The organism is Kutzneria sp. NPDC052558 (assembly GCF_044547355.1).
GTDB lineage: Bacteria > Actinomycetota > Actinomycetes > Mycobacteriales > Pseudonocardiaceae > Kutzneria.
In genome coordinates, this window is the sequence record NZ_JBIUAG010000022.1 from 54,936 (window position 1) to 110,907 (window position 55,972).

At 71.2% G+C, this 55,972-nt stretch carries 54 protein-coding genes (2 of these 54 only partly in view); 28 read left to right on the top strand and 26 right to left on the bottom strand.

The genetic code is table 11. The features are described 5' to 3' along the window. From ACIG5F_RS32630 to ACIG5F_RS32645, 4 genes are all read right to left on the bottom strand, one after another. Positions 1–348: the 5' portion of a carbohydrate ABC transporter permease gene (locus tag ACIG5F_RS32630; protein WP_396523768.1), read on the bottom strand. The gene continues 480 nt to the left of window position 1, outside the view; the window shows 348 of its 828 coding nt (coding positions 1–348); its start codon is at positions 346–348; its stop codon lies beyond the left edge, outside the window. Beyond that, a complete protein-coding gene (locus tag ACIG5F_RS32635; protein ID WP_396523769.1) occupies positions 345–1,295 on the bottom strand; it encodes a carbohydrate ABC transporter permease in 951 nt (316 codons plus the stop codon). The genes ACIG5F_RS32630 and ACIG5F_RS32635 overlap by 4 nt, the downstream gene beginning before the upstream one ends. A 1-nt stretch (position 1,296) precedes the next feature. Further along, positions 1,297–2,661 (bottom strand): ABC transporter substrate-binding protein, encoded by a 1,365-nt coding sequence (locus ACIG5F_RS32640; RefSeq protein ID WP_396523770.1) that lies wholly within the window; start codon positions 2,659–2,661, stop codon positions 1,297–1,299. Between the two features lie 82 nt (positions 2,662–2,743). Then, positions 2,744–3,505 (bottom strand): DeoR/GlpR family DNA-binding transcription regulator, encoded by a 762-nt coding sequence (locus tag ACIG5F_RS32645; protein WP_396523771.1) that lies wholly within the window; start codon positions 3,503–3,505, stop codon positions 2,744–2,746. Positions 3,506–3,751: 246 nt separating this feature from the next. Between ACIG5F_RS32645 and ACIG5F_RS32650 the strand changes: the two genes are divergently transcribed. From ACIG5F_RS32650 to ACIG5F_RS32665, 4 genes are all read left to right on the top strand, one after another. Next, a complete protein-coding gene (locus ACIG5F_RS32650; RefSeq protein WP_396523772.1) occupies positions 3,752–4,870 on the top strand; it encodes a glycoside hydrolase family 3 N-terminal domain-containing protein in 1,119 nt (372 codons plus the stop codon). Positions 4,871–5,143: 273 nt separating this feature from the next. Further along, positions 5,144–5,722 carry an RNA polymerase sigma factor gene (locus ACIG5F_RS32655; protein ID WP_396523773.1) on the top strand — a complete coding sequence of 193 codons (579 nt, stop codon included), beginning with the start codon at positions 5,144–5,146 and terminating at the stop codon, positions 5,720–5,722. Continuing rightward, positions 5,715–6,950, top strand: coding sequence for a hypothetical protein (locus ACIG5F_RS32660; RefSeq protein WP_396523774.1), 1,236 nt, complete (start codon positions 5,715–5,717; stop codon positions 6,948–6,950). The genes ACIG5F_RS32655 and ACIG5F_RS32660 overlap by 8 nt, the downstream gene beginning before the upstream one ends. A gap of 10 nt (positions 6,951–6,960) precedes the next feature. Continuing rightward, positions 6,961–7,617 (top strand): histidine phosphatase family protein, encoded by a 657-nt coding sequence (locus ACIG5F_RS32665; RefSeq protein ID WP_396523775.1) that lies wholly within the window; start codon positions 6,961–6,963, stop codon positions 7,615–7,617. Here the strand turns inward: ACIG5F_RS32665 and ACIG5F_RS32670 are convergent. After that, positions 7,603–7,986, bottom strand: a complete 384-nt coding sequence (locus ACIG5F_RS32670; RefSeq protein WP_396523776.1) for a Na-translocating system protein MpsC family protein — start codon at positions 7,984–7,986, stop codon at positions 7,603–7,605. The genes ACIG5F_RS32665 and ACIG5F_RS32670 overlap by 15 nt on opposite strands. A gap of 209 nt (positions 7,987–8,195) precedes the next feature. On the opposite strand from ACIG5F_RS32670, the gene ACIG5F_RS32675 reads away from it, so the two are divergent. Both ACIG5F_RS32675 and ACIG5F_RS32680 read left to right on the top strand, forming a co-directional pair. Next, positions 8,196–8,714 (top strand): cysteine dioxygenase, encoded by a 519-nt coding sequence (locus tag ACIG5F_RS32675; protein ID WP_396523777.1) that lies wholly within the window; start codon positions 8,196–8,198, stop codon positions 8,712–8,714. Then, a complete protein-coding gene (locus ACIG5F_RS32680) occupies positions 8,711–9,112 on the top strand; it encodes a rhodanese-like domain-containing protein (protein WP_396523778.1) in 402 nt (133 codons plus the stop codon). The genes ACIG5F_RS32675 and ACIG5F_RS32680 overlap by 4 nt, the downstream gene beginning before the upstream one ends. On the opposite strand, the gene ACIG5F_RS32685 is transcribed toward ACIG5F_RS32680, so the two are convergent. After that, positions 9,109–9,858 (bottom strand): DUF1684 domain-containing protein, encoded by a 750-nt coding sequence (locus tag ACIG5F_RS32685; protein ID WP_396523779.1) that lies wholly within the window; start codon positions 9,856–9,858, stop codon positions 9,109–9,111. The two genes, ACIG5F_RS32680 and ACIG5F_RS32685, sit on opposite strands and share 4 nt — an antisense overlap. Positions 9,859–10,057: 199 nt before the next feature. On the opposite strand from ACIG5F_RS32685, the gene ACIG5F_RS32690 reads away from it, so the two are divergent. Together ACIG5F_RS32690 and ACIG5F_RS32695 are read left to right on the top strand one after the other, a co-directional pair. Then, positions 10,058–10,555, top strand: a complete 498-nt coding sequence (locus tag ACIG5F_RS32690; RefSeq protein ID WP_396523780.1) for a winged helix-turn-helix domain-containing protein — start codon at positions 10,058–10,060, stop codon at positions 10,553–10,555. 172 nt (positions 10,556–10,727) lie between these two features. Beyond that, the gene (locus tag ACIG5F_RS32695; protein WP_396523781.1) at positions 10,728–12,398 is read left to right on the top strand and encodes an APC family permease; all 1,671 of its coding nucleotides are present in this window, start codon (positions 10,728–10,730) and stop codon (positions 12,396–12,398) included. A gap of 51 nt (positions 12,399–12,449) precedes the next feature. Here ACIG5F_RS32695 and ACIG5F_RS32700 read toward each other — a convergent pair whose 3' ends face one another. Together ACIG5F_RS32700 and eccB are read right to left on the bottom strand one after the other, a co-directional pair. After that, a complete protein-coding gene (locus tag ACIG5F_RS32700) occupies positions 12,450–13,097 on the bottom strand; it encodes a LuxR C-terminal-related transcriptional regulator (RefSeq protein WP_396523782.1) in 648 nt (215 codons plus the stop codon). Positions 13,098–13,111: 14 nt separating this feature from the next. Further along, the gene (gene eccB, locus ACIG5F_RS32705) at positions 13,112–14,479 is read right to left on the bottom strand and encodes a type VII secretion protein EccB (RefSeq protein WP_396523783.1); all 1,368 of its coding nucleotides are present in this window, start codon (positions 14,477–14,479) and stop codon (positions 13,112–13,114) included. Between the two features lie 153 nt (positions 14,480–14,632). On the opposite strand from eccB, the gene ACIG5F_RS32710 reads away from it, so the two are divergent. Continuing rightward, positions 14,633–15,724, top strand: coding sequence for a type VII secretion protein EccE (locus tag ACIG5F_RS32710; RefSeq protein ID WP_396523784.1), 1,092 nt, complete (start codon positions 14,633–14,635; stop codon positions 15,722–15,724). Here ACIG5F_RS32710 and eccD read toward each other — a convergent pair whose 3' ends face one another. Genes eccD through ACIG5F_RS32740 form a run of 6 tightly spaced genes read right to left on the bottom strand, consistent with a single transcriptional unit; the run spans position 15,725 to position 21,086 of the window. Continuing rightward, positions 15,725–17,086, bottom strand: a complete 1,362-nt coding sequence (eccD, locus tag ACIG5F_RS32715) for a type VII secretion integral membrane protein EccD (protein WP_396523785.1) — start codon at positions 17,084–17,086, stop codon at positions 15,725–15,727. Beyond that, a complete protein-coding gene (locus ACIG5F_RS32720; RefSeq protein WP_396523786.1) occupies positions 17,083–17,415 on the bottom strand; it encodes a YbaB/EbfC family nucleoid-associated protein in 333 nt (110 codons plus the stop codon). The genes eccD and ACIG5F_RS32720 overlap by 4 nt, the downstream gene beginning before the upstream one ends. Positions 17,416–17,426: 11 nt before the next feature. Continuing rightward, positions 17,427–17,897 (bottom strand): hypothetical protein, encoded by a 471-nt coding sequence (locus ACIG5F_RS32725; RefSeq protein ID WP_396523787.1) that lies wholly within the window; start codon positions 17,895–17,897, stop codon positions 17,427–17,429. Next, positions 17,891–19,333: a hypothetical protein gene (locus tag ACIG5F_RS32730; RefSeq protein ID WP_396523788.1), complete on the bottom strand. Its 1,443-nt coding sequence runs from the start codon at positions 19,331–19,333 to the stop codon at positions 17,891–17,893. The genes ACIG5F_RS32725 and ACIG5F_RS32730 overlap by 7 nt, the downstream gene beginning before the upstream one ends. Continuing rightward, positions 19,330–20,331 carry a WXG100 family type VII secretion target gene (locus tag ACIG5F_RS32735; RefSeq protein WP_396523789.1) on the bottom strand — a complete coding sequence of 334 codons (1,002 nt, stop codon included), beginning with the start codon at positions 20,329–20,331 and terminating at the stop codon, positions 19,330–19,332. Before ACIG5F_RS32735 ends, ACIG5F_RS32730 begins: the two co-directional genes overlap by 4 nt. Before the next feature lie 14 nt (positions 20,332–20,345). After that, entirely contained in the window at positions 20,346–21,086 is a 741-nt protein-coding gene (locus ACIG5F_RS32740) for a WXG100 family type VII secretion target (RefSeq protein WP_396523790.1), read from the bottom strand. Between the two features lie 238 nt (positions 21,087–21,324). On the opposite strand from ACIG5F_RS32740, the gene eccCa reads away from it, so the two are divergent. The 7 genes from eccCa to ACIG5F_RS32775 all read left to right on the top strand — a co-directional run bounded on the left by eccCa (position 21,325) and on the right by ACIG5F_RS32775 (position 29,059). Further along, on the top strand, positions 21,325–25,239 hold the full coding sequence (gene eccCa / locus ACIG5F_RS32745; protein ID WP_396523791.1) for a type VII secretion protein EccCa: 3,915 nt from the start codon (positions 21,325–21,327) through the stop codon (positions 25,237–25,239). 143 nt (positions 25,240–25,382) lie between these two features. Beyond that, positions 25,383–25,883, top strand: coding sequence for a hypothetical protein (locus tag ACIG5F_RS32750; RefSeq protein ID WP_396523792.1), 501 nt, complete (start codon positions 25,383–25,385; stop codon positions 25,881–25,883). A gap of 115 nt (positions 25,884–25,998) precedes the next feature. After that, positions 25,999–26,358: a WXG100 family type VII secretion target gene (locus tag ACIG5F_RS32755; RefSeq protein ID WP_396523793.1), complete on the top strand. Its 360-nt coding sequence runs from the start codon at positions 25,999–26,001 to the stop codon at positions 26,356–26,358. Positions 26,359–26,374: 16 nt separating this feature from the next. After that, positions 26,375–26,677, top strand: coding sequence for a hypothetical protein (locus ACIG5F_RS32760; RefSeq protein ID WP_396523794.1), 303 nt, complete (start codon positions 26,375–26,377; stop codon positions 26,675–26,677). 75 nt (positions 26,678–26,752) lie between these two features. Next, a complete protein-coding gene (locus ACIG5F_RS32765) occupies positions 26,753–27,100 on the top strand; it encodes a hypothetical protein (protein WP_396523795.1) in 348 nt (115 codons plus the stop codon). Beyond that, a complete protein-coding gene (locus tag ACIG5F_RS32770; RefSeq protein ID WP_396523796.1) occupies positions 27,091–28,344 on the top strand; it encodes a WXG100 family type VII secretion target in 1,254 nt (417 codons plus the stop codon). The genes ACIG5F_RS32765 and ACIG5F_RS32770 overlap by 10 nt, the downstream gene beginning before the upstream one ends. A gap of 1 nt (position 28,345) precedes the next feature. Further along, positions 28,346–29,059, top strand: coding sequence for a hypothetical protein (locus tag ACIG5F_RS32775; protein ID WP_396523797.1), 714 nt, complete (start codon positions 28,346–28,348; stop codon positions 29,057–29,059). On the opposite strand, the gene ACIG5F_RS32780 is transcribed toward ACIG5F_RS32775, so the two are convergent. Beyond that, positions 29,041–30,054 (bottom strand): ArsR/SmtB family transcription factor, encoded by a 1,014-nt coding sequence (locus ACIG5F_RS32780; protein ID WP_396523798.1) that lies wholly within the window; start codon positions 30,052–30,054, stop codon positions 29,041–29,043. The genes ACIG5F_RS32775 and ACIG5F_RS32780 overlap by 19 nt on opposite strands. A gap of 193 nt (positions 30,055–30,247) precedes the next feature. On the opposite strand from ACIG5F_RS32780, the gene ACIG5F_RS32785 reads away from it, so the two are divergent. Then, on the top strand, positions 30,248–30,703 hold the full coding sequence (locus tag ACIG5F_RS32785) for a peptidase inhibitor family I36 protein (protein ID WP_396523799.1): 456 nt from the start codon (positions 30,248–30,250) through the stop codon (positions 30,701–30,703). Positions 30,704–30,809: 106 nt separating this feature from the next. Here the strand turns inward: ACIG5F_RS32785 and ACIG5F_RS32790 are convergent, their stop codons facing one another. Beyond that, positions 30,810–31,253 (bottom strand): VOC family protein, encoded by a 444-nt coding sequence (locus ACIG5F_RS32790; protein WP_396523800.1) that lies wholly within the window; start codon positions 31,251–31,253, stop codon positions 30,810–30,812. 61 nt (positions 31,254–31,314) lie between these two features. Here ACIG5F_RS32790 and ACIG5F_RS32795 point away from each other — a divergent pair, with 61 nt between their 5' ends. Further along, positions 31,315–31,959 carry a TetR/AcrR family transcriptional regulator gene (locus ACIG5F_RS32795; RefSeq protein ID WP_396523801.1) on the top strand — a complete coding sequence of 215 codons (645 nt, stop codon included), beginning with the start codon at positions 31,315–31,317 and terminating at the stop codon, positions 31,957–31,959. Here ACIG5F_RS32795 and ACIG5F_RS32800 read toward each other — a convergent pair. From ACIG5F_RS32800 to ACIG5F_RS32810, 3 genes are all read right to left on the bottom strand, one after another. After that, on the bottom strand, positions 31,949–33,103 hold the full coding sequence (locus tag ACIG5F_RS32800) for a S8 family serine peptidase (RefSeq protein ID WP_396523802.1): 1,155 nt from the start codon (positions 33,101–33,103) through the stop codon (positions 31,949–31,951). The two genes, ACIG5F_RS32795 and ACIG5F_RS32800, sit on opposite strands and share 11 nt — an antisense overlap. Beyond that, entirely contained in the window at positions 33,100–34,380 is a 1,281-nt protein-coding gene (locus ACIG5F_RS32805) for a sensor histidine kinase (RefSeq protein ID WP_396523803.1), read from the bottom strand. The genes ACIG5F_RS32800 and ACIG5F_RS32805 overlap by 4 nt, the downstream gene beginning before the upstream one ends. Positions 34,381–34,507: 127 nt before the next feature. Continuing rightward, complete coding sequence (locus tag ACIG5F_RS32810; protein ID WP_396523804.1) at positions 34,508–35,524, bottom strand: hypothetical protein; 1,017 nt, start codon at positions 35,522–35,524, stop codon at positions 34,508–34,510. A 166-nt stretch (positions 35,525–35,690) separates the two neighbouring features. Here ACIG5F_RS32810 and ACIG5F_RS32815 point away from each other — a divergent pair, with 166 nt between their 5' ends. The 4 genes from ACIG5F_RS32815 to ACIG5F_RS32830 all read left to right on the top strand — a co-directional run bounded on the left by ACIG5F_RS32815 (position 35,691) and on the right by ACIG5F_RS32830 (position 41,168). Next, positions 35,691–37,136, top strand: coding sequence for an MFS transporter (locus ACIG5F_RS32815; RefSeq protein WP_396523805.1), 1,446 nt, complete (start codon positions 35,691–35,693; stop codon positions 37,134–37,136). Then, entirely contained in the window at positions 37,133–37,546 is a 414-nt protein-coding gene (locus ACIG5F_RS32820) for a MarR family transcriptional regulator (RefSeq protein WP_396523806.1), read from the top strand. The genes ACIG5F_RS32815 and ACIG5F_RS32820 overlap by 4 nt, the downstream gene beginning before the upstream one ends. A 1-nt stretch (position 37,547) precedes the next feature. Continuing rightward, complete coding sequence (locus tag ACIG5F_RS32825) at positions 37,548–40,361, top strand: DEAD/DEAH box helicase (protein WP_396523807.1); 2,814 nt, start codon at positions 37,548–37,550, stop codon at positions 40,359–40,361. A 114-nt stretch (positions 40,362–40,475) separates the two neighbouring features. Continuing rightward, a complete protein-coding gene (locus ACIG5F_RS32830) occupies positions 40,476–41,168 on the top strand; it encodes a hypothetical protein (protein ID WP_396523808.1) in 693 nt (230 codons plus the stop codon). Here the strand turns inward: ACIG5F_RS32830 and ACIG5F_RS32835 are convergent. Next, positions 41,165–41,776: a hypothetical protein gene (locus ACIG5F_RS32835; RefSeq protein ID WP_396523809.1), complete on the bottom strand. Its 612-nt coding sequence runs from the start codon at positions 41,774–41,776 to the stop codon at positions 41,165–41,167. The two genes, ACIG5F_RS32830 and ACIG5F_RS32835, sit on opposite strands and share 4 nt — an antisense overlap. Positions 41,777–41,822: 46 nt before the next feature. Further along, the gene (locus ACIG5F_RS32840; RefSeq protein WP_396523810.1) at positions 41,823–42,905 is read right to left on the bottom strand and encodes a DnaJ domain-containing protein; all 1,083 of its coding nucleotides are present in this window, start codon (positions 42,903–42,905) and stop codon (positions 41,823–41,825) included. Positions 42,906–42,987: 82 nt separating this feature from the next. Here ACIG5F_RS32840 and ACIG5F_RS32845 point away from each other — a divergent pair, with 82 nt between their 5' ends. After that, complete coding sequence (locus tag ACIG5F_RS32845; RefSeq protein ID WP_396523811.1) at positions 42,988–43,416, top strand: DUF5666 domain-containing protein; 429 nt, start codon at positions 42,988–42,990, stop codon at positions 43,414–43,416. 19 nt (positions 43,417–43,435) lie between these two features. Here ACIG5F_RS32845 and ACIG5F_RS32850 read toward each other — a convergent pair whose 3' ends face one another. Beyond that, the gene (locus tag ACIG5F_RS32850; RefSeq protein ID WP_396523812.1) at positions 43,436–43,921 is read right to left on the bottom strand and encodes a ClpX C4-type zinc finger protein; all 486 of its coding nucleotides are present in this window, start codon (positions 43,919–43,921) and stop codon (positions 43,436–43,438) included. 47 nt (positions 43,922–43,968) lie between these two features. On the opposite strand from ACIG5F_RS32850, the gene ACIG5F_RS32855 reads away from it, so the two are divergent. Continuing rightward, complete coding sequence (locus tag ACIG5F_RS32855) at positions 43,969–44,433, top strand: DUF3995 domain-containing protein (protein ID WP_396523813.1); 465 nt, start codon at positions 43,969–43,971, stop codon at positions 44,431–44,433. Here ACIG5F_RS32855 and ACIG5F_RS32860 read toward each other — a convergent pair. Genes ACIG5F_RS32860 through ACIG5F_RS32870 form a run of 3 tightly spaced genes read right to left on the bottom strand, consistent with a single transcriptional unit; the run spans position 44,342 to position 47,651 of the window. Further along, positions 44,342–45,202: an HpcH/HpaI aldolase/citrate lyase family protein gene (locus ACIG5F_RS32860; RefSeq protein WP_396523873.1), complete on the bottom strand. Its 861-nt coding sequence runs from the start codon at positions 45,200–45,202 to the stop codon at positions 44,342–44,344. The two genes, ACIG5F_RS32855 and ACIG5F_RS32860, sit on opposite strands and share 92 nt — an antisense overlap. Before the next feature lies 1 nt (position 45,203). Next, a complete protein-coding gene (locus tag ACIG5F_RS32865; protein WP_396523814.1) occupies positions 45,204–46,265 on the bottom strand; it encodes an HpcH/HpaI aldolase/citrate lyase family protein in 1,062 nt (353 codons plus the stop codon). Between the two features lie 6 nt (positions 46,266–46,271). After that, positions 46,272–47,651, bottom strand: a complete 1,380-nt coding sequence (locus tag ACIG5F_RS32870; protein ID WP_396523815.1) for a citrate/2-methylcitrate synthase — start codon at positions 47,649–47,651, stop codon at positions 46,272–46,274. Between the two features lie 92 nt (positions 47,652–47,743). Between ACIG5F_RS32870 and ACIG5F_RS32875 the strand changes: the two genes are divergently transcribed. Then, entirely contained in the window at positions 47,744–48,892 is a 1,149-nt protein-coding gene (locus ACIG5F_RS32875) for a citrate/2-methylcitrate synthase (RefSeq protein WP_396523816.1), read from the top strand. Positions 48,893–48,899: 7 nt separating this feature from the next. On the opposite strand, the gene ACIG5F_RS32880 is transcribed toward ACIG5F_RS32875, so the two are convergent. Further along, complete coding sequence (locus tag ACIG5F_RS32880; RefSeq protein WP_396523817.1) at positions 48,900–49,898, bottom strand: DMT family transporter; 999 nt, start codon at positions 49,896–49,898, stop codon at positions 48,900–48,902. Between ACIG5F_RS32880 and ACIG5F_RS32885 the strand changes: the two genes are divergently transcribed. The 3 genes from ACIG5F_RS32885 to ACIG5F_RS32895 form a co-directional block, all read left to right on the top strand. Further along, entirely contained in the window at positions 49,897–51,306 is a 1,410-nt protein-coding gene (locus tag ACIG5F_RS32885; RefSeq protein ID WP_396523818.1) for a PLP-dependent aminotransferase family protein, read from the top strand. The two genes, ACIG5F_RS32880 and ACIG5F_RS32885, sit on opposite strands and share 2 nt — an antisense overlap. Positions 51,307–51,454: 148 nt before the next feature. Continuing rightward, positions 51,455–51,946, top strand: a complete 492-nt coding sequence (locus ACIG5F_RS32890) for an SET domain-containing protein-lysine N-methyltransferase (protein ID WP_396523819.1) — start codon at positions 51,455–51,457, stop codon at positions 51,944–51,946. Beyond that, on the top strand, positions 51,930–55,972 hold the 5' portion of the coding sequence (locus ACIG5F_RS32895; RefSeq protein ID WP_396523820.1) for an amino acid adenylation domain-containing protein. 34 nt of this gene lie beyond the right edge of the window; the window shows 4,043 of its 4,077 coding nt (coding positions 1–4,043); its start codon is at positions 51,930–51,932; its stop codon lies beyond the right edge, outside the window. Before ACIG5F_RS32890 ends, ACIG5F_RS32895 begins: the two co-directional genes overlap by 17 nt.

Here is a 55,972-nt window from a genome sequence, read left to right on the forward strand (position 1 = left end):
CATCTTGGTGGACAGGAAGAAGAACAGCACGTCCGACCACTTGCGCACGGGCTTGATCGACAGCGCGTAGGCGGCGGGAATGGCCAGCAGCAGCACCAGGACCGTGGACCCGATGCTGGCGCTGGCCGAGTTGATCAGCGGCGGCCACGGGCTGACCCCGCTGTTGGCGCCGAAGAACTCCTCGTAGCCGGACAGGGTGAGCGGCGCGAGCAGCGACGGCGGGTTGGTGGCGGCGTCGGACTCGCTGTGGAACGAGGTCAGCACCATCCACAGCACCGGCAGCGCGAACAGGATCCCGGCCAGCCAGGCGAAAACGCCCCACGGCCGCCACACCTTGCGCGGGCTCATGACCTCACCTCGTTGCGCAGCAGGGAAGACACCACGCGCAGGGCGAAGGTGGCGATGATGATCGAGGCGATCACCACGATCACGCCGGCCGCCGACGCCTGCCCGTAGTCGTGGGCCTGGAAGAAGGTCTGGTAGATGGTGTAGGGCAGGTTGGCCGTGCCCAGGCCGCCGGAGGTGATCGTGAACACCGCGTCGAAGTTCTGCACGATGTAGATCGACCCGAGCAGCCCGCCCAGCTCCAGGTACTGCCGCAGGTGCGGCAGAGTGAGGTAGCGGAAGACCTGCCACGGCGTGGCGCCGTCCATGCGGGCGGCCTCGATGGCGTCACCGGGACGGCTTTGCAGGCCCGCCAACAGGATCAGCATCATGAACGGGGTCCACTGCCACACCAGCGCGGCCTCGACGGAGATCAGCGGCATGGACGAGATCCAGTCCGGCTGCGGCGGGGTGGCCCCGCCGAACAGGCCCCAGATCCAGGTCAGCGCGCCGTTGAGCAGACCGTACTCGGGGTTGTAGAGCACGTGCTTCCACAGCAGCGCGGCGGCCACCGGCACCACCAGGAACGGCGCGATCAGCAGCGTGCGCACGAATCCCCGGCCGCGGAACTTCTGGTCCAGCAGCAGCGCGAGGCCCAGCCCCAGCAGCAGGCTGACGATCACGACGGCAACCGTGAGGATCACCGTGGTCACCACCGACGAGCGCAGCGCGCTGTCGGTGGCCACCGCGATGTAGTTGCCCAGGCCGGCGAACCCGCGATTGGTGGGATCCAGCGCGTTCCAGCGCAGGAACGAGATGATCAGGGTCACCACGAACGGCAGCTGGGTGATGATGATCGTGAACACCAGCGCCGGCAGCAGCGGGGCCCGGCGGGCCCACTCGGCGGCCCGCTTGGGGCCGGAGCGGACGGGGTTCACCAGCGGTCGGTCGACCAGGGCCTGGGTCGCCATCTCACTTGCCCTGGTACTTGGTCGCGACCTTCTCGGCCAGCGCCTGGGCCGCGGTCAGCGCGGCGTCCACCGTGGTCGATCCGGCGATGGCCGAGCTGATCTGCTGCGACACCTGGGTGCCCAGGTCGGTGAACTCGGGGATGTCGACGAACTGGATGCCCAGCGTCGGCCGCGGCTGCACGCCCGGGTTCTTCGGGTCGGCGGTGCTGATCGCGTCCTTGGTCTGCTCGGCGAACGCGCCGGCGGTCTTGACGTAGTCCGGGTTCTCGTAGGTCGACGCGCGCTTGCCGGCCGGCACCCGGGACCAGCCCAGCTGGGACCCGACCAGGTTCTCGTAGCCCTTGCTGGACGCCCACGAGATGAACTTCCAGGCGTTGTCCTGCTTCTTGGACGCCTTCTGCACGCCCCACGCCCACGTGTAGAGCCAGCCCGAGGACTTGGTCTTGACCACCGGGGCCGGCGCGTAGCCGAGCTTGCCGGCGACCGGGGAATCCTTGCCCTCCAACGAACCGGCGGCCGAGGTGGCGTCGTACCACATGGCGACCTTGCCCTGCTCCAGGTTGTTCAGGCACTCGGTGAAACCGGCCTGCGGCGCGCCGGACTCACCGTGGGCCCGGACCAGGTCCACGTAGAACTGGGTGGCCTGCTTGAACTCCGGGCTGGTCAGCTGGGCCTGCCAGTCCTTGGTGAACCAGGTGCCGCCGAAGGTGTTGACCACGGTGTCGAGCGGGGCCATCACCTCGCCCCACCCGGGCTGGCCGCGCAGGCAGATGCCCTTCATGCCGGGCTGCGCGCCGTCGACCTGGGCGGCAAGGTCGGCGACCTGCTGCCACGTCGGGTCGGCCGGCATGGTCAGTCCCTTGGCTTCGAAGACATCCTTGCGGTACATCAGGAACGAGGACTCGCCGTAGAACGGCTCGCCGTAGACCTTGCCGTCGTCGGCGGTGAGCGAGACCCGCATCGGCTCCAGGATGTCGCCCTGGTCGAAGGCGGTGTCCTTGCTGATGTAGTCGTCCAGCGGCGCGAGCCAGCCGTTCTTGGCGTAGAAGGGAATCTCGTAGTTGCTGATGGTGGCCACGTCGTACTGGCCGGCCTGGCTGGAGAAGTCCTGGCTGATCTTGTCGCGGACGTCGTTCTCCGGTAACACCGTGAAGTTCACCGTGATGCCGGTCTGCTTGGTGAAGTTGTCCGCGGTCAGCTTCTGCAGGTCGACCATCTGCGGGTTGTTCACCATCAACACGTTGATGGAGTTCGAGCCGCCCGCGCCGCTGCCGCCGCCCGCGCCGGCACACGCGGTCAGGGAGGCCGCCACCACCACCGCACCGATCGCCGCACCAGCCACACGGCGTGCTCCGATTCGCGCCATCCGAGACATCTCCTCGTTGTTCCTCGTATCACCTGGGCACTTCGGACAGCCCCCATATCCCGGTGGCGCGCACCGGGAGCCTTCAGACCCGGACGACCTTGGGCCCCAGCACCGCGAACCGCTGACTGTCCGCTGTGGACAGTCCGGTGTCGGTGACGATGGCCTCGAAGTCCGCGACGTCGGCGAACCGGCTGAAGCTGGACACGCCGAATTTCGTGTGCACGCCGACAAAAACGCGCCGACGGGACACGGCGACCGCTTTGGCCTTGACCGCGCCGACCGCCGGGTCGGGCGTGGTCAGGCCGTGCTCACGGGAAATCCCGTTGGCCCCAAGGTAGGCGAGATCGATCACCATCTCGCCCAGCATGCGCAGCACCCAGTGATCAACGGTCGCCAAAGTGTGCCCGCGCAGCCGCCCGCCCAGCAGCAGCACGGTGACGCTGGGCGTGCCGGACAGGGCCGCGGCCGCCGGCAGCGAGGCCGTGATGACGGTCAGCGGCCGGTCGGTCGGCAGCGCTTCGGCCACCAGCTGCGGCGTGAAGCCCTCGTCCACGAACACGGTCTCGGCGTCGCCGAGCCGGTCGGCGGCGGCCCGGGCGATGCGCCGCTTCTCCGGCAGGTGCGAGGTCGCGCGGTAGGCGATGCCCGTCTCGTAGCCGGCCGTCTCCACCGGGACCGCGCCGCCGTGGGTGCGGCGCACCAGGCCGTGCTGGTCGAGCAGTTTCAGGTCGCGGCGGACGGTCTCCGGCGCGACGTCCAGCTCGGACGCCACGTCGCCGACGTCCACCCGGCCGTTGGCCCGGGCGCGGGCCAGGATCCGGCGCTGACGCTCGTCGGCCTGCATCGGTTCCCTCCCCACAACGTCGTTGTTGACTCGGGCACTGCCACGCCCGTTCGGGCAGGAACTAGGTGTAACACCCCGGCAACACTGTGGCCAGCGCCACAGCGGGTGTTCGATTGCCCGATTTTTGCCCGTTCGAGTGACGCTCACCTGCGGTCCCGGGCGGGTCCGCGCCGTGTCCTGCCCGTTTCCCGGCGTGACCGTGCCCGATCGCCGGTGGATTTCCCCCGATGCGGTTAACTGGAGGGCATGGGCAGCATCTCGGACGTGGTCCGCTGGGCCGTGGTGGTCACGATGGCCGGGCCGCTGGCCCTGGTCGGCACGCCGGCGCCGCTGGCGACCAACAGCTCCCTCCCGCCGGGGCTGACCACCGACCAGCTCGCCGGGCAGCGCGTCATCTACTCCTACCCGGGCGCGACGCCGCCGCAGAGCCTGCTGGACCGGATCAGCCAGGGCCGGGTCGGCGGCGTGATCTTCTTCGGAGAGAACATCCAGTCCGCGGCCCAGATCAAGGGCGCGGTCGACAAGCTGCGGCAGGCCGCCGCACAGAGCCCCGTGCACCAGCCGCTGCTGCTGATGACCGACCAGGAGGGCGGGCTGGTCCGCCGGCTGCCCGGCGCGCCCACCCTGTCGGAGAAGCAGATCGGGCAGGCCGCCGACGCCCAGCAGCAGGCCGCCAACGCCGGCACCGGGGCTGGGCAGAACCTGGCCAGCGTGGACATGAACTTCAACCTCGCGCCGGTGCTGGACGTCTACCGCACGCCCGGCGACTTCGACGACTCAGCGCAGCGCTCCTACAGCACCGACCCGGCCAAGGTGAACACCCTGGGCGCGGCCTTCGTCACCGCCCAGCAGCAGACCGGCGTCGCCGCCACCGTGAAGCACTTCCCCGGGCTCGGCTCGGCCACCACCAAGCAGAACACCGACGAGCAGCCGGTGACCCTGACCGCCTCGGCCGACACGCTGCGCTCCGTGGACGAGGCCGCCTACCCGGCCTCGCTGGCCGCCGGGGCCAAGTCGGTGATGCTGTCGTGGGCGATCTACTCCGCGCTCGACCCGAAACTGCCGGCCGGCCTGTCCCCCACGATCATCAACCAGGAGCTGCGGGGCCGGCTCGGCTTCAAGGGCGTGACCATCACCGACGCCCTGGAGGCCGGCGCGTTGCAGGCGTTCGGCACCACCGGCCAGCGGGCCGTCACCGCCGCCGGCGCCGGCATGGACCTCATCCTGTGCTCGGGCCGTGACGTCAGCCAGGGCGACCAGGCCGCCGCCGCCATCTCGGCCGCCGTCACCAGCAACCAGCTCGACCACAGCGCCTTCGACGCCTCCGTCGAGCGGGTCCTGGACATGCGCGGCACCCTGCACTGAGCTTTTGGCGCGCGTTCCGCGCGCGGCTCGGCCCCCGGGTAGCCGATGCTGTGCTTGTGCCGCGCGTTCCGCGCGGGGCTCGGCCCCCGGGTAGCCGATGCCTCGCCCTTGCCGGATTTCGCCCGCCGCATCGGCTCGGGTGGGTGGTCGCGTCGGGTGGCGGCGGACGAAATCCGGCGTGCGGGCGAAACATCGGCGGGGCCTCGCGTTCTCCTGCGTCGGCGATCCCGAAAGATTCCTGCAACAACGGGTCGGCTTCGACCACATAGGGGGGTGGAGACACTGGCCGACCCGGAGTCGGCACCTGACGCACGGCTGTGGGAGGCGATCGCGCGGGACGACCACGCGGCGTTCACCGCGCTGTTCGAACGCCATGCCCAGGCCGTCTGGAACTACGTCTACCGGCTGACCGGCTCGTGGTCGTCGGCCGAGGACGTGCTGTCCACGACGTTCATGACGGCGTGGCGGCGGCGGGCCGACGTGGTGCTGATCCGGGACAGCGCCCTGCCCTGGCTGTTCACGGTGGCGGCCAACCTGGTGCGCAACGACCACCGGCGGCGCAGCCGGTTCCTGCGGCTCGTGCCCAAGCTGGCGGTGGCCGACGAGGCCCGCGACCACGCGGAGGAGCTGGCCGAGCGGGATCACACCCAGCAGCGCCTGGCCCGGGTGCTGGCGGCCGTGGACCGGCTGCCGGCGTCCGAGCGCGAGGCGGTGCAGCTGTGCATGGTGGGCCGGATGAGCACGGCCGACGCCGCCCAGCTGCTCGGCATCACCGAGGTCAGTGTCCGTTCCCGCCTGTCCAGGGCTCGCACCCACTTGCGTGGCATGACCGAGGAGAGCTTCGATGAGTGACCCGTTCGACCTCCCCGAGCGGGACCTGCCCGACCACATCCGGCAGGCGGCCTTCCGCCGGATCATGACCGAGATCGGCGACGTGCGCCCGCGCCACCGGACCGGACTGGCCCCGCTGCTGATCGCCGCGTCGGTGATCGCCGTGGTGGCCGGGGCGATGGTCGTGACCAGCACACTGAACACCAAGGACAGCAAGCCCCTCACCGCCTCCCCGGCCAGCCCGCACCCGACGACGTCGACCGCCGCCGGCGGCGAGAACGGCTACTACTTCTACGGCGCGCAGCGCAGCTGGGGCACCGGCCAGCAGATGGACCGCTGCTCCTCCGCCGGCCAGCAGATCGGGATCACCTGGTCCCCGCTGCTCCAGGTCAACCGCAACGGCCTGACCGCGCTGCTCTACCGGGTCGGCACCGACATCGTCTTCTGCGAGCTGACCAAGGAGACGGTGACGGTCAAGGCGCAGTCCTATCCGGACCCGCCGGTCGGGCAGCAGCCGGCCACGCTGCTGTTCATGACCCAGGCCGGCACCTACGCCGGCGTGACCGCGCCGGGCGTGAGCAACCTGGTGGTCCAGTCGGGCAGCAATCCCCTGGCCGGCGAGCCGGCGGCGATCGGCGACGGCGTCTTCATCCTGCCCAACAGCGATCCGCCGACCGACCAGATCAAGCTGCGGGGCTTCACCACTCCCGACTACACCGTGCCGAAGTCGGACGTGCCGTCGGTGCTGTCGCCGACCACGGTGGCCAACGACCCGAAGGCCGACCGCACCTCGGCCACCGGACAGCGGGTCGGGACCTGCGTGACCAAAACCCAACGACCGCTGCCCGACACCGACTACTGGCAGCCGGCGGCATTCCTCCAGATCGACGACTCGAACTGGGTGCAGCTGGCCACGCTGAACGACGCGCTCCTGGTGTGTGTGCGCAGCGCGGACCAGTACGAGGTCAACGGCGTGGTGTGGGACTCCGGCGCCGCGATCAGCTCAGGCGGGCGCACCAAGATCGGTAGCTACTCGGCCGGCACCGGCTCCGTGTTCGTCGGCCTCGTCACCGTGCCGAACGCGAAGACGGTCGCCATCGACCCGCCGGGCGCGCCCCAGATCACCGGGACCGTCGAGAAGGGCACCGTCATCGTGTACTACCCGGTGCAGAAGGGTCCGATCAGCGGCAGCTCGATGGGGGTCATGGACGCCGCCGGGAACGTGATCGACCATCTCGTGATGGGTTAACGTCGGCACTGTGACCACCGAGTACCGGCAGTTCCGGTTCCAGCGCCCGCCCGGCTCCACCGAACTGGTCCTGGTCCGGCACGGCGAGTCGGCGCCGGCTCGGTTCGACCGGCCCTATCCCTACCGGGACGGGCACGGCGATCCGGAGCTGGCGCCGCAGGGCCGTGAGCAGGCGCGGCGGCTGGCCGACCGGTTCCAGCACGAGCACTTCGACGCGATCTACGTGACGACGCTGCGACGCACCGCCGAGACGGCCGCGCCGCTGGCCGAGAGGCTGGGCATCGTGCCACTGGTCGAGCCCGACCTGCGGGAAGTGCATCTCGGCGAGTGGGAAGGCGGCCTGCTGCGCAAGCACGTCGCCGAGGGCCATCCGCTGGTCGCGGAGCACCACGCCCAGCAACGCTGGGAGGTGATCCCGGGCGCTGAGACGAACGAGAGCCTGCGCAAGCGGGTCGTCGCCGGCGTTCGCCGGATCGCCGACGCCCACCCCGACCAACGGGTCATGGTGGTGGCCCACGGCGGCGCGATCGGGCAGGTGCTGGCCCACGCGACCGGCTCGACGCCGTTCGCGTTCAACAGCTCGGACAACGCCTCGGTGTCGGTGCTGGTGGTGGCCGGCGAAACGTGGACCCTGCGCGGCTACAACGACGTCTCACACCTGGTCTGACGGCTGCGCGTCGAAGTCGCCGAGGTCGGAGAAGACGAACACGCGCACGGCGTAGCCGGTGGTGGGGTGCACCTGGGCCAGGTACGCCGACACCGGGCTGCCGATGATGTCCTCGACGGCGTCGAGGAATTCCTGCTTGGTGGCCTCGTGCAACGCCTCGTGGTGGCGGAGCACGGCGTCGGAGTAGCCGCGCTCGTGCAGCACGACGTCGGCGACGGTGAGGCTGTCGATGGACAGCACCACCAGGCTGATCGGATCGTCGTCGCTGACCGAGACCTTCACGTTGCGGGGGCCTCGGCCGTAGAAGGATCGCTCCAGGCTCGTGACCTTTTCGGCGACCGCGTTGCGCTGGGCCCTGGTGATGCGCACCGGTGGCTTTCCTCTCGCCGGCTACGGGGGTTACCCTCGGCCTGATCACAACAACATAGTGGTTTCCGAGCCGTGCCGCAGCGAAACAGCTGTTCCGAGGCGGTGTGGCCCGGGCGAGATAGCTCCCGCGCTGGCGCGGCTCGAAGGTCCGGCAGCACCGGGCAGGCGGGCGGTGACACCGCGGGACGCCGAGCGAAAGGGCTTGTCTCGTGGCCGTTCAGACCAGTCCCGCCGTGCTGCGGGACCTTGTCGCCGACTTTGTCGCCCGCCGCGACGAGTGGTCGGCGCACGTCCGCTTCGATCTCACGCAGCGGTACTTCCAACGCCTCCACCTCGATGAGGACGTCGAGGTCTGGCTCATCTGCTGGGATCTCGGGCAGGACACGCTGCTGCACGACCACGGGGGCAGCGTCGGCGCCTTCGCGGTGGCCAGCGGTCAGCTGATCGAGGATCACGGCGACACCGAGCAGCTCGGGCTGCGGACCCGCCGGCACCGGGCCGGGGACGCCGTCGGCTTCGGGCGGACCTACCTGCACAACCTGGTCAATGTCGGCACCGAGCCGGCCGTCTCCATTCACGCCTATTCGCCGCCGCTGACGGCGATGAACTTCTACTGCTGGCTGCCGTCGGGCATTCACCACCTGCGCGAAGTGCCCTGCGACACACCGGAACCGGACACCACGGCGCTGGAGGCCACCGCCGCGCAGCTGCGCGAGGCTGCCGTATGAGCGACGTGATCAGCGGGCTGGTGGAACGGGCCCGCGAGCACATCACCCGGCACAGCCCGGCGGAAGCGGCCGAGGCGATGCGCAACGGCGCGGTGCTGGTCGACCTGCGGCCGACCGAGTACCGCTGGCGGTTCGGCGAGATCCCCGGGGCCATCGCCGTGTCCCGGCACGTGCTGGAGTGGCGGATGGACCTGACCAGTCCGCACCGCATCAAGGAACTCCGGGCCGGCGACTACGACCAGGAGATCATCCTGATCTGCAACGAGGGCTACACCTCCAGCCTCGCCGCCTACCAGCTGCGGACCCAGCTGGGCCTGCGCAACGTCAACGACGTGGCCGGCGGATTCGCGGCGTGGCGGGACACGGGCCACCCGATCGTCCGCCGGCTGGTCGACTAGCGGAATCGACGCTCCCCGGCGGTGACGGGCACGGTGACCTCGTTGCCGGCCGGGGGTTTCGGGCAGGTGCCGTACTCCGTGAACGCGGACGGGAAGTTCCTGGCCCGGTTGAAGTCCAGCGTCACCCGGCCGTCGGCCGGCGGCGGGGCGTCGAGCTGCCGCCACGGCGCGGTGGTGTCGTCGTTGGTGGGGTCGTGGAACACCAGGCTGATCGTGTCGTCACCGCCGGTCGCGATCAGCCGCTGTTCCCGGCCGCCCACCGTGAACCGCAGTTCGCCGACCTCGATCAGCACTTCGCGGATGCCCGGCTGGGCGGTGTCGACCTCCAGCCGCCGGGCCGGGCGGCGCGGCGTGAACTCCGCCTGCACCAACCATTGCGGCGAGTAGTCGAACACCGAGGGACCGTCATACGCCCGCAGCGCCGGGCCTTGCGGGTCCCGTAGCCGGATGCCGGGGCGGCCGTCGCGGATCAGCGTCTCGACCCGCAGCCGCCCGTGGGTGACGAACTCCGCCGCGTCGCCCTTGGCCTCACGGACGCCGTCGAACGGTTGGCCCTCCCGGGAAAGTCCGTCGGACACCGAGGCTTTCACCCGGATGACGCCCGACTCGGCGCTCCACTCCCCCGGCACGTCCGCGAACCGCCGCGGCGTCTCGTCCAACCAGTGCAGCCCGACCAGGCTCAACCACCCGTACGGCTCCTTGAGGTCCCGTCCGCGCCGGTCCAGCCACTCCTGCCATCCGCTCATGTTCGGTATGACACCGCGAAACGTCGCATGCGTCCACATCTTGGAGCGCCGTTGACAGTGACCCTGCGCACTGGTCCGATGACCTCATGGATCTGACCAGGCGCCTGCACGTGGACCTCGCCCGCGTGACCGCGCAGGGCTGTGCGGACTCGCCGGAGTAGCCGACCCTATCCATCACACCCCTTTGCGAGGACCAGCCATGCCGTATCAGCTCTCCGCCCCGCCGTCGATCGCCACCAGCCAGGCCGCCGAGGTCACGGTGGTCGTTCGGGTCAGTACGAACAACGACCAGGCCCCGGCGGTCGCCGCCCGGGTCCTGGACGCCGTGCGCACCGCCGTGAACCTGCCCGGCACCACGCTCACGGTGTCGGTGCCGCAGGCCCGCACCGCGGAATCGGGCGAGTTACGCATCCTGCCGTTGGCCCGCCGGGTTTTCCACCGGGACGGCCCGGTCGAGCTGACCAGGATGGAGTTCGACCTGTTGCTGCACCTGGCCCGCCGCCCCGGCCAGGTGCACCTGCGGACCAGCCTGCTGACCGACCTGTGGGGCCTGCCCGACGGGGTCGAGACCAGGACCCTGGACGTGCACGTCCGCCGGCTGCGCCGCAAGCTCGGGCCGGCCGCCGAACTCATCACTACCGTCCGTGGCGTGGGCTATCGCATGGACGGGGCCGAACGGGTGATCATCGAGGATTGATCCGCCCGATTTGTCGGGCTAGAACCTCAAATGTTCCTCAAGTTTCCCCAGAAAGTCTGATCGTAACGTCAGTGGCGGTTCCATAAGCGCCATCAATACGCCATGCTCCCCGAACCCGAACGGGTGGTGCGGGTCACGTCCATAGTGGACCGAGAGAGCAGGGGTGTGAGCGATGGCTTCGCCGTCAAACGTCGCTTCGTCGCCATTGGGTGGGAACGGGCACTTCAAGAGAACCGTCGGCTTCTACGGGCTGATGTTCATCTCGCTGGGTTCGATCATCGGGTCGGGCTGGCTGCTGGGCGCGCTCAACGCGGCCAAGGTCGCCGGCCCCGCCTCGCTCATCTCGTGGGTGCTGGCGGCGGCGATGCTGGCGGTGCTGGCGCTGATCCACGCCGAGCTCGGCGCGGCCTACCCGGTCGCCGGAGGCACGGCTCGGTTCCCGCTGTTCGCCTACGGCCGGGTCGCCGGCTTCATCGCCGGCTGGTCGTCCTGGATCCAGGCCGTCGCCATCGCCCCGATCGAGGTCGAGGCCAGCCTGGCGTACCTGGACAACATTCCGTGGGTCAAGGACAACCTGGCCCTGCTCGACCAGGACGGCGCGCTCACCGCCAGCGGCTTCGGCTGGGCCAGCCTGCTGATGGTGATCTTCACCTTCGTCAACATCGTCGGCGTCAAGCTGCTGTCCGAGAGCAACACCATCACGGTGCTGTGGAAGACCGCCGTGCCGCTGCTGACCGTCGTGGTGCTGGTGCCGCTGAGCTTCCACGGCGCCAACTTCAGCGCCGGCGGCGGCTTCATGCCGTTCGGCCTGCACGGCGTGTTCGCGGCGCTGCCGGTCGGCGTGGTGTTCGCGTTGCAGGGCTTCGAACAGTGCATCCAGCTGGCCGCCGAGGCCGCGCAGCCGAAGCGGGACCTATCCCGAGCGGTGCTGGTCGCCATGGGCATCGGCGCGATCGTGTACATCCTGCTGGAGATCGCGTTCATCGGCAGCCTCGACCCCAGCGCGCTGGTGCACGGCTGGGCCGACCCGATCGCCAAGGGCGACTTCGGTCCGTACGCGACGCTGGCCATCGCGGCCGGCGCCAGCTGGCTGGCCTACATCCTCTACGTCGACGCGTTCGTGTCGCCGGCCGGCACCGGCCTGATCTACGTCGGCACCTCGGCGCGGTTGACCTACGCGCTGGGCCGGGACAAGCAGATCCCGGGCGTTTTCGGCAAGCTGAGCGTGCGCGGTGTGCCGCTGTGGTCGATCGTGCTCGCGTTCATCATCGGCGAGCTGGCGTTCCTGCCGTTCCCCTCGTGGAGCGTCCTGGTCTCGGTGGTCACCTCGGCGACCGCGGTGATGTACGCCTTCGCGCCGGTGTCGCTGGCCGCGTTGCGCAAGCGGGACCCGGACCGCGAACGGCCCTACAAGGCTCCGTTCGCGCCGGTCCTGGCGCCGCTCGGGTTCGTGTGCGCGAACCTGATCATCTACTGGAGCGGCTGGGACGTGAACTACCAGATCGGCGAGGCGATCGTGTTCGGTCTGATCGTGTTCGCCGTCACCCGCGCGTTCCAGAAGCCGGAGAAGCGGGCCAAGCTGGACCTCAAGGCGGCCCAGTGGATCGTGCCGTGGTTCGTGGGCATGGTCGTGCTGGGCTACCTGGGCCGCTACAACAGCGACACCAAGCAGCCCTCGGCCATGATCCTGCCGGACGGCATCGACGTGCTGGTGGTCGCCGTGTTCGCGCTGGCGGTCTTCTACTGGGCGGTCGCGTGCGCTCGCCCCTCCGCGGACGTCGCCGCCGCGGTGGAAGAGGAGAACCTCGAGCTCCAGAACCAGCCCGAGATCACCACGGCCTGATCCCGTTCCACGACAACGGCCCCACGGAATCTCCGTGGGGCCGTTGCTTTCTCAGTCCGCGCGGTGGGCGATGCCCTCCTCGATGGCCAGGCGGGTCAGCTCGGGTCGGCGGCGCCGGCCGGTCTTGTCGCGGATCCGGTCCAAATAGGACCGTACGGTTCGGACGGTGATGTTCATGGCCTCGGCGATGTCCTGGTCCCGTTCGCCGGCCGCGAGCAGGGAGAGCACCTGGCGTTCCCGGTCGGACAGCACGAGTTTCGGCCCGCTGTGGCGCTCCCGCGAGGAGTTGAGCACGAACGAGGCGAGAGTCGGCGACACGTAGCTGTTGCCGATGGCGATTTCCCTTACGGCTCGGAGGATCTCGTCGCCGTCGGCATCCTTGGACAGGTAGCCGCGGGCACCGGCGGCGATCGCGCCCAGCACCTCGGACTGCCCGGCGTGGGCCGACACCACCAACACCTTGTGGCCCATGCCGACGACTTCCAGCACGGCGGCCGCGTCCTGCACGCCCCGCAGCTTCAGGTCCAGCACGACCACGCTGTCCGGCCGCTGCCGGCCGGCGGCGAAGCGGCCGACCGAGTCGGCGACCACGCCCAGCTCGATGTCCGGCGCGTCGGCCAGCACCCGGGCCACTGCGGCCCGGTAGAGCGGGTGGTCCTCGACCACGCCGACGACGATCGGCTCCCCTTCGGCCCCCATCGACCCAACTCCCCTCAGTTGCCCGGCGCCGGCTTCGTCGCCGCCGACCGGTCCAGCGCCGCACCCTTGGGCAGCAACGCGAGCAGGCTGGTGTCCACGGCCGGCGCGGTGACACCGCCGTAGCCCAGGGCCTTGACCGACTCGTCGGCGGCGACCGGATATCTGCTGCCGGTGTCGGTGATCAGCCACACCGCGTTCGACCGGTCCTTCACCAGCGCACCCGATCCCGGTGGCACGTAGACGTTCTGCCCGCCCCGGGCGTCGGTGCGGTCCACGGTGAGCGGGTGCGCGTCGGCCGGCAGCGGGACGTCCTTGCTCACCGTCACCTTGGACCCGTTGGCACACAGCGTGATCGACGCCGGCACTGTGGTGACGACCTGCGGCGCCTTCGCCGGATACCCACCGCCGTTCTCATCCACAGTGGACGACGTGCTGCGCGGCGCGGTGTTGATGTCCGCCGTGGACACCTGGATCATCCGGGTACCGGTGTTGGCCGGGTTGCCAGCCACCAACTTGGCCTCAGTCTGCGTGACCGCCTGCACGGATTCCTTGCCCACCAGGTAGAAACCGCCGTTGTCGGCCTGGAGCACCTGACCGACCCGAGTGGGGTTGCCGCCGACGATCGGGCCGGCGGTCCCGCTGCCGTCCACCTTGACCAGGCCCAACGACTGCCCCGTCGGCACGGTGTCCAGCCAGGCGTCCGCGACCGGCACGAACGGCAGGCCGTCATAGCCCAGCGCGGTGATCGAGGCGGCATCGGGCAACGCGTAGCGGCGGCCGGCGGTGATCAGGTAGCGGTCGCCGGAATGGGCTTGTGCCAACAGCCCCTGGCCGGCCGGCTCGGGCGTGCCGCCGCTGACCGGGCCGAGGATCACCGTGGACACCGGCTCCACACCGGACGGCCGGTCGGCCGAGGCGGTCGTGCAACTGGTGAACGCCCCGCCCAGCAAGCGATCCGCGGTCGGCAGCGAGTCTGGCGCGCCGGGGATGCCGTAGGCCGGTCCACGGGAGACGGTCGCCAGCGTCGACGCCGGCACGGTCACGGTCTTGTCCCCATTGCCGCCGGCCAGCAGCCGCGCGGAGGCGAAGTTCAGCACCGGATGCAGCAACTTGTCCTGGCCCAGCACAAAACGCGCGCCGGTCTCCTGCTCCACGATGACCTGGCCACCCTGCCGCCAATCGGCGTCACCGGTGGGGTTGAGCACGCCCAGCACGCCGTAGACGCCGGTGACCAGCAGGGCCGCACCGACGCCGATCGCCACCCCAAGAACCAGCCGCCGGCTCGGCGACACCGGATGGTTGGCGTCGGCCGCGACCAGCGCCGACACCAGGCGGCGTCGAAGGAACTGGTAAGCCTGGATCTGGTCCCGCTGCGTCCACACCACGTGCCCCCAAGCCCGTGAAACACTTGCCCGACAAGAACTCCCTCTGTACGGGCGACCCGAGCATACCTATGCTGCGTGGGTCGCCCAGGACAAGTTCCGGGATTTTCGGGCACTTTTGCCGGACACGAGGGCAAGGAGCGTCGCAGCGCCATGACGGTAGCCGAGACGAGCACGCAGGTCAGGCCGCGGGCCAGGGCCCGCTGGCTGCGGCCGGTCACGGCCGGCCAGATCGCCGTGTGGCAGATCGCCGCGCTGGCCGTGCTGCTGACCCTGCCTCCGTTCGATGTCACCGGAATCGCGGTTGCGGCCGGCGCGGTGCTCGTGGTGGCGGCGACCTCGATCCGGCGCGGCGGGCTGTGCCTGTACCAGTGGCTCGGTGTGCGGCTGGCGTACCTGCGGCGGCCCAAGGCTTCGCCGTCGCCGGACCCGATCGAGGCCGTGCTGCCCGGTTTGACCGTCATGCGGCATGTCGACCGGGCCGGCAACCGGGTCGGGCTAGCGTGCCGCGGCGCGGACCGGATCGCCTTGGCACGACTGCCTTCCGGCGTGCGGCCGGAGCTCGACGTCGTGATCACTGCGCTGCGGGAGGCCCAGCAGCGCGCCGACATTCCCTTGGCCGGGGCCCAGCTTGTCGTGTGGACCAGCCCCGGGCCCACCTCCACCCAGCCGCTGCGGACCCATTGGCTGGCCCTGCGCTACCGCCCCTCAGTCGCCCCCGGCGCCGCGCTGGCGCGAGGCGGCGGCTCCACCGGCGCCGACCGCGCCGCCGCCAGCGCGGCCCTTGGTCTGGTCGGACGACTGGCCGAAGCCGGCCAGTCCGCCGCCGTCCTCGACGAACCCGAGCTCCGCCAGGACCTCCTCGTCGCCCTCGGCGCCGACCCCCGCGCCTTCGCCGGCAGCACCCCCGGCGCGCGGCCCGTCGTCACCGTCGACGAGACGTGGCGCACCTGGTCCATCGGCCGCCTCACCCAGATGTGCTTCACCCCCGGCCCCCGCGTCGCCACCGAGGTCCTCGGCGTCCTGGTACCCGGCACCGAGTTCACCTGCGCCTCGCTGCTGCTGCGGCGAACTCCCCGTGGCACCACCGAATCCAGCGTGTCCCTGCGCATCGGCTACGTCGCCAAGCACACCCAGCACCGCCCCGAGGCCCTGCTCAGGCGACTGGCCGGCGACCTCTACCCGTGCAACGGCCGCCAGAGCGCCGCCCTCCTGCGCTCCCTTCCCCTGGCCCACACCGACTAGTCAGAGCATGCCGCGGACGACCACGTAGACGTTGAGCACCGCGCCGACCAACGGGACGACGGCGATGAGGCCGAGGAACTCGGCGATGTCCATCATCCTCGACCAGTAAGGGGATCGGCGGTTGCGGCGGACGCGGGTGGCGTGGGCGAGGCAGAGGACGGCGGCGACGATCAGGACGGCGACGGCGACGAGGACGCCGTGTTGCCAGGTCACGAGCCACGCGCCGAGGCGGCCGAGCATGGCGAGGCCGGCCAACAGGAGCACGAGCCGCTGGGCAGTGCCGGCGTAGGAGCGCGAGCGCAGCAGCCAGACCATGCCCAGCACTCCGGCCAGCGCGGCCGACCACGGGGAATCGTTGGCCAGCAAGGCGAAGACGCCGCCGACGGCAGTGAGGGCCAAGGCGGCGAGCAGGCCGGTGAGGATGCGTTCGGCGTTGGCGGTCTGGTCCAGCACGTCGGGCCCGAGGGTGGGTTCCTCCTCGGCCCGGAAGGAGTCGATGTCGGCGGGCACGCGGGGCAGCGGGAGCTTTCCCAGCCGTAGAGCCAACATCGGGGCCAAGGCGGCCAACGCGGTGACGACGGCGGCCAGCACGGCAGCGGGGCCGGCGACGGAAACCCCGGACAGCAGGACGAATGCGGCGGCGATGGTGCCGAAGCCGGCGGCCACCGCCAGCCCACCGAACCACGGCAGGCGATCGGACAAGATGACCTCGGCCAGCACGCCGTATCCGGTCACCGCGGCCAGGCCGGCGGCGATCGAGGCCACCTCCAGCGATGCCTGGAACGGCGGCACAGCAGTCAACCCGGCCAGCAGCGCGGCGCCGACGCCGGCGGCCGCGCAGGCGACACCGGAGCCGGAATCGCCGTAGGCCCGGGCCAGGGCGCCACCGGAAAGCAGCAGTACCAACGAGAACACGCCACAGGCGGCCGGGGCGAACCAGGCGCCCGACAGGCCGGCGGCCAACAGCACGGCTGCGCCCAGCAGCGCCGCCACGGCCGCCAGCTGCGCGGACCGGCGGGCGATGTTCCCGGCCCACGCCCCGGTCTTGGTCCCGGCGACGCTGGCGATGGCGTCCACCACGTCGTCGAACAGCAGCGGCACGACCTGCCGCTCGCGTGGGCTCAGGTGCAGGACTTCCCCGTCCCGCAAGCCGATCGCGGCCACGGTGAGGCCGGGTGGGAACGGCGAGTCGCCGAGCCGGGACAGCACCCAGCCCGGATTGTCCGGCGAGGCCTGGCCTTCGGCCCCGGACAGGCGGACCAGCTGCGGCACCAGCTCGGCCAGCGTGCTCTGCACCGGCAGCGCGACGTCCACACGCGCCCGGGGAGTGACGACGGTGATCCGGCGCGTCGTGGAGATCATGACGTGAACCGCTCCATCCGGCCGGCGGCCTCGATCACCGGCGCGAAGCGGGCGCTGGTGGCCTCGGCCATCTTGCGCAGCCCGTCGTTGACCGCCTCCAGCACCATGTCCCCGAGATCGCGGGCGTTGTAGCGGCGCATCGACTCGGGGTCGATGGCGATGTCGGTGAACTGCCCGCTGCCGCGCAGCGACACCGTCACCTCGTTGCCGCGGGAGTAGCCCTTGACCTCCATGGTCTCCACGCCGCGCTGGATGCGCTGTACCTGCTCCTGCTGGGCCCGCACCTGGTCCAGCAGGCCCTGCACGTCGACACCGGTCTCCAGGTCCATGATCCCGCCTCTCACTCGTCGTCCGCGCGCAGGTGGAAACTGGCCACCAGCCGCTGGAAGTCCGGCACCGCCCGCTCGGCCTGCGACGGCGTGCAGGTGCCGGCGATCTCCACCGGCACGTGGCCCTCGTCGGCCGGCAGGGGAATCGACAGATGCACCTGGTACTGGGCCAGCCGCTGCCCGCCGACCAGCAGGTCGATCACCTGGGCCACGCCGGGCGCCGGGTCCTCGCCCACGTCCTGCCGGCTGCGCACTTCCAGCTCGTCGGCCACATCGGACAGTCGTCGCACGGCCTCGTCCGCCGCCCGCTCGACGTCCACAGTGGACGCCGGATCGCCGATGCCGACGGTGATGTTGGGCGTGAACTCGCCTTCCGGCGTGGGCAGCACGACCACCAGCGCCGCGCCCGGCGCGCCGGCCTCGGCCGGGTCCACGGGCACCCAGCCGTCCGGCACGTCCACTCCCAGCGGCAGCTCTACCATACCGATCCGATCGCCCGCGCCGCCTGCGACGCCGTGTTGCTCACCGACTCGTACGCCTCATGACCGTAGTGCGACGCGGTCTCGTACACCTTGGGCAGGTCGACGTCGATGTTCGCGCCGAGGCTGGCCCCGACCCCGAGCGCCGCCCCGACCTTGAAGTTCACCTTGACGTGCCAGTTCTCCATGGTGGCCTGGCCGTCGAACTGCGCGCCGATGCCGGCCTCCAGCTCGCCCTTGGCTCCCACCCCGATGCCGGCCACGTCGACCCCGGCCGAACCGCTGATCTTGGCCCCGGCAAAGGCATCCAGGTGTGCGGCCACGCCGTGGCTACTGCCGTCGAGGTGGCCGGCCAGCTGCCCGCCGACGTACGCGTCGACATCGCCCTTGGCCGTGACCACGCCGTCGGTCAGCGCCCCGCTGGCCCCGACATCGGCCAGCGTGCCCTGGATCTTGCCGTCGAACCGGAGTTCGCCGCCGTGCACCAGCACCGACCCGTCCCAGGTCGCGCGCGGGCCGAGGTAGGCGTGGGCCTCGTCGACGTTGTCGCCGACCTTGCCGCCGACGCTGTCGTCGGCCAGCACGCCCTCGCCCTTGAGGATCGTGATGTCCGTGCTGTGCCACAGCTTCTGGCCGGTGGTGGCGTGCTCCGGCAGCTCGGCGTCGCCGAACGGCGTGTCGTCCTTCTTCGGCGCGCGGGCGCCGGAGAAGCCGTCCTCGGTGAGCTTGTACCAGCCGGAGTTGGCGAACCAGGAGGGCGCCGACCGCGGACGCTTGCGGCCGTCGAGGATCTCGTCACCGATCCACTCCAGCGAGCCCTTCTTCAGCTGCGTGAGATCGACCTTGACCTTGCCCGGCCCCTCCTCGTCCTCCTTCTTCTCGCTGGACTCGGAGCCTTCCGGGGCCGAGGTTTCCGGCTTGAGGCCGTACAACTGGGTCAACGCGCCGGCCAGCCGCTGCCGCAACGCGGTCGCCGACTTCACCGCCGACTCGCCCAACTGCTGGGCCGCGTTCAGGAACGCCTGCTCGGATCCGGCCGCCGCATTACGGGCCTCGTCGACGAGAACCTTGGCGTACTGGAGAAACTCGCCGCGCACAGTGTCCATTGCGGACATCGTGGTCTGGATCGCGCTGGCCGTCATGGACAGCCGTTGGGCCTCGGTCTTCAGCTGCTGGGTGACGTCGTCGATGTCCTTGGCGAGCACGCCGGCAGCCGACTTGAAGGCCTGTTGCGCGGTTCCCTGCCAGCTGGCATCGCTTTTGTCGGCGCTGCTGGAGATCTGCGTCGACACGGCGGCCAGCTGGGTCGCCTCGTCGTTCTGCCGCTGCGATTGTTGTTGCAGGGCCGAGGGATCGCCGGTGACCTGCTGGGCGCACTGGTCCAGCACGGTCAGGTAGCTGCTGAGGACCGAGGTGATGACCCCGGAGAGGTCGGTCACGACGCGCCCGTGACGGAGATGTGCTCGGTCAGATGCTGGCCGTTGACCGGGATGTCCAGGTCCAGCTGGGCATTGTGGCCGGTCGGGATCTCCACCGTGGTCGACTCGGTCCCGATCGTGGTGGTCACCTTGATCACGCCGGTGTCCGCCGGAGTGGCCGAAGGCGGCGTGGTGGCGGGTGTGGACCCGGCCGGCGGGTCGACCGGGATCCACGTGTCCGCCGTGCTCGGGGTGGCCCCGCCGAGCGCGGGCGGCGTGTAGTTGTACGGATTCGAGGTGGCCACCGTGCCGGTGCTCGAGACCGGCGTCGCGGTGACCTGCTGGCCGGTCGGCGAGGCCACCGGCGGCGGCGTCACCGGCGCGGTCACCGGGTTGCTGGTCACGGTGGTGGTCGACGGCGTGGTCCCGGACGGCGTGGAAGCCGAGGCGGAGTTGGCGCCGCCGAACAGCTTCCCCAGTTCCTGGATGATCGAGGCCAACGTGGTCAGCTCGGCGCCGAGCTTGGTCAGGCCCAGGGTCTTGAGCAGGCCGCCGATGGCCTCGATGAAACCGCGCAGCGACGCCGAAGTGGCGGTGGACAGGGCGACCGCGGCCGCGTGCGTCCACGGGTTGGACATCAGCGCCGCGACGGTCGGGTTCACCGCCGAGACCACCGAGGTGTAGGCGGTCTGCGCCGACTTGACCAGGGTGCTGGCCACGCCCAGCAGCTGCGCGCCCTCCTGCACCACCTTGATGATCTTCTCGAAGGACTGCAGCGAGTCGGTGATCTTCTTCAGCGCCGTCTGCGACGCCGCGCCCGACCACACCTGGGACAGCTGCTTCTCGGCCTTGGCGAAGTCGTCCATCAGCGTGACGAACTGCTTGGCCTTGGCCAGCACCTGGGTCACGTGCGCGGCGATCTGCTCGGGCTGGCCGGTGACGATGCGCGGCAGGAACGTGATCGGCCCGCCGGAGCTCGCCGTCGCGTCCATCGCGCTGGAGTTCGGGAACGTGAGCACGCTGGTCTCTCCTGTCAGGCCGGCATCGGACGGTAGACGCGGACCATCGCCAGGCCGCCGAAGTCCGGGGTGAGCAGGCCGTGGTTGTAGAGCTGGCCGCCGGTTCCGGCCACGCCGATGGTGGAGTTGACCACCACCACGTCGCCCGCGTGCACACCGCCGGGGATGTCGCCGAGATCGCGGGCCACGCCCGAGTACACGCCGATCACGCCGACCTGCGCCTGATGGTCGGGGCTGGCGTCCAGCCAGTTGGCGAAACCCGTGCCGTCATGGGCGAACTGGCCGGCCGACGAGTCGTGGCCGAGGCCGGCGTGGCCCAGGTAGTCCAGCACGTTGGCCACCGAGTGCGGATCGCCCGCGCCGCCGACGCTGTCGTTGAACGCCTGCGCCGCCACCAGTCCCGCCGCCGGACTCGACCACAGGCTGGCCGTGTTGGCCGTGCCGGCCGACGGGCTGCCGCCGAATCCCTGCGCCACCGCGCGATCGGCCTCGTCGTAGGCGTCCGCGCTCTTGCGGATCAGATCGTTGACCGCCTGCAGGCCCTTGAGCAGCGACTGCATCGCCGCCACCTGCTGCGCCTGCATCGCCACGTTGCCCGAGGCCACCGCGTCGCCGATCATCGCGAACGAGGTCGGCGCCAACACCAGCTTCTCCAGGTCGAGCACGGCGTTGACGGTCTGCATGATGATGCCGCCGATGTTGCCGACCGCGGACCGCATGGCCTCCGGGCGCACCTCGTACTGACCGGTGTCCATCCCACTCCCTCCCTGGTCGGCGACCTTGTGAGACGGAGAGTAGAGCGGACGCGAGGGCAATCCAGACGGCAGAATTACCCACTGTGTTTTTGGCCCCGCCTCCGGCAGGGCGGCTCGGCCGCTCGTGACCGCTGCCTTCTCTGGCCGACGGTCCAGGCAGCGGCGCGGCCGAGCACTCACCTCAGTGACGGTAGAAATACCCACAAGGTCCGCGCTGTTGTCTGGGCAGAATGCCGTGGTGAGTGCGGTACGGACCAGGCTGGAGCCGCCGAGCGGCGAGATCGTGTTGCAGTCTCCGCCGATGTTGCCCAAGGGCTCCAACCAGGGCGCGGTGCAGCTGCTGTTCTTCCTGCCGATGATGCTCGGCATGGGGGCGATGTCGTTCGTCTACATAGGACGCAGCGGCGGCGTGATGACCTACGTCTTCGGCGCGCTGTTCGCGGTGTCCATGGCCGGCATGGTGATCATGTCGCTGGCCCGCGGCGGGGCGGCCAAGAAGGCGCAGATCAACGAGGAGCGGCGGGACTACCAGCGCTACCTGACCGGCCTGCGCGGCCAGGTGCGGGAAGTGGCGGAGCGGCAGCGGATCGCGCTGACCGCGGCCCAGCCGGACCCGGCCGACCTGTGGGCGTTCGTGGAGCGGGGCCGGCTGTGGGAGCGGCGGCGGACGGATCCGGCGTTCGGCAAGGTCCGCGTGGGCGCGGGCCCGCAGCGCCTGGCCACGCCGCTGCGCGCGCCGCAGACCGTGCCGCTGGAGGACCTGGATCCGGTTTCCTCGACCGCGCTGCGGCACTTCATCCGCGCCTACGCCACGGTCTCCGACCTGCCGGTGGCGATCTCGCTGCGCTCCTTCGCCCGCATCACGGTGACCGGCGACCGGCGGCAGGTGCTCGACCTGGTCCGGGCCGTGTTGGCCCAGCTGGCGGCCTTCCACTCCCCGACCGACCTGCGCATCGCGTTCTGCCTGCCGGCGGACCGGATCCGGGACTGGGAGTGGGCGAAGTGGTTGCCGCACAACCAGGGCACGACCGGCGATCCCACCGGCCCGACGCGGCTGGTCGCCGACCGGGTGGGCGCGCTGGCCGACCTGCTCGGGGCCGACCTGGGCGAGCGGCCGGCCTTCAGCAAGACGACTTCCCCTGAGTACCAACACATCGTGGTCGTGCTGGACGGCGGCCGCACCGCCGACGACAGCCGACTGACCGCGGCCGGCGGCCGCCAGGCCGTCACCGTGATCGACGTCAGCGGCGGCCTTCCCGACGAGACCCCGGACCACGACCTGTTCCTGCACGTGGCCGGCGAACGCCTGGGCATGGTCGTGGGCGAGGACAGCGACCGCCGGATCGCGTTGCTGGGCCGCCCGGACCGGTTCGATCCGGCCTCGGCCGAGGCGCTGGCCCGCCAGCTCGCCCCGCTCTACCAGGGCGCGCCGGTGGTGGCGGCCTCGCCGATGGCGGCCAGTTTCGGGTTGCCGGGCCTGCTCGGCATCGGCGATCCCCGCGACCTCGACACGGATGTCACGTGGCGTCGCCGCACGGCCCGGGAGCGGCTGCGGCTGCCGATCGGCGTCGACCCGGACGGCCGGCCGGTCGACCTGGACCTGAAGGAGTCGGCCGAGGGCGGCATGGGGCCGCACGGCCTGGTGATCGGCGCGACCGGCTCGGGCAAGTCGGAGTTGTTGCGCACCTTGGTGATCGGCCTGGCCGCCACTCACTCCTCGGAGCAGCTGAACCTGGCGCTGATCGACTTCAAGGGCGGGGCCACCTTCGCCGGCATGACCGGCCTGCCGCACACCTGCGCGGTGATCACCAACCTGGCCGAGGACCTGTCCATGGTCGACCGCATGGGCGACGCGATCAAGGGCGAGCTGGTCCGCCGGCAGGAGCTGTTGAAGGCGGCCGGAAACTACGCCTCCGTGCGCGACTACGAGCGGGCCCGCATGGACGGCGCGTCGCTGGATCCGTTGCCGTCGCTGCTGGTGATCATCGACGAGTTCTCCGAGCTGCTGTCCAGCCAGCCCGAGTTCATCGACCTGTTCGTCATGATCGGCCGACTCGGCCGCAGCCTCGGCATCCACCTTCTCCTTGCCTCGCAACGACTGGAGGAGGGCCGGCTGCGCGGCCTCGACTCGCACCTGTCCTATCGGGTCGGCCTGCGCACGTTCTCCGCCTCGGAAAGCCGGTCCGTGCTGGGTGTCGCCGACGCGCACCAGCTGCCGCCGGTGCCCGGTTCGGGTTATCTCCGTGTGGACACGGAAACGCTGATCAGGTTCAAGGCCGCGTTCGTGTCCGGCGATCTGCCGCCGCGCGGGGTGGTCGAGGCCGGGCCGGCGCAGGTCCGATCGGTGTTGCCGTTCACGCTGGCCCCGACGCCGATCCCCGAGATCACCGTCGAGCCGGCCGCGCCCGAGCAGCCCGGCACCGGCGAGACGATCATGGGCACGATCGTGGAACGCTTGCAGGGCAAGGGACCCGACGCGCACCAGATCTGGCTGCCGCCGCTGGGCGAGCCGCCGACCCTTGACCAGCTGATGCCGCCGCTGGGCGTGGATCCCGAGCGCGGGCTGGGCCCGGTCGGCTGGGGCGGCAACGGCCGGCTGATCGTGCCGATCGCCATCGTGGACAAGCCGTTCGAGCAGCGGCGGGACCTGCTGTGGGCCGACCTGTCCGGGGCCGCCGGCAACGCGATCGTGGTCGGCGCGCCCCAGAGCGGCAAAAGCACGTTGCTGCGCACGCTGATCGGCGTCCTGGCGCTGACCCACACCCCGGCCGAGGCCCAGTTCTTCGTGCTGGACATGGGCGGCGGCGCGCTGCGGCCGATCGCCGGCCTGCCGCACACCTCCGGCTACGCCACCCGCCGCGAGCCCGAGCGCTGCCGCCGGGTCGTCGCCGAGGTCACGACCCTGCTGGCCGAACGGGAACTCTTCTTCACCGCCAACGGAATCGACTCGATCACCACGTTCCGGCAGCGGCGGGCCGAGTTCACCGAGAGCGCCGACGGCCGCGAGTTCGGCGACGTGTTCCTGGTCGTGGACGGCTGGGCCACGCTGCGCGAGGAGCAGGAAGCCCTGGAGCAGGCCGTGATCGGCCTGGCCGCCCGCGGCCTGGGCTTCGGCATCCACGTGATCGTCTCGGCCAACTGGTGGATGGGCGTGCGGCCGCAGCTGCGCGACGCCGCCGGCACCCGGTTCGAGCTGCGGCTGGGCGATCCCGCCGACTCCTCGATCGACCGCCGGGCCGCGCAGAACGTGCCGGCCGGGGCGCCGGGGCGCGGCCTCACCAAGGACAAGCTGCACTTCCTCACCGCACTGCCCAGGGTGGACGGTGATCAGCGCCCGGGTTCCCTTGCCTCCGGCACAACTTCGTTCGTCGAGGCCGTGTCCAAGGCCTGGTCCCGTCCGCCCGCTCCGCCGGTTCGCCTGCTGCCGCGGGAGGTTCCGTTGGCCGAGGTCTCCGCCGGCGACGGCAAGGCCGTGCCGCTGGGCCTCGACGAGGCCGATCTCAAGCCCGTGCGCCTCGACTTCGCCGCCGAACCGCACTTCCTGGCCTTCGGCGACGTCGAGTCGGGCAAGACGAACCTGTTGCGCACCATCGCCAAGGGCATCACCGCCCGGCACACCCCGAACGAGGCCGCGATCATCGTCGTGGACTACCGGCGCGGCCTGCTCGACGCCGTGACCGGTCCGCACCTGCTCGGCTACGCCGGCGCCGAGAACGCCTTGACCGGCCTGGTTTCCGAGGCTGCCGCCGCCATGCGCACCCGCCTGCCCGGGCCCGAGGTCACCGTCGAGCAGCTGCGGGAACGCAGCTGGTGGACCGGTCCCGAGCTGTTCGTGCTCGTCGACGACTACGAGCTCGTCGCCAACCCCGGCAGCAATCCCTTGGCCCCCTTGCTCGATTTCCTGCCCCAGGCGCGGGACGTGGGGTTGCACCTGATCATCGCAAGGGCCAGCGGCGGCGCCTCCCGCGCCCTGTTCGAGCCGTTGATCCAACGCGTCCGCGAACTCGGCTCCCCCGGCATCGTGCTGTCCGGCGCCAAGGAGGAGGGAATCCTGTTGGGCGACGCGAAACCCTCCCCCCAGCCGCCCGGCCGCGGCCAGCTGGTCCGTCGGCGGGCCCGGACCTCCCTGGTGCAGGTGGCGCTGTCGGGGTAGGCGGCAAATCAGGTGTCCGCACTCGTTCGGCGGATCCGGCCGGAGGGTGGCGGGAGGACCGTGGTGGGGCACCAGTCGCGTGTCGGGGAGGGCGCGCAACTGTTCCGCAGTGTCCTCCGCGACCACATCAGGGGAGGACTGCCGTGTCATTGATCAGCTATGCCCGGAGAACGGGGCTCATCGCCGCCGCCGCGCTCGCGGCCACGATGGCACTTGCCGTGCCGGCTTCCGCCGCGGGCGCGATTCCCGCCGCGCAGGCCCAACAGCTCCAGGCCCGCGCCGACTACTACCTGGCGACCATGGGCGGTGTGCAGGTGGCGCCCGACCAGATCGACCTGGATGGCGCCACGGTTCACCTGCTCGCGCCGAACAGCCCCGCCTACACCTGTGCCTACAAGCACTTCTGCGCGTACCGCTACCAGAACTTCGTCGGCGGGCTGCCCGACGACGTGATCGACATGTACTACTGCCAGAACTACTACATGCCGTGGGGCGGCCGGGGCTCGTGGATCAACAACCAGACCCGCGGCACCTCGGCCGTCTTCAAGGACGGCGACGGCGTCGTGGGGGCCGCGACTCCCGGCGCGTACAGCCAGGACGGCGACATCGGGTGGAGCTGGATCGTCTACGTCAAGCCCTGCTGAGGCGCGCCTGCGGGTAATTGTGCCGTCACTGTGACTGGCAGTTGTGCCGTTTGCTCGAACCCTCAAGGTTTCTAGCGTTGTCGGCGACGAGCAGTCGAGCGAGAGGAGGTGGCCCGTGAGCAGCCCCGGCTTCAAGGCCGACGCAGCGGCGATGACGCGAGCGGTCCAGGGTTTCGAGGAGTGCGCGGCGAACGCCAAGAAGACCATGTCGGACCTGGAGAACGACCTGGTCTCGGCGCTGAGCCACTACCAGGGCAGCCAGGCCACCGCGTTCTGGCAGCTGCACACCCAGCTCCAGGACAAGATGCGGACGGCGAGCACCGAGCTGGACACCATGTCCAACCTGGTCAACCAGAGCTTCCACAACTACGGCAGCGGTGACAGCACGGTCGCCCAGAGCCTGACCAGCCTGTCCAACAACGTCGACGCCGGCGGCGCGGTCTTCGGCCGCCTGACCGGCGGCTCGCTGGCCTGACCCAAGGGAGCACACGATGACCGCCGACCAGATCAGCGTCGACTTCGCGGCCCTGCAAGTCAGCTCGCAGACCCTGGCCGCCAAGGCCAAGGCGTTGCAGGAGTACCTGGACCAGCTGCACACCGCGCTGCAGCCGATCAAGGCCACCTGGTACGCCTCGGGCAGCGCCGCCGGCCAGGCGGCCGAGCAGGCCGAGACGCGGCTGCGCAACGCCACCAACGACATCGCCACCATCGTCGGCCAGTTCGGCGGCAAGGTGATGGAGGCGCACGACCTCCAGCTGGCGCTGGAGAACAAGAACACGCAGTACTTCGCGTGACCCCCGGCGGCGGTGGTCCGGCCGGTGGGGCCGGGCCGCCGCCGTCGCCATGACTATCTGGGGAGCTGACCAGGGATGTGGGACCAGTCGTTCTCCGTCCACCTGGAGTCGTTGACGGACTTCGCCCGCGAGTTGCAGACCCAGCTGGACGGCATGGGCGGCCCGATGGACCAGCTCACACAGCTGGCCGGGGCCCCGGTGCTGCTGGGCGAGTTCGGCGAGGCGCTGGGGCTGGCGACGCGCACCAAGGCGGCGGTCGCGGAGATGCACGGACTGCTGGACCAGGTGCGCCAAGCGATCGACTTCGCCGAGAACGTGACCAAAACCGTGGCCTCCGGCTACGAGCAGCTCGACAGCGATCTCGCCAGCGGGATGCAGGTGACCTCGGGTTACGCGGATCAGGGTGACGCGACATGGACATGACCCCGCACACGAATTTCGCGCAGTACAGCCACGAACAGCTCTACACGATGCTGTTCGCCAGCGACCCGGACACCGTCACCGAGGCGGCCGACATCTGGGACTCGACCGGCAAGGGCCTGCACGACAAGGCCAACGACCTCGGCAAGCAGCTGTCGGGCTTCCAGGACAAGTGGCAGGGCGGCGCGGCGAAGCAGTACCAGTCGATGATCAGCGACCTGGCCGACGGCATCCGCAAGGTCGCCGACACCGCGTTCGCCATGCGCGACCTGACCCACGACGCCGGCGAGGCGCTGGTCACCGCGCGGGCCAAGATGCCCAAGCCGGTGACCGTGCCGCAGGTGTCGCCGTCGGTGATGAGCCTTGCCACCACTCAGATCCAGGTGCAGGCCGACACTCCGCCGCAGGTGGTGGCCCAGATGCAGCAACAGCAGGCGGCGGCCGTCGCGCAGGTGCGCGACCAGCAACAGGCCGCCGCCGCGTCCAACGCCGCGCACGCCGAGGCCGTGATGGTGATGCAGGCGCTGGCCGGCGACTACACCACCGCGCAGAACTCGATTCCGCCGTCTCCCAACGCCGAGCAGGCGCCCACCGGCTCGACGCCGACGACCACCCAGTCCGACAACGGATCCGCGGCCACGCCGATCGTGTCGACCGGCTCCACGTCGTGGGTGAACATCGCCACCGGCGCCACGACCACGCTGCCGGCCGGCGGCGTGGCGGCTCCGGGCCAGCAGCCGACCAGTTCTCCCTTGTTCGGCGGCATGTTCACCGCCGGCCTGGCCGCCGCGTCGGCGGCGGCGTTCGGGCGGTTCGGCTCGATCATGCCGAAGGTGCCGGGTTTCGCGAAGCCCAAGGCCGACGAGAAGCCGACCATTGCCGCCGGGGCCAAGCTCGGCGACACGGCCGGATCGGGCTCGTTCAGCGGCAAGCTGCCCGGCGGCATCGGCGGCGGTGGCGGAATCGGCGGCGGGGCAACGGGTTCCGTGCCGACGGCCGACGCCAGCATGGTGTCCGGCGGTTCCGGGCCGGCGGCCGACATCGCCGGCGGGGCGCTGGGCGCGGCCGTCGCCGACACCGCGGCCGGCAAGGCCATGGCGCCGATGATGCCCATGATGCCGATGAACGGGGCCGGCGCCGGGGACATGGGCGGTGGCCGGCGGATTCCGCCGTGGCTGGTGGAGACCGAGGACGTGTGGGGCGAATCGTCGGCCGTCGCGCCGTCGGTGATCGGCGAGGACCTCTGAGATGCCGACGATCAGCGCGCGCCAGATCGCCCAGCACGCCTACGACGCCGGCTTCCGCGGCGAGTCGCTGAACACCGCGGTCGCCGTCGCGCTGGCCGAATCCCATGGCGACACCGGCATTCACGGCGACGCCAACCTCCAGACCGGGACCTGGGGCCCGTCGGTCGGGCTGTGGCAGATCCGGTCGCTCAACCCGGGCCACGGCACCGCCGCCGAGCAGGCCCTGCGCAACGCGCAGGCCAACGCCGACCCGGCCGTCAACGCCCGGCACGCGTACGCCATCTCCCACCAGGGCAGCAACTTCCGGCCGTGGTCGACGTACACCAACGGGGCGTACCGGAACTACCTCAACCAGGCCCGTGCAGCCAGCCGACAGGTCACTGGCGCCCCCACGACCGCCGCCCCCACCTCGTTCCGGGCCGTCCCACGCGCCCTGGACCAGGTGGCGGCCGAACTCGTCGCGCAGGCCCAAAGGCTGCGTTCCGTGCAGGGAGAGGTCGGCGCCCCCGGGCCGACCTCTCCCGCCTTCGGCGGCCTGCCGCAGTCCCAGCAGGCCGCCGAAGTCCATGCCGCGCTGATGGAATCGCTGGCATCGCGGATCACGGCACAGCTCAACCGGACTTCCGCGCTGGCCACCGGTGTCCAGTCGAGTTCGGCCAACTACCAGCAGGGCGACACCCAGGTGGCCGGCTCCTATCAGGCTTTGCTGGCCTGATCCCGGTCCCGGTGGCGCAGCATGGCCGAGCCGAGCGGCGTGACCGTGTGCAGAACGGACAGGCCCTGACGACGGGTGGTGATCACGCCGGCCTCGCGGAGAACGGTGGTGTGGCGGCTGATCGAGGACGCGGCGACGCGGAGGCGGTCGGCCAGCTCGGTCGTCGTCGCGCCGCCGCCGATGGCGGCCAGCACCCGGGCCCGGGTCGGGCCGAGCAGGCCGGCCAGCGCGCGATCGGGTTCCTGGCCGGCGGCCACCTGGTAGATCCACGTGTGCTGGTGGTTGATCGGATAGGCCACGGTCGGCGGCAGCAGGGGATCGGCGAAGGCGACGGGAGTGCGGCGGCAGAAGTAGGACGGCACCAGCACCAGGCCTCGCCCGTTGAGGTGCAGATCGCGTTCGAGGATGTCGTAGCGGATCTCCAGCACCGGCGGCCGCCACCACATCAGCGGCCGCATGCTGTCGAGCAGCCCGGCCACGCCGCCGCAGAGCAGGGCCCGCGACCGGTAGGCGAGGTCCGCCTCGACCGCCGCCGCGATGGTGTCGGCGTACGGCTCGATCGCCGCCCGGTGATAGCGCCGCAGCGAGTGTCCGATGTCCGCCAACAACTCCTGGTCGCCTTCGGCCAGCGCTGAAGCCCAGGGCGGCAGCGCGGCGGCCGTCGACAGCAGCTGTAGCTCCGACCGCAGACGCCGGCGGGGTGTGCCGAGGATGGCGTCGATCGCCGGCTCCAGGCCGAGCGAACCTTCCGGTGGGGTAAGGAAATCCGGGAAGTACGGCCCCAACGGGGCCAAGCCGGTCAGCACCCGCAGCCCCGGCCCGATCGCCCGGCTGTCGACCTCACGGCGCACCCAGCGGGCCCATGGTCGGAACATCACACCCTTGTCCCGCTCGCCCAACCGGTACCGGCTGAACACCATCTCCCACAACGGATCCGCCGCCGTGGCCAGTCGGATCCGCCCCAGGTCCTCGGCCGTGAAGTGCACGCGCAGCACGGTTTCCCCCCGTCCTCACCCCGTCCATCGGATCCGGCCGACGCCGTGTTAGGCGGCAGACAGCCGATGACGCCGTCCCGTATCCGGCCGCCGGCCAGGGCTTTTCCGCGTAGCCGCAAAGGCATGGCCGGTCGGCCTGCGGCGCGCGGAGGATCGGGTTGTCCGACCGATGACTGCCAAGGGGAGGCAAGGCATGGCATTGAAGAGGATCGCGGCCGTGGCGCTGGCCGCGCTGGCGACGCTGGTGTTGCTCGTGGGCAACGCCTCGGCCGCCGAATCGACCCCCGCCGTCCAGAATGTGACGGCCCAGCAGGCGATGTCGCCGCTGGCCTGGGAATGCTCCGCCGGCGACTTCTGCGCGTGGACCGGCCTGAACGGCACCGGGTCGCGCTGCGCGTGGAGCGTCGCCGACCCGGACTGGCAATCCGGCTCCATCCGGTGCTCCTGGTCCGGCACGTCCCGGGTCCAGTCGTACTTCAACAACGGCACCAGCACGAGCTTCCGCGGCGTGAAGCTCTACGCCGGCGCCAACTACACCAGCCTGCTCTACTGCGCCCCGCAGGGCACCGCCTGGAACGTCTCGGGCGGCGGCAGCTTCCTGCGGTCGCACCAGTGGGGCAACTGGACCCCCAACACCTGCGGCCCCTGACCCATGGCTGACGGGCCCCGGCGACATCGCCGGGGCCCGTCGGCGTGGGGCCCTCCCCCGACGGTCGGCCCCACACCCCCGGCCAGGCCGGAGGGAAACCCCGCCGCTACGCCCGGATCGTCGTCCGGCCGTACCCCTTGCGGCCGGACTGGTCGATGCCGTGGGCGGCGAAGCTGTAGAGGTGGATCTCGGTGCCGTCGGGGTCGTGGAAGACCAGGATCCAGCCGATGGTCGCGTCGATCACCGGCGAGTGCTCGATGCCCAGACCATCCAGATGGGCAGCCCATTCCTCGGCGGCGGCGCGGTCGGGGATGCCGAAGCTGACCGGGTCGAAGCCCCGGATGCCGGCGGCGACGGCCGGGTTCTCCCGTAGCGCGAGGCCGACCTCGCCCAGGCCGGCGGCGGTGCCGGCGAGGCCGCGGACCACGCCCTGCTCGTCGGGGAACTCGATGGTGACCTCGAAGCCGAAGACCTTTTCGTACCAGGCGCGGCTGGCTTCCAGGTCGCTGACCGGGAACTTGATGTGGTGGATGCCCGTGAGCTGCGGCATGTGGCCCCTCCCCGCATTCGATGCAGCGGCACTGCATTGATAGCTGCTAGGATGCATCTCGATGAGCGACGACGTCAAGCGCCCCTACCAGTCCCGCCGCCGCGCGGAGTCGGCCGAGCAGACCAGGCAGCTGATCCGGGCGGCGGCCAAGCGGCTGTTCGAGACCCGCGGCGTGACCGCGACGACCATGCGCCAGGTCGCCGCGGAGGCCGGCGTGGCCGAGCGCACGGTCTACACCGCCTTCCCCACCAAGACCGCGCTGTTCAACGAGGTCGTGAACATCGCGACGGTGGGCGACGACCGGCCGGTGCCGGTGGCCGACCGGGCCGCCTTCACCGACCTGTTCACCGAGCGGGATCCCCGCCGAGCCGTCCAGCTGATGGTCGGCTTCGGCACGGCGCTGCTGGACCGGGCCGGCGACCTGATCATGGCGGCGATCGAGTCCTCCGGCGCGGACGCCGACATGCGGGAGTTCTGCGAACGGAGTTCGGCCGCCAACAAGGCGAACATGCTGAGGCTGGCCCGGGCCTGGGCCGACAACGGCCTGCTGCGGGACCACCTGGACGCCGAGACGGCCGCGACGCAGCTGCACACCCTGTGCTCGCCGCACGTGCATCACCTGCTGCGGCGGGATCAGGGCTGGTCGTCGGACCGCTACCGGGCCTGGCTCGCCGACACGCTGCTGGCGACGGTGCTCAGGAGCTGACCTTCCAGCCCCGGGCCCGGCCCCGCCGGATGGTCACGGTGATCAACCCGGCCAGCGCCGCCAACCCGACCCCGCCCAACGCCAGCCCGCCGACCAGGGCGTTCAGCGGCGGCTGGGCGGGCGCGGCGGCGGGCGCCAGATTCGGCACGGACGCGGTCGCGGGCGCGGCGTCGGGCCCGGGCGTGGTCAGCGGCAGCTGCGAGGCGACCGCGGCGTAGGCGTCGACGATTCCCCAGCCCAGTCGGGAATCCCGGCCGCCGCCGGCAGCCCGGGAGGCGGTGAGGGTCAACCGGTTCACGATCTGCGCGGGCGTCGCCGTCGGCCGATACGCCCGCAGCAACGCCACAGTGCCGGCGACATAGGCGGCGGCCGCGGCCGGATCCTTGATGGGCCAGGCATGTCCGAAGCCGCCGGCCGAAGTGCTGACCAGGTCGGCCCCGGGGGCGGCGATGTCGATGTAGTCGCCGGATTCCGTCTGCACGGCCGCGCCGTTCTCGTCGGAAGCGCCGACGCCCAGCACGCCCGGCAACGCCGTCGGGTAGCTGACCGCGCCGGCCTGGGCGCCGACCGCAGGCGACACGATCACCGAGCCGGCGGCCAAGGCCGCGCTCACGGCGTCGTCCAGCGCCGGACTGTCCACAGTGGTCGGAACGTCGACGAGGATCGTGCCGGCCCCGGCGTGCACGGCCTGGGTGATCGCGGCGGCCAGCCGCCCGGGGTCGCCGGCGTTGGTGTCACCCGCCCCGGCGGTGTAGCGCAAGGGAAGCAGCCGCACGCCCGGGGCCAAGCCGACGAACGTCGTCTGGTCGTCGGGCTGCGCGCCGATGATCCCGGCGGCGAACGTGCCACGGCCGTCGCAGTCGGCCACGCCGCCGGGGCGCGGCACCAAGTCGTTGGACGCCAACACCTGACCGGCCCCGAACTGCGGGTTGGCGCCGTCCACACCCGCGCCGACGACGGCCACCGTCTGCCCGGTTCCCTTGGTGAGCAACCAGATCCGCGACGGGTCGAGCAGCTTCTGGGCCCAGGATGGCGCGTCCTGGTAGACCTGGGTCGAGGTGGCGCAGCCGGCGGCGTGCCCGCTCGGCACGGCCACGATCATCGCCAGCACGACCGCCACCAGCACCGCGGCGGCAGTCCTCACCGGGGCACCCACAGCGTCACCCGTGTTCCCCGCCCCGGCTGGGAGTCGACGTGCGAGCGGCCGCCGACCTCGGCCAGCCGGGCCGTGATCGACTCGCTGATGCCGAAGCCGGCCGGGCGGTCCGTGTCGCTGAAGCCGTTGCCGTGGTCGCGGGCGATCACCGCGATGCCGCCGTCCCGCTCCTCGATCCGCAGCACGGCCTCGTTGGTGCCGGAGTGCTTCATGGTGTTGCGCAAGGCTTCCCGAGTCGCGTCGCGGACGGCCCGCCGCCGCGCCTCGGGCATCGTGCTGTCGTCGACGTCGGCGAACACCAACTGGGCCCGCAGCCCCTCGCGGGCCATTTCCGTGGCCAGCAGGGCCAGATCCTCGCCGATCGTGGTCGGCTGGGGCAGATCCGGCTCGCCGGCCAGCCCCCGCCGCAGCTCCATCGCCTGGGCCCGGGCGATTCCCCGCAACTCGGCCAGCCGGGCGGCCGCATGCTCGGCGTCCCCGGTTCCGGGCAAAGCCATGGCCTCCAACGCTTGCAGCACCGAGTCGTGCAGTTCGCGCCGGACCTTGGCCGCCTCGGCCTCCCGTCCGCGCCGAATGCCCAGCCCCAGCGCCAGCCTGGTGCCCAGGCCGACCAACAACAGCGCGCCGGTCGAGGTCACGATCGTCACGACCAGCAGCAAGGTGTTGGCGGCCAACGTGATCACGTTCACCGACACCGCCGCCTGCACCGGCACGCTCAGCGCCGCGAGCGCCAGTCCGAACGGGATTCCCCAGGCGACCGTCCACAGTGCCACGGAGCCGACCAGATGCGTCCACGTCAGCGCCGAGGCCCCCGGATCCACATAGCCGACAAGGAGATTGGCCCCGATCGCGACGGCCGCGTCGGTGATCAGCAGGGCCCGCAGGGACTCGCTCAGCACGCCCGGCACCCGCAGCGCCCACACGATCGCTGCCGCGTTCACCACGAACAGCAGCAGTCCCACCGCGATGCCCAGGCCGACGTGACCGGATCCCAGCACCGGCAACAGCATCACCGGCAGCGCCACGAACCGGTACACCATCGGCACCAGCACCACGTACCGGCAGGCCCGGACCATCAGCGTGTCCGGCTCCGACTGGCTCTCGGCCGAGCACATGGCCGAGATCCGCTGCCAGCCCGGCACCGGCGTCGGATCGACCACCAGATCGGGCACGTCCTTCGGCGTCGCCGCGATCACCGGCGCACCCCGGCGCAGCAACTGCCCCAGAAAACTCGGCGCCCGCGCCGGATATCCGGCCAACGACATCAGGACCCCTCCGACGCGTCTCGGCTTCCCCCGCACCGTACCCGGACGGGAGAACGCCTTCGAGGGGCTCAAGGGAAGCCGGGCGGGTGCGGGAAGGCAACCCCCTTGAGCCGATCAGCCCCAGGGCTCAGCGGGCCACACCGATGCTGCCGGCCATCTCGGCGCGCGGCCGCGGCGCGCACAGCCGCAGCAGCCGTTGGTTCACCGCCGCCAGCGCACGCATGTCCCCGGCCCGCACCGCCCGGTCCCCCTCGGTGATCAGCCGGGTGGCCTCGCCGGACGCGGGAACGCTGCCCAGCGCGGCATAGAACAGCTTGACCGGCCAGTCCGGCGCGCGCCGTTCCAACTCGACCACCAGCTCGACGGCGCGTTCGGTCTGCGTCCGCACCGCCGCCGGATCCTGGTTCCGGATGGCGGCGCGGGCCCGGACGGTCAGCGCGGCCAACTGCAACCGCTCCTTCGACCCGCCATGGGCGACACACAGGCGTTCCGCTTCGCCGATCAGCTCCCGCAAGTCGTGGACCTGCCGGGTGATGCCGACGGCGTCCTCGATGTCGTCCAGCCACGACTGGATGTCCCGCAACCGCTCCTCGGCCCGCCACGCCGCACTCGGATCCGCCCGGGCCGCCACCATCTCCTCCCACGCGATCCCCATGGCGTTGCTCGATTCCAGCGCCGCCAGGCCTCTTGCGGCCTCGGGCGAACCACTGGCCCGCAGCTCGTCCAACCGCTCCTGGGCCTCCACCAACAGAATCTCCACCACCTCGGGCGCCTGGGCCCGCGGCGGGGAGAAGTCGAACTCGGCCCGCACCCGCACGCCCGGCGCGGCAACGGACACGTCGAGCCCGGCGGCCACGGTGAAGGTCACCTCGACCTCGGCGCCTTCAGGTAGATCGGCCCGCAGGTCACGGGCGCGGATCAGGACCACACCGACCTCGTGGTTGCGGTCCGCGCGCCGACGTTCGCCCTGCACCACCGGAATCCGGATCGCCTGGCGAAAGTCGGTGCGCCGCAACGCCCCCGTGGTGCGCAACCGCTCGGTGCGGGACGCGGGCAGCGGCGTCCCCCTGGCCATCAGGGTGGCGAATTCCCGGTTGTGCAACTGAATGCCGAGCGAATGCGCCAGTAAGCCGGTCTCGACCACGCCGTCCCCCTCACGACATCATCACCGCCCGTTGTAGCGCAACCCGCCCGGGACCGGTCCCGAGGTGGCCACCGGGGCCCGTGAACGGGCTCACGGTTCCGCGTCGCCCAAAATAGTTGTACGCTGATAATTATTACAGTCGTAGAACTACCTTGAGGGGGCGCTGGTGCCCGAGCTCAGCCGTGGCCGGCGGCGACTCATCCTGGCGATCTGCTGCATGAGCCTGTTCATCGTCGGCCTGGACAACACGATCGTGAACCTGGCCCTGCCGTCCATCCAGCGTGACCTGCACGCCTCGATCTCCAGCCTCCAGTGGACCATCGACGCCTACGTGCTGGTGCTGGCCAGCCTGCTGATGCTGGCCGGCTCGACCGCCGACCGGGTCGGCCGCCGCCGCACCTTCCAGACCGGCCTGACCCTGTTCGGCCTGGGCTCGCTGCTGTGCAGCGTGGCCCCCAGCGCCGGCTGGCTGATCGTCTTCCGCATGGTGCAGGCGGTCGGCGGCTCGATGCTCAACCCCGTGGCGATGTCGATCATCACCAACACCTTCACCGACAACCGGGAGCGGGCCAGGGCCATCGGCGTGTGGGGCGGCGTGATCGGCCTGAGCATGGCGCTCGGCCCGCTGGTCGGCGGCGCGCTGGTGGAGACCGCCGGCTGGCAGTCGATCTTCTGGATCAACGTGCCGGTGTGCCTCGCCGCGATCGTCCTGGCCGCCCGGTTCGTGCCCGAGTCCCGCTCGCCGCGCCCGCGCCGGCTGGACCCGGTCGGGCAGCTGCTGGTGATCGCGCTGTTCGCCGGCCTGACCTACGGCATCATCGAGGGCCCGGGCCACGGCTGGGGCTCGCCGGAGATCATCGGTTGCTTCGTGCTAGCGGCGCTAGCAGCGCTAGGTTTGGCCGTGTACGAGCCGCGCCGCCGGGAACCGCTGCTCGACCTGCGGTTCTTCCGCAGCGTCCCGTTCTCGGGCACCATCCTGATCGCCATCAGCGGCTTCGCCGCGCTGTCGGGCTACCTGTTCCTCAACGCCCTCTACCTCCAGCAGGTCCGCGGCATGTCGCCGCTGGAGGCCGGCCTGTTCTCGCTGCCGTCGGCCGCCATCACGGCGATCCTGGCGCCGCTGTCCGGCCGGGTCGTGGCCTCCCGTGGCGCCCGGCTGCCACTGATCGTCGCCGGCATCGGCCTCATCGCCAGCGGCCTGATGCTCACCCAGCTGGACGCGAACTGGCCGATTCCGCTGCTGCTGCTCCCGTACGTGGCGTTCGGCATCGGCTTCGGCACGCTCAACGCGCCGATCACCAACACCGCGGTCTCCGGCATGCCCCGCGCGCAGGGCGGCGTGGCGGCGGCGGTGGCCTCGACCAGCCGGCAGCTCGGCGCGGCGCTGGGCGTGGCCATCATCGGCTCGGCCGTCACCTCGCACATCAGCGGCCCGTACGCCACCGGCTTCACGCCGGCCAGCCACCTGGGCTGGTGGATCATGACTGGCTGCGGCGGGCTGGTGCTGGCCATGGGTATCCTGACCACCAGCCGCTGGGCCCGGCGCACCGCCGACACCGCGGCGGCGACGTTTTCCAGCGAGGAGTCCAGGATCGCGGTGACCACCCCATGACCACGCAGACCGCGGCCCGGGCCTGGCGGGCGATGAGAGCGCTGGTGCTGGAGAAGCACGACCGCCGGGCCGAGGTCTGCCAGGCCCTGGACATGAGCTTCATCAAGGTCAAGGCCCTGCGCCGGCTGGCCGAGGGGCCGCTGACGATGCGCGAGCTGACCGACACGCTGGCCATCGACAAGCCGTACACCACGCTGGTGGTGGACTTCCTGGAGGACCGGGGCCTGGTCGAGCGCAGCCGGCACCCCGAGGACCGCCGCTGCAAGGTCGTGACGGTCACCGCGGCCGGCGCGGCCGAGGCGGCCAAGGCCGCCGCGATCATCGACGCGCCGCCGGCCCCGCTGCTGGCGCTGTCCGAGCAGGACGCGACCGAGCTGGACCGGATCCTGGCCAAGCTGGCGGGCGACTGACTTGCTGCTGCACGGCTTGTGCGGGCCGGACGGGCCGGCGCTGTGGGCGGAGGACCCGTCCCTGGCTCGGGCCGCCGACGGCGACACGCACCCGTTCGCCGTGCCGCCGCCGCACGGCAAGGCCGCGGTCCGCACGATCACCTTGCCCTCCACCGAATCCGGGCCGCTGGCCTCGACCGATCCGTCCGACGGGCAGCGGCTGCGGCCGTGGCGGGTGCCGGTCGGCGTGGTCGACGCCGTGACGCTGGCCGAGCTGCCGGCCGACGAACTCGGCGACTCGGCGCGGTTTCTGGCCGACGTCGCCGCGTTCGCCGAGAACCTGGTGTCCCGGGGCCGGGTCGTGCCGGACGAGCGGTCCCGGTGGCGGGCGGTGCTGTCCGGGGTGGACTCGGCCCGGTTCGTCGCCCTGGCCGGGGCGATGCCGCCGGCCTGCCGGGCCGAGTCGTTGGAGTCCGACGCCGGCGCGGTTCTTTCGTCCACTGTGGACCATCTGGTGGATGACGAGGTGCGGCAGCGGCTGGCCGGCGTGCGGCTCGGTCGCGGCCGGACCGAGCTGGACCGCTGGCTGGCCGCGCTGACCGGCGAGCCCAAGTCGTTTCCCGGCCTGGCCCGGCCGTTGGCGGCGTGGCGGGCCAGCCTGCCCTCGGACAGCCCCGTGCGCACGTGTTTCCGGCTCAGCTCGCCCGACCTGGAGGACGACGACTTCTGGCTGCTGGAAGTGCTGTTGCAGTCGGTGGACGACCCCAGCGTGCTGGTGCCGGCCGGGCAGATCTGGCACGGCAACGACGACGTGCTGTACCGGTGGATCGACGACCCGCAGGCGCAGCTGCTGGCCGATCTCGGCCGGGCCAGCCGGCTGCACCGGGGCCTGGAGCAGCTGCTGCGGCAGTCCCAGCCGTCGCAGCTGCGGACGGATGTCGATGGCGCCCATGCGTTTCTGCTCGACGCGCCGCTGCTGACCCAGGCCGGCTTCGCGGTGCTGCTGCCGGCCCGGTGGGGGCATCTCGGCCTGCGGCTGTCGGCGCGCAGCCCGCAGGCGATCGGGACCGTCGGCCGCGAACGGGGCATGGGCCTCGATCTGCTCGTCGACTACAAATGGCAGCTGGCGCTGGGATCCGAGCCGCTGACCGAGGCGGAGATGGCGACGCTGGCCGCCGCCAAGGTGCCCCTGGTGCGGCTGCGCGGACGGTGGCTGCACCTGGACGGCAAGCGTTTGGCGGCCGGGCTGGCGTACCTGAGCCGATCCGGTCGGGGCGCCATGACCGCCGGCGAGGTGCTGTGGGCCGAGCAGGCCGACCTGCCGTTGCCGGTCACCGATGTGCACGCCGAGGGCTGGCTCGGTGCGCTGCTGGCCGAGCACGCCGACAGACGGCTCGAACCCGTGGACCCGCCGGAGTCCTTCGCGGCGACCCTGCGGCCGTACCAGCAGCGGGGATTGGCCTGGCTGAGCCTGATGGACCGGGTCGGGCTCGGCGCCTGCCTGGCCGACGACATGGGGCTGGGCAAGACCGTGCAGCTGCTGGCCCTGGCCGTGGCCACCGCCGGGCGCGGGCCGACGCTGGTGGTGTGCCCGATGTCCGTGGTCGGCAACTGGCAGCGGGAGGCCGAGCGGTTCGCGCCGACGCTGTCCGTGCACGTCCACCACGGCGAGGACCGGGTTTCCGCCGCCGAGCTGGCCGCCTTCGATCTGGTCGTCACCACGTACGGCGTGGCGGCCCGGGATCTGGCGACTCTGTCCGATGTGGACTGGGACCGGGTCGTGCTCGACGAGGCCCAGTACGTCAAGAACAGCTCGTCCGTGCAGGCCAAGGCGGTTCGGGCGCTGCCGGCCCGGCGTCGGGTCGCGCTGACCGGCACGCCCGTGGAGAACCGGCTGGCCGAGCTGTGGTCGGTGATGGACTTCCTCAATCCCGGGCTGCTGCGCACCGAGCACACCTTCCGGGCCCGGTTCGCCGTGCCGATCGAGCGTTTCGGCGACCAGGAGGCGGCCGCCCGGCTGCGTCGCATCACCGGGCCGTTCCTGTTGCGGCGCTTGAAGACCGACCGCTCCGTCATCGACGACCTGCCGGAGAAGTTCGAGGTCAGGCAGCTGTGCAACCTCACCGTCGAGCAGGCCACCCTGTACCAGGCCGTCGTCGACGACATGCTCGGCCGGATCAAGGAAAGCCGTGGCATCAAACGCAAAGGCCTCGTGCTGGCGGCCATGACCAAGCTCAAGCAGGTCTGCAACCACCCGGCCCAGCTGATCGGCGACGGCTCCCCGGTGGCCGGCCGCTCCGGCAAGGTCGCGCGGCTGGAGGAGATCGTCGAGCAGGTGCTGGCCGACGGGGACAAGGTCCTGTGCTTCACCCAGTTCGTCTCCTTCGGACGGATGCTCGTCGGCCATCTGTCGTCGCGGTTCGGCATCGAGGTCCCGTTCCTGCACGGCGGCACCCCGCAACGCGCCCGTGACGAGCTCGTCGCCCGCTTCCAGTCCGACGACGGCCCCTCGGTGCTGCTGGTGTCGCTGAAGGCCGGCGGCACCGGCCTCAACCTCACCGCCGCCAACCATGTCGTGCACCTCGACCGCTGGTGGAACCCCGCCGTCGAGGACCAGGCCACCGACCGCGCCTTCCGCATCGGCCAGCGTCGCGACGTGCAGGTCCGCAAGTTCGTCTGCGTCGGCACCCTGGAGGAACGCATCGACCGCGTCATCGCCGAGAAGCGCGCCCTGGCCCAACTCGTCGTCGGCGCCGGCGAGAGCTGGCTCACCGAGCTGTCCACCACCGAACTGCGCGACCTCATCACCCTCGCCCCGGAGGCCGTCGGTGAATAACGGTCGCCGCCCCGCCCCGCCACTCCCCGCGCCCTACCCCGCCGCACTTCGCCCCACCGCGCCTCACCCCATCCTCCCTTCCGCCACCTTCTTTTCCCCCGCCGGAGGCCGACCGTGACCACCGGACTCGGGTCCCACTTCGTCGCCGTGTTGGAATCGCTCGGCATGGCTTCCCGGCTGCGCCAGGGCCGGCTGGCCGCCCGGGCCGGGCAGGTGCTCAGCATGTCGTTGTCCACCAGCGTGGTCGTCGCCCAGGTGCAGGACGGCTCCCGCACCCACCGCTGCCGCATCGGCATCAAGGCGTTCAGCAAGGCCGAGTGGACGGCCGTCGAGAAAGCCCTGGTCTCCCAGGCCCTCTACACCGCCCGCCTGCTGGCCGGCGAGGTCCCGTACGAGATGTTCGCCGACCTCGGCCTGCGCCTGTTCCCGGACGACATGCGCGAGCTGGCCATGGACTGCACCTGCGACACGTGGGACATGCCCTGCCTGCACCTGGCCGCCGTCTGCCACCTGCTGGCCGAGATGTTCGACCAGGATCCCTTCCAGGCCCTGGCCTGGCGTGGCCGCGGTCGCGAGGAGCTGTTGTCCCGCCTCGGCGATCTCCGCCGCGTCGCCCAGGAACCCCAGCCGGTCAAGGGTTTCTGGCGCATGCAGGGGCCGCCGGCCACGTCGGCCGGCCCGGCCGCCGGCGCCCGCCCCGACGCCGTGCTCGACGAACTGGCTCCCCTGCCCCTGCAACTGCGCGGCGAGCGCGTCGTCGACCTGCTGCGCCCGGCCTACCAAGCCATGGCTCGCGGTGTTCGCTAGGCCAGCCAGTCCCATTCCGTGACCCGGGTGTGGCCGGGCAGGTCGCCCCGGCCGGTCGCCCAGAGCAGGGTGGCCCAGCGGTCGGTGTCGGTCGGCGCGTCGGGGAAGAACCGGGTCAGCAGCCGGTCGCAGAGGTCGGCCGGCGGGGTCCAGGCGATGCCGAGGCCTTGGGCGACATCGTCCATGTGCACCAGGGTTTCGCCGATGGTGATCGCGGCGAAGCCCGCCACGTCGAGCAGGCCGTCGTCGTAGTGCGCGCGGACGGTCGGCGGCGTGGTGCGCACCAGGGAGACCAGGATGCCCCCGCACGAATCGACGACCCGCAGCAGGCCGTCCACCCCGGCGGCCCGGTCGGCGAAGATGATCAGGCCCGGACCGCCGGCGCGGTGCCGGTCCCACGCGAACGGCACCGTCCGGTCGGTGGCCGGCGTCGCCGGGGCGACCTGCGCGGCGTGGAAGAAGAAGTTGTCGGCGATGTGCTCGACCGTTTCCCAACAGGTCCAGGCCAGCGGCCCGGCCGTGGCCTCCCAGTCGGCGTCGCGGGCCCCGCCCAGCGTCGCGACGGTCAACCGCACGGTGTCGGCCACATCGGCCGCGGTGATGGACATCGGCCGAGCCTAGGCCCCGACCGGCGGCCGCCGACACCGAATTCGGTCAGGACACCACTCGGTCCAGCACGGCCCGGAACACGTCACGATCCACAGTGGACGGATCGGCGGCCAGCCACTGCCCCAGCTCCGCCACGAACCGGTGCGGACTCATCGGCGGGGCCAGCGCGTCGTCGGGATCGCCGGTGGTCACCTCGCCGGCCCGGCTCGGGTAGATCAGCACCGCGCCCCGGACCTCGACTTCCGGCAGCAGCTCGGCGAAGGCGTCGATGGAGTCGTCCAGCCGGACCGCGCCGCCGCGGAACGGATGGCCGTTGCGCCACATCGCGCCGGTCTCGTCGGCCTCGTAATGCCCGGGCAGCCACAGCTTCGACTCGATGAGCACCAGCCGATGCCCGCACAGCACGGCGTGGTCCACGTCGGCGAACACCGACTCCGGCAGGCCGAGCCCGTGGAAGATGCGCGCCCCCGGCAGCCGGGTCAGGTACTTGGCCAGCAGCTCGGCGGTGAGCTTCTCGGCCCGGTCACCCGGCAGGCCGAACGACCGGCTGGCGCCGATCTCCGTCGTGAACGACTGGTGCTCGCGCTTGGCGGCCAGCAGACCCCGGCCCATCTGAACCAGCGCCACCACGGTGCCGGCCACCAGAACCAGGACGACGGCCAGTAAAAGGGGACTCAGGTTGATCGCCAACAGGATGGACAGCAACACGATCAGGCTGGCCAGGGCGACCACCACCGGCGCGTGACCGGGGCCGACCTGCGGCACGTAGCGGATCCGCGCGCCGACATCCACCCCGGCCCACCAGGGAATGCCCCGGGGATCGATCCGCGGCAGCTTCGGCACGTAGTTCGGGTCGTCGCCGAAATCCCGCCGCGGCGCCGGTCTTCTCGCGCGCGGGGCGGCGGCCGGCGCCGGCGCCGGCTCGTCGGCGTCGCCGAGGTCGTAGCGGGCGCGTCGGGTCGGATCGGTCAGCGTCTCGTACGCGAGCTGGAGCATGCGGAACGTGCCGGCCGTGCCGCCGGCGTCGGGGTGCATCACCTTGGCCAGCGCACGATAGGCCGACTTCACCTCGGCGGCGGAAGCGCCGCGAGACACCCCGAGCAGTTCGTAGTAGTCGACCTCGGCCACGGCGCACACCCTAGTGCAGCCCCGGAAATGTTGATCATGCAGGTTTCAGGCCAGGTTCAGCCTGGTGGCCCACAGTGGGCTCATGACCCGCAGAACCAGGATCGTGCTCATCACCGGCGCGGCCGTCGCCGCCCTCGTCGCCAGCGGCGGCGTCGCCTACGCCGTGAGCGCTCCCACCACCACCACCACTCCGACCGCCGCCCAGCCCTCCACCGCCAAGCACCACCGCGCCCTGCTCGGCCGTGTCTCCCACGGCGAGGTCACCTTGCGCGGCAAGAACCACCGCGTCGTCGACGTCCAGCGCGGCCAGGTCCAGTCGGTCAGCCCCACCTCGCTCACCGTCAAGAGCGACGACGGCTTCACCGCCACCTACACTGTCGACGCCGACACCAAGATCCGCAAGGCCGGCAAGGCATCCGCCATCACCGACGTCCACAACGGCGACACCGTCGCGGTCGTCGCGACCAAGAGCAACGGCGCCGACACCGCCACCCGCGTCGCCGAGCGGTGACGGCGAGGAACCTGGCGGCTCAGACCTGGGTCGCCAGGACCTCGTCGCAGAACTCCAGGCAGCGGTCGCAGATGCGCGCTCCCGCGGCCTCGGCCAGCCAGCCGTCCTCGGCGGCCGGGCGGTCGCAGAACGAGCAGTCACCGGCGGCGGAGACCGGCGGCGGCTCGGCGCGGAACCGGCGCACACAGCCGTCGCAGACGAAGACCCCGGGGCCGGCGATGAGCCGCTCGACCTCGTCGGCGGTCGCGCCGCAGAACGAGCAGTCGCCGACCTTCAGCCGCGGCTTCCACCCCTCGGTGCCGCCGGCCTCGTCGATCATCTGGTGCACCCGCTGGTGGCTGATGTCCAGCGCCTCGGCGATCTCCCGCAGGGAGGCCCCGGCCAGGTGCAGCCGACGCACCGCGTGGTGGTAGTCGGCCTTGGCGAGTTCGGTGCGCTCCTGCGCCTCGGCCCACTGGTCGGCGGCCGCGCGGGCGTCCCGCAACAGGTCCCGGTCTACCGGCATCTGTCTACCGTACCTAGACAACTCGAACTCGTCTAGCATCACTGGACATGTGGGGGAAGATCGCGGCGTGCTGGTGCGCGCTGTTCGCGGCGCTGCACGTCTACTGGGCCCTCGGCGGAGGCCTCGGGCTGGCCGCCTCGGCCGGCCCGGACCTCGCGGCGCGTCGCCCGCTCTGGTTCGTCCTGTTCGGACTGTGGGGCGTGGCCCTGCTGCTGGGCGCCGGCGCGGCGTTCTGCCTGCTCCGGCACCCGTGGCAGCGGGTCGGTCAGTTCGTCGGGGCCATCCTGTTCGCCCGGGGCCTGGTGATCGAGGTCCTGCTGCTGACCGGGATCGCCGAGGTCAGCGCCGAGGAGCGGTTCTGGAGCCTGGTGCTGTGGAATCCGTGGTTCGCCCTCGGCGGCGTGCTGTGGCTGCTGGCGTTCAACCGATCCCCCCGACGGCGTCGGCGAGCGCGAGCAGCCGGCGGGCGTCGTCGACGTGCAGGTTCTCGATCATCCGCCCATCCACGGTGACCACGCCGTCGCCGCGCGCGGTGGCCTCCTCGAACGCGGCGATGATCCGGCGGGACCGCTCGACCTCGGCCTCGGACGGCGCGAAGGCCCGGTTGCACGGCTCCAGCTGGCCCGGGTGGATCAGCGTCTTGCCGTCGAAGCCGAACTCGCGGCCCTGCCGGCATTCCGCCGCGAACCCGTCGAGATCCCGCACGTCGTTGTAGACGCCGTCGAGGATCTGCTTGCCGTACGCCCGCGCGGCCAGCAACACCAGCGACAGGCTGGTCAGCAGCGGGGCCCGCCCGGGCACGTGCTGGGCCTGCAACTCCTTGGCCAGGTCGTTGGTGCCCATGACCAACACGGTCAGCCGGCTGCTGGCGGCGGCGATCTCCTTGGCGTGCAGGATGGCCACCGGCGACTCCACCATCGCCCAGATCTTCGTGCGGTCCGGCGCTCCTGCCTGCTCCAGCAGGCGTTCCACGACATGCACGTCCGCGGCGGAGTTGACCTTCGGCACCACCACGGCGTCCGGGCCCACCTTGGCGGCGGCGCGCACATCCTCGTCGTGCCAAGGAGTGTCGCAGCCGTTGACCCGGATCGTCAGCTCGCGGTGGCCGTACTCGCCGGAGGCGACCGCGGCGCAGACCCGCTCGCGGGCCGCGGGCTTGGCGTCCGGCGCGACCGCGTCCTCCAGATCCAGGATCAGCGCGTCGGCCGCCAGCGTCTTGGCCTTCTCCAGGGCACGCTCGTTGGCGCCCGGCATGTAGAGCGCCGACCGGCGCGGTCGCAGGTCACTCACTGGTCGCCTCCGCATACGCCTTGGCCAGCTCGGGATCGCGCTCCGCCAGCGCGTCGGCCAGCTCCGCCACCACGCGGCACTGCTTGACGGTGGCGTCGTCCTGCATCTTGCCGTCGATCATGACCGCGCCGGTGCCGTCGCCCATCGCGGCGATCACCTTGCGGGCCCACGCCACCTCGTCCGGCGACGGCGAGAACACCCGGCGGGCGATGTCGATCTGCACCGGGTGCAGGCTCCACGCGCCGACGCAGCCGAGCAGGAAGGCGTTGCGGAACTGGTCCTCGCAGGCGACCACGTCGCGGATGTCGCCGAACGGCCCGTAGTACGGCAGGATCCCGTGCGCCGCGCAGGCGTCCACCATGCGGGCGACCGTGTAGTGCCAGAGGTCCTGCTGGTAGGTCTGCCGGCCGCTGTCGAGGTCGTCGCCCACCGGATCCGTGCGCACCAGGTAGCCGGGGTGGCCGCCGCCGACCCGGGTGGTCTTCATCCGACGGCTCGCCGCCAGGTCGGCCGGGCCCAGCGACAGGCCCTGCATGCGGGGGCTCGCGCCGGCGATCTCCTCCACGTTGGCGACGCCGCGGGCCGTCTCCAGGATGGCGTGCACCAGGATCGGCCTGGTCAGGCCGGCCTTGGCCTCCAACTGGGCGAGCAGCCGGTCCACGTAGTGGATGTCCTCGGCGCCCTCCACCTTCGGCACCATGATCACGTCCAGCTTGTCGCCGATCTCGGTGACAAGCGTGAGCAGGTCGTCCAGGCCCCACGGCGAGTCCAGGCTGTTGACCCGGGTCCACAGCTGCGTCCGCCCGAAGTCGGTGGCCTTGGCGATGGCGACCAGGCCGGCGCGGGAGGCCTCCTTGCGGTCGGCCCGGACCGCGTCCTCCAGGTTGCCGAGCAGCACGTCCACCTTGGACGCGATGTCCGGCGCCTTGGCGGCCATCTTCTCGTTGCCGGGGTCGAAGAAGTGGATCATCCGGGACGGCCGGAACGGGATCTCCCGCAGCGGCTGCGGCGCGCCGACCGCGAGCGGCCGGAAGAAGTCCTTGGCGGAACGCATGGCCGATCATCGCTCCGGACGGTCGCCGGTGTACACGCCGAGTGGTCGAAACCTCAGTCCCGGTTCCCGGTACTCCTCGATCGCGTGGGCCAGCCAGCCGGCCGTGCGGGCCAGCGCGAAGATCGTCTCCCCGGCGTCCGGCCGCAGGCCGTAGACGTGCATCAGCGCGGCCAACGCCAGGTCCACGTTCGGGAACGAGTCCGCCGCGACGATCACCATGTCCACCGTCGGCATCACCTTCGCCGCGTCCGGATGCGCCCGCATCAACCCCAGCAGCACGTCCGCCCTCGGGTCGTGCTCCCGGTAGATCTTGTGCCCGAAGCCCGGAATGCCGCCCGCCCGCTGCCTCTCCGCGACCGCCCGCAGCGGGTTGTCCATCGCCTCCGCCAGGAACCGATAGGCCAGCGTGCTCTGCACCCCGTGATACCGACCGTCCACCGCCCCCAGCCCCGCCGACACCACCGCATACGGGTGGGCCCGGGCACTCGCCGCCACCCTCGCCGCCACCGTCGAAGCCGCCAGGTCGTGGTCGGCGAGAAGCACCAGGGCGATGTTCAGCAACCCGATGTCGACCGGCCGCCCACCCAGCTTCCCGGCCAGCCGCTGGGTGACCAGCGCAAGCCCGTCGCCCCCATGGCCGCCTCCTCGACGATCGCCCTCTCCGCCGTCGCTCTCCCCACCGGCCGCCCCGCTCCCGATAACCCCAGCCTCGCCGACCATCGCGGCTCCACCAGCAGCTCCGATTCCGCCAGTCAGGCCGCGCTCAGCGCCGCGCCCATTCCCATCGGTCGTTCCGTTGTGGCCGACCATGCCGATCCCGCCGGTCGGGCCGCCGGGGAGCGCGTCGGCCAGCACACTGATCAACTTCTGGCCGACGCGGACGACGGCCGGGGTGGACAGGTCGAAGCGGAGCGGATCGACGGCGCCGAGAACCGCGACGGCCACCCTCATCGCGTCGATGGTCCCGGTTTCCGCCGGCAGGGCGGCCAGCGCCGTGCGGACGGTGTCGACGAGACCGCCGTAGTGGGGGAAAACGCGGTTCTTGTCGAGTTCGCCGGTCCAGAGCAGTCCGGCGACGGCCTCGAAGCTGGCGGTCAGCGCGAGTTCGCCGACACTGACGCCGCGGTAGAACAGCAGGTCGTCGTCGAGCAGGGTGAGTTCGGTGCGGATCCGCTCGACGGCCCCGGAGGGCTGCCGGCCGTCGCGGCCGTTGGCGAGGAACTCGTCGATCTCGTCCTGCGCGAAGAAGCTGCCGCGGTGGCCGGGCCGCCGGGTGCTGCGCAGCATGCCTCGGCTGGCGTAGGCGTAGACGGTCGCCGGCTTCACGCCCAACCGGCGCGCGACCTCGGCGGTGGTCAGGTAACGCTCGTCACTCCCGCTCGCCACGACCAGCGACTCCTCGACTCATCTTGACTGTATCAACATTGACAATAGTTGATTGTCAAATCGACAGTGGACCAGTCGAGATGGAGGTTGTCATGGATGTACCGGCTGGTCTACGTGACGTCGTGGTCACCACCACCGAACTGGGCGACGTGCGCGGCGCCGAGGGCTTCTATCACTACCGCGGCTATTCGGCGATCGACCTGGCCCGGACCCGGACGTTGGAGGACGTCTGGTTCCTGTTCGTCGAGGGCCGACTGCCCGACGCCGACGAGCGGCGCGAGTTCGCCGACCACGTCGCCGCGCTCCGTCCGCTGCCCGACGAGGTCCGCGAGGTGCTGCCGGCGATCGCCCGCGCCGGGTCGAAGTTCACCCCGCTGGCCGGACTGCGGACGGCGTTGTCGCTGATCGCCGCCGCCCGTGACCTGCCGCCGGTCTGGGACGCGACGCCGGCGCGCCGCCGGGCCGACGCGCTGCTGGTCAGCGCCGTCACGCCGACGATCCTCGCCGCGCTGCACCGCCTGCGCGCCGGTCTGCCGCCGCTCGAACCCCGTGCGGACTTGTCGGCCGCGGCGAACTGGCTGTACTCCGTCACCGGCGAGATTCCCGACGAAAACCAGGTCTCCGCCGTCCAGAGCTACCTCGTCGCCACTGTCGACCACGGTTTCAACGCCTCCACGTTCACCGCCCGGGTCGTCGCGTCCACCGGCTCGGACGTCGTCTCGGCCGTCGCCGCCGCGATCGGCGCGTTCGTCGGCCCCCTGCACGGCGGCGCTCCGGACCGCGCGCTGGACAGCCTCGACGAGATCGGCTCCCCGGACAAGATCGACGCCTGGGCCCGCGGCAAGGTCGCGGCGGACGACCGGATCATGGGCTTCGGCCACGCCGTCTACCGGACCGAGGATCCCCGGGCGCGGATGCTCCGGGAGATCGCGCTGGACCTGGCGGCCCGGGGCTTCGCGCCGGAGCTGGCCGAGTTCGCCGTCACCGTGGAGCAGCGGATCGTCGACGTCCTGGCCGAGCTCAAGCCGGGCCGGCAGCTGTACGCGAACGTCGAGTTCTACGCCGGCGTCGTGATGGAGCAGTGCGGGATCCCGCGGTCCATGTTCACGCCGACATTCGCCGCCAGCCGGGTCATCGGCTGGACCGCGAACGTGTTGGAGCAGGCCGGCGGCGGCAAGGTCATCCGCCCCGCCGCCCGCTACGTCGGCCCGCCGGCCCCGCTTCCGGTGCCGGCGGCCTGACCGGCCGTCAGCGGGCGCGCTGGGTCATCACCACGCAGCCGAGCACGATGACGGCGACCAGCACCGTGCCGATGTCGACGTGTTCGTGCAGCAGCAATGCCGACCACGTCAGCGTCAGCACCGGCTGCAAGGCCTGGACCTGGCCGATCCGGGCCACTCCGCCTCGGGCGAGCCCCGCGTACCAGGCGAAGAAGCCGAGGAACTGCGAGATGACCGTGAGGTAGGCGAAGCCCAGCCACGCCGTCACCCCCACGGCAGCCAGTCCGTGCGCCGTGACGACGGCGAGCGGAACAGTCACCGGCAACGCCAGGACGAGCGCCCAGCAGATCGTCCGCGCACCACCCAGCTCGCGGGCGAGGGCGCCGCCCTCGGCGTAACCGAGGGCACAGACCACAACCGCGGCGAGGAACCACAGGTCGGCGGTGCGGAAGCCGCCGGCCATCCCGCCGGACACCGCCACGAACCCCAGCACCGCCGCGAATCCCGCGCCGGCCGCCAGCCAGAACATCGCCGACGGCCGTTCACCGCCCCGCACCACCGCGAAGACCGCGGTCGTCGCCGGCAGCAGCGCGACAACCACCGCACCGTGCGCCGCCGTCGCCTGCGTCAGCGCGATCGACGTGAACAACGGAAACCCGATCACCACACCGATCGCCACCACCACCAGCCGCCGAAACTGGGCAGTCGTCGGCCACACCCCGCCACCGGCCCGCGAGCCACCGGCGGACTCGGTTGGCCATGGGCTGCCGCCAGTCCAGACCGGACGCGCCGCGCCGGTGGACACCGGCTTGCCGGAAGAAAGCCGGCGGCTGGATAACGCCAAGTAGCCGGCCGCGAGGATGCCGGCGCCGGCGGCGCGGCCGAATGCGACGAACCATGGGTCGAGGGACTCGACGGCGAGCCTGGTGAAGGGCAGGGAGAGGCTGAAGGCCAGCACGCCGAGCGAGCCGAGCAGGGGCCCGGCCGTTACTCGACTGGAGCCAGTAACGTTATCCTCTACTTTCATGAATGAGGATAACGCAGAGCAGGGTGTTATCCGACTGCTCCGTGCCGCGGCTCACGGCGTGGGACCGGGCGGTCGGCTGCCGTCGGTACGGGCGATCATGCAGGAGCTGCGGGTGTCGCCGGTGACGGTGCAGCACGCGATGCGCCGGCTGGAGACCGAGGGCGTTATCGAGGTCCGGGCCAGCAAGGGGGCCTTCGCCGGCCGGAAGCGGGCGGAGCCCGAGGCGCCGGATCTGGAGTGGCAGGCGGTGGCGCTGGGGGCGAAGCCGCCGGGCGAGGAGTCGCTGCGGGATCTGATGGCCATGCCCAGCCCGGAAATGGTGCCGCTGAGCGGGGGTTACCTGGATCCGGAGCTGCAACCGGTGGCAGCCCTCGGGGCGGCGCTGGGTCGGGCGTCGCGGCGGCCGGAGGCGTGGGCGCGGGGACCGGTCGAGGGCCGGGAGGAGCTCCGGGCGTGGTTCGCCCGCCAGGCGGGCGGTGCTTTCCGGGCGGCGGACATGGTGGTGTGCCCGGGCGGCCAGGCGGCGTTGTCGACGGCGTTCCGGGCGTTGGCCGCGCCGGGCGACGCGGTGCTGGTCGAGGCACCCACATATCTGGGCGCGATCGCCACTGCGCGCAGCTCGGGCCTGCAAGTCGTCGCGGTGCCCGCGGACTCCGACGGCGTACGCCCCGATCTGCTCGACGCCGCTTTCACCCGCACCGGCGCGAAGGTCTTCTACTGCCAGCCCCTCTACGCCAATCCCCATGGCGCGGTGCTGTCGCGCGAGCGTCGGCCAGAAGTCCTATCAGTGCTAGCGAAACACGGCGCGTTCGTGATCGAGGACGACTTCGCCCGCGACATGGTCATCGACGGCACTCCGCCGCCACCGCTGGCCGCCGAGGACGTCCATGGCCACGTCATCTACCTGCGTTCGCTGACCAAATGCGCCGCACCCGGCCTTCGCGTCGCCGCCATCGGCGCTCGTGGCGCCGCCGGCGCCCGGCTCCGCAGCGCCCGGGTCCTCGACGACTTCTTCGTCGCCGGCCCGCTCCAGCTAGCAGCGCTAGAACTGCTGTCATCGCCAGCCTGGCAACGTCACCTCCGGGCGCTCCGCCCCGCGCTCAAGGCCCGTCGCGACGCCCTTCTCACCGCCCTGGCCACCGAACTCCCCCAACTCCGCCCGGTCACCGTCCCCTCCGGCGGCATGCAGGCCTGGGTCCGCCTGCCCGACGGCCTCGACGACCTCGCCCTCACCTCGGCGGCGGCCGCCCACGGCGTCGTCGTCTCCGCCGGCCGTCCCTGGTACGCCACCGACCCGCCCGCCGCCCACCTCCGCCTCACCTTCGCCGGCGCACCCCCAGAGGTCCTGATCGACGGCGTGCACCGACTGGCCGGCGCGGCCGCCGCCCTCGGCCTGCCATCCGCCTGACCCGCGTCCCGACGGATGAGTGTTGGCGAAAGGTGGCGAAAGCGATCGCATCGTCCGACATATCCGAATGTTTCCCCTGCTCACCGGTGAACCGGGAGGTGGACGCGCCACGTAGTGCTCACAGGAAACTACCAGGGAGGATCCGGCGATGACAGCAACGGACACCAGGGACGGATTCGCGGTCGTGCGGGCGGGCGGGGAATTCCGGCTCGTGGCATTGCGGGAATTCGCGATCGGGAGCCGTCTTTTCGCGGTGGACGGACAGGTCACGGAGGCGCCCACCCGGTATTCGGTGCAGGTGGGCACGGGAATTCACCTCGACCTCCCGGGAGGGCACGCGCCGGAGGAGATGATGGACCGCTTCTTCTGGCGGTTCACCAACCACAGCTGCGCCCCGAACGCCCAGCTCCGGGGCCGCGAGTTCTTCGCGCTGCGGCCGATCGAGCGGTGGCAGGAGATCACCTTCCACTACGACACGACCGAGTACGAGATGGCGGAGCCCTTCGACTGCCGGTGCGGGGAAAGCAGCTGCTTCGGCCGCATTCAGGGATTCCGGTTCCGCACGGCGGAGGAGCGCGAGGCACTGCGCCCGCTGCTGGCCGACCACCTCCAGGCAATGGTCAATGTCGTCCACCGCTGACCCGGCGATCCTGCCGGACTTCCTGGCGAGGGCGGCGCAGCGCTGGCCGGACGCCACGGCGGTGGACGTGCCGCCGGCGGCGAGCCGGCCGAACCGCGAGACGCTGACGTACGCGGAGCTGAAGCACGAGTCGGAGTTGCTGGCCGGCGTGGTGCACCTGGCGGTGGGCCGAGGATCGGTGGCGGCGATCATGCTGGGCCGCACCACGCCCCGCCTGTACGTGGCGCAGCTGGCGGTCCTGAGGGCCGCGGCGGCGTACGTGTGCGTGGACCCGGCGTTCCCGGACGACCAGGTGACGCACATCCTCAGCGACTCCCGGGCGCGGGCGCTGCTGACCGACGCGGCGGGGGCGGAGCGGGCGACCCAGATCGGCTACCCGGGCCCGATCATCCGCGTCGACCTGCCGCTGACCACGCCGGCACTGCCGCTGCCGGAGCCGCCGGCCCCCGGGGACGTCGCCTACATCATCTACACGTCGGGCAGCACGGGCCGGCCGAAGGGGGTGATGATCCCCCACCGCGGCGCGGCGAACCTGGTCGGCGGCGACGTGACGGAGTTCGACCTCGGGCCGGGAGACCGTGTGGCACAAGGGTCTTCACCGGCCTACGACTCCTCGGTCGAAGAGATCTGGATGGCGCTGGCCACCGGCGCGACAGTGGTCTCGATGGACGACGAGACGGCGAGGCTCGGTCCGGATCTGGTGCCGTGGCTGCGAAACGAGCGCATCACGGTGCTGTGCCCGCCGCCGACGTTGTTGCGTGCCACGGGTTGTGCCGATCCACGCACGGAACTGCTGCACCTGCGGCTGCTGTACGTCGGCGGTGAGGCACTGCCGGAAGATGTCGCCGAGCGCTGGTCGCTGGGCCGTCGGATGGTCAACGGCTACGGCCCGACGGAGTGCACGGTCACCTGCATGCGCCAGGACATCGTGCCGGGCGAGCCGGTGGCGATCGGCCAGCCGGTGCCGGGCATGTCGGCCTGGGCGTTGGACGACAAGCTGGAACCTGTTGCCCCGGGCGACAAAGGCGAGCTGTGCATGGGCGGCGCCGGGCTGGCGGTGGGCTATCTGAACCAGCCGGAGCTGACGGCGGCGAAGTTCGTCGATCACCCTGAGCTGGGCCGGATCTACCGCACGGGCGATCTCGTGCACGCCGAGCCGAACGGGACTTTCTTCTATCACGGCCGAATCGACTCACAGGTGAAGCTGCGGGGCTACCGCATCGAACTGGAGGCGATCGAGGCGGTCCTGGCCCGCTGTCCCGGAATTCGCGAGGCCGCCTGCCGAGTGCAGGGCGAGGGCGCGACGGAAATGCTGGCCGCACATGTGGTTCCGGTCGATCCGCGCAAGCCGCCGCATGTCGACCAGCTCAAGTCCGAGCTGCGCAAGGCTCTTCCGACCTACATGATGCCGGGCGCCTTCGGCGTCATCGACGAACTTCCTCGCACGGCGGGCGGAAAGCTGCGCCGCAGCGAGCTTCCAGTGCTCAGGTCGCAGCGTTCACGCAAGCCGGGCACGGGTTCCGCGCCGGCCGACCCGATCACGCTGTTCATCGCCGAATCCGTGCAGGCGGTCCTTCAGCTGCCCGATCTGCCCGGCGCGGACGACGACTTCTTCACCGATCTCGGCGGCAGCTCGCTCAACGGCGCGATGCTGATCACCAAGCTGCGTGCGAATCCCGCCACCGCGTCGATCACCGTGCGGGATCTCTACGAGACGCGCACGGTCGGCCAACTGGTGGGTCGAGCCGTGCCCGACACCGAATCCGCCGGCAAGCAAAGGGAACGGCACACCGTCGACGTGATCGGCGCGACCGTGGCGCAGGCGCTGTGGCTGGCGCTGGAGCTGGCCATCGGCTCGATCGCCGCGTATGTCGGCGTGTTCTGGGTGATCCCGTGGCTGTCCGACCACATCGGACTGAGCGGGCTGGTCTTCCTCACGCCGGTGCTGCTGAGCGTCATCCGGCTGGCGATCACGCCGCTGTCCATCGAGATCGCGGTGCGCGCCAAGCGATTGCTGATCGGGAAGTACACCGCGGTGCGCACGCCGGTGTGGAGTCCGTTCCACGTCAGGATCTGGCTCGTCCGGCAGTTCATGCGGTTCATCCCGTGGGGCACGATCGCCGGCACCGAGTACACGTCGATCGTGCTGCGCAAGCTGGGGGCGCGCGTCGGCGAGCGCGTGCACATCCACCGCGGCGTCAACCTCCAGCAGGGCGGCTGGGATCTGCTGGACATCGGCGACGACGTGACCGTCAGCCAGGACGCCTTGCTCGGCCTGGTGCACCTGGAACAGGGCCAGGTGGTGATCGGCCCGGTGACGATCGACAGCGGCGCGACGATCGACATCCGGGCCGGCGTCGGGCCGCACGCCCGTGTGGGCCGCAACGCGTGGCTGTCGGCCTTGTCCCATCTGGCCACCGGAAGCACGGTGCCCGAGGGTGAACGATGGGACGGCGCGCCGGCCAAACCGGCCGGTCAGGCCGAGGATCCGCCGGCGCTGACCACAAAGGGCATGGTGCTCTCGCCGAAGGCCCACGGGCTGGCGATGATCCTCAGCCGCAACGTGCTGAGCCTGGTGCTGGCCCTGCCGTATGCGCTGATCGCCGCCTTCGTGGCCGGCAGTCTGGACCTGTCGTACGAGACTCTCCTTACGGCGCTGGAGAATCCGTTCGACCATGTCGCGCTGTTGGTGATCATCGGCGTCTGCGCGTGCCTCGCGCTGGTGTACGAGGTGGCACTGGAGGCGATCGTGTCGCGGGCGCTCGGGCCGGTGCAGCCGGGCGTGATCAACCGCTACAGCCTCGGCTACATCCGGGTGTGGTTGAAGACCGGCCTGGTCGACTCGGCCGGAAAGTGGCTGTCCGGCGGCATCTTCTGGCCGGTGTGGCTGCGAGCGGCCGGCATGCGCCTGGGGCCGGACTGCGAGATCAGCACGATCATCGACGTGATCCCGGAGCTGATCGCCATCGACGGCGACACGTTCTTCGCCGACGGCATCTACCTCGGCGGGCCCCGGGTGCAGCGCGGCACCGTGACGCTGGCCGAGGTGTCGTTGGGCACCAACACCTTCCTCGGCAACCACGCGGTGATCGCCGCCGGCCAGCGGCTGCCGTCGGACATCCTGATCGGCATCTCCACCGTCGCCGACGACCGGCTGGTCCGGCCGGGCACGTCCTGGTTCGGTCACCCGCCGTTCGAGCTGCCGCAGCGGGAGATCATCAGCGTCGACCGGTCGCTCACCCACGAGCCCTCGCTGATCCGCGTGATCAACCGGAACTTCTGGGAGTGGCTCCGGTTCACCCTGCCGCTGGTGCCGCTGGCCGCGGTGGCACTGTGGACGGTCGGCGTGCGCAAGGCCGACGAGTACCTGGACATGCCGGCGTTCCTGCTGCTCGGCGTGCCCGCGGTCACCTTCCTCACCGGCGCGTTCCTGTGCCTGACCATCCTGGCGATGAAGTGGGCGCTGCTGGGCCGGGTCAAGGAAGGCACCCACGCGCTGTGGTCGTGCTGGGCCAGCCGGTGGGACTTCCTCTACGTGGCCTGGGGTTTCATCGCCGGCAAGCCGCTGTCGGCGCTGGAGGGCACGCTGCTGCTGCCGATCTACCTGCGCTGGATCGGCGTCAAGATCGGCCGGAAGGTGGCGCTGGGCGAGGGTTTCGCCCAGATCGTCGACCCGGACATGCTGGAGTTCGGCGACGGCGCGACGGTCAACGCGATGTTCCAGGCCCACACCTTCGAGGACCGGGTGCTCAAGATCGGTCACGTCAAGGTGGGCGCGCACGCCACGCTGGGCGACGCCACGGTCCCGTTGTACGGCGCGGTGGTCGGCGAGCACACCACGGTCGCGCCGCACAGCGTGATCATGAAGCACGAGCACCTGCTGCCCGGCCTGCGCTACGAGGGCGCGCCGACCCGGCGGCGCGGGGACGAGGAGGCCGAGCCGGTGGGCATCGGCCGCCACAAGCTCGACGGTCCACTATGGACTGTGCAGCCGGTGGTGGTCGGGGTGGCCCGACACCGGATCCC

Coding starts and splice junctions, on each gene's coding strand:
- ACIG5F_RS32820 (WP_396523806.1), top strand. CDS start 37,133: ATGACCACGCAGACCGCGGCCCGGGCCTGGCGGGCGATGAGAGCGCTG.
- ACIG5F_RS32835 (WP_396523809.1), bottom strand. CDS start 41,776: ATGTCCATCACCGCGGCCGATGTGGCCGACACCGTGCGGTTGACCGTC.
- ACIG5F_RS32710 (WP_396523784.1), top strand. CDS start 14,633: ATGACGGTAGCCGAGACGAGCACGCAGGTCAGGCCGCGGGCCAGGGCC.
- ACIG5F_RS32845 (WP_396523811.1), top strand. CDS start 42,988: ATGACCCGCAGAACCAGGATCGTGCTCATCACCGGCGCGGCCGTCGCC.
- ACIG5F_RS32765 (WP_396523795.1), top strand. CDS start 26,753: ATGTGGGACCAGTCGTTCTCCGTCCACCTGGAGTCGTTGACGGACTTC.
- ACIG5F_RS32865 (WP_396523814.1), bottom strand. CDS start 46,265: ATGCGTTCCGCCAAGGACTTCTTCCGGCCGCTCGCGGTCGGCGCGCCG.
- eccD (WP_396523785.1), bottom strand. CDS start 17,086: ATGATCTCCACGACGCGCCGGATCACCGTCGTCACTCCCCGGGCGCGT.
- ACIG5F_RS32685 (WP_396523779.1), bottom strand. CDS start 9,858: ATGAGCGGATGGCAGGAGTGGCTGGACCGGCGCGGACGGGACCTCAAG.
- ACIG5F_RS32880 (WP_396523817.1), bottom strand. CDS start 49,898: ATGAAAGTAGAGGATAACGTTACTGGCTCCAGTCGAGTAACGGCCGGG.
- ACIG5F_RS32875 (WP_396523816.1), top strand. CDS start 47,744: ATGGATGTACCGGCTGGTCTACGTGACGTCGTGGTCACCACCACCGAA.
- ACIG5F_RS32635 (WP_396523769.1), bottom strand. CDS start 1,295: ATGGCGACCCAGGCCCTGGTCGACCGACCGCTGGTGAACCCCGTCCGC.
- ACIG5F_RS32680 (WP_396523778.1), top strand. CDS start 8,711: ATGAGCGACGTGATCAGCGGGCTGGTGGAACGGGCCCGCGAGCACATC.
- ACIG5F_RS32720 (WP_396523786.1), bottom strand. CDS start 17,415: ATGGACCTGGAGACCGGTGTCGACGTGCAGGGCCTGCTGGACCAGGTG.
- ACIG5F_RS32850 (WP_396523812.1), bottom strand. CDS start 43,921: ATGCCGGTAGACCGGGACCTGTTGCGGGACGCCCGCGCGGCCGCCGAC.
- ACIG5F_RS32740 (WP_396523790.1), bottom strand. CDS start 21,086: ATGGACACCGGTCAGTACGAGGTGCGCCCGGAGGCCATGCGGTCCGCG.
- ACIG5F_RS32805 (WP_396523803.1), bottom strand. CDS start 34,380: ATGTCGTTGGCCGGATATCCGGCGCGGGCGCCGAGTTTTCTGGGGCAG.
- ACIG5F_RS32760 (WP_396523794.1), top strand. CDS start 26,375: ATGACCGCCGACCAGATCAGCGTCGACTTCGCGGCCCTGCAAGTCAGC.
- ACIG5F_RS32885 (WP_396523818.1), top strand. CDS start 49,897: ATGAATGAGGATAACGCAGAGCAGGGTGTTATCCGACTGCTCCGTGCC.
- ACIG5F_RS32725 (WP_396523787.1), bottom strand. CDS start 17,897: ATGGTAGAGCTGCCGCTGGGAGTGGACGTGCCGGACGGCTGGGTGCCC.
- ACIG5F_RS32645 (WP_396523771.1), bottom strand. CDS start 3,505: ATGCAGGCCGACGAGCGTCAGCGCCGGATCCTGGCCCGCGCCCGGGCC.
- ACIG5F_RS32700 (WP_396523782.1), bottom strand. CDS start 13,097: ATGGGGGCCGAAGGGGAGCCGATCGTCGTCGGCGTGGTCGAGGACCAC.
- ACIG5F_RS32650 (WP_396523772.1), top strand. CDS start 3,752: ATGGGCAGCATCTCGGACGTGGTCCGCTGGGCCGTGGTGGTCACGATG.
- ACIG5F_RS32890 (WP_396523819.1), top strand. CDS start 51,455: ATGACAGCAACGGACACCAGGGACGGATTCGCGGTCGTGCGGGCGGGC.
- ACIG5F_RS32690 (WP_396523780.1), top strand. CDS start 10,058: ATGCCGTATCAGCTCTCCGCCCCGCCGTCGATCGCCACCAGCCAGGCC.
- ACIG5F_RS32695 (WP_396523781.1), top strand. CDS start 10,728: ATGGCTTCGCCGTCAAACGTCGCTTCGTCGCCATTGGGTGGGAACGGG.
- ACIG5F_RS32770 (WP_396523796.1), top strand. CDS start 27,091: ATGGACATGACCCCGCACACGAATTTCGCGCAGTACAGCCACGAACAG.
- ACIG5F_RS32855 (WP_396523813.1), top strand. CDS start 43,969: ATGTGGGGGAAGATCGCGGCGTGCTGGTGCGCGCTGTTCGCGGCGCTG.
- ACIG5F_RS32640 (WP_396523770.1), bottom strand. CDS start 2,661: ATGGCGCGAATCGGAGCACGCCGTGTGGCTGGTGCGGCGATCGGTGCG.
- ACIG5F_RS32660 (WP_396523774.1), top strand. CDS start 5,715: ATGAGTGACCCGTTCGACCTCCCCGAGCGGGACCTGCCCGACCACATC.
- ACIG5F_RS32775 (WP_396523797.1), top strand. CDS start 28,346: ATGCCGACGATCAGCGCGCGCCAGATCGCCCAGCACGCCTACGACGCC.
- ACIG5F_RS32785 (WP_396523799.1), top strand. CDS start 30,248: ATGGCATTGAAGAGGATCGCGGCCGTGGCGCTGGCCGCGCTGGCGACG.
- ACIG5F_RS32790 (WP_396523800.1), bottom strand. CDS start 31,253: ATGCCGCAGCTCACGGGCATCCACCACATCAAGTTCCCGGTCAGCGAC.
- ACIG5F_RS32795 (WP_396523801.1), top strand. CDS start 31,315: ATGAGCGACGACGTCAAGCGCCCCTACCAGTCCCGCCGCCGCGCGGAG.